36 protein-coding genes, 1 pseudogene and 1 riboswitch (1 of these 38 running past the window's edge) are annotated in these 57,671 nt (G+C 65.3%); of the genes and pseudogenes, 14 read left to right on the top strand and 23 right to left on the bottom strand.

What is annotated here, in order from left to right:
- Nucleotides 1–346: 346 nt before the first annotated feature.
- Nucleotides 347–631, top strand: a pseudogene (locus B0T39_RS26085) (DDE-type integrase/transposase/recombinase); the annotation flags it as partial.
- A gap of 186 nt (nt 632–817) precedes the next feature.
- On the opposite strand, the gene speA reads toward B0T39_RS26085, so the two are convergent.
- Nucleotides 818–2,698, bottom strand: a complete 1,881-nt coding sequence (speA, locus tag B0T39_RS02225; protein ID WP_081544608.1) for an arginine decarboxylase — start codon at nt 2,696–2,698, stop codon at nt 818–820.
- A 652-nt stretch (nt 2,699–3,350) separates the two neighbouring features.
- Here speA and astE point away from each other — a divergent pair.
- The gene (gene astE, locus B0T39_RS02220; protein ID WP_141111040.1) at nt 3,351–4,349 is read left to right on the top strand and encodes a succinylglutamate desuccinylase; all 999 of its coding nucleotides are present in this window, start codon (nt 3,351–3,353) and stop codon (nt 4,347–4,349) included.
- A 222-nt stretch (nt 4,350–4,571) separates the two neighbouring features.
- On the opposite strand, the gene bla is transcribed toward astE, so the two are convergent.
- Entirely contained in the window at nt 4,572–5,459 is an 888-nt protein-coding gene (bla, locus tag B0T39_RS02215; protein ID WP_081544606.1) for a class A beta-lactamase, read from the bottom strand.
- Nucleotides 5,460–5,673: 214 nt separating this feature from the next.
- Here bla and B0T39_RS02210 point away from each other — a divergent pair, with 214 nt between their 5' ends.
- A complete protein-coding gene (locus B0T39_RS02210; RefSeq protein WP_206118943.1) occupies nt 5,674–5,997 on the top strand; it encodes a DUF3761 domain-containing protein in 324 nt (107 codons plus the stop codon).
- A gap of 93 nt (nt 5,998–6,090) precedes the next feature.
- Here the strand turns inward: B0T39_RS02210 and B0T39_RS02205 are convergent, their stop codons facing one another.
- The 11 genes from B0T39_RS02205 to B0T39_RS02155 all read right to left on the bottom strand — a co-directional run bounded on the left by B0T39_RS02205 (nt 6,091) and on the right by B0T39_RS02155 (nt 30,272).
- Nucleotides 6,091–7,071 carry a sodium:calcium antiporter gene (locus tag B0T39_RS02205; RefSeq protein WP_081544604.1) on the bottom strand — a complete coding sequence of 327 codons (981 nt, stop codon included), beginning with the start codon at nt 7,069–7,071 and terminating at the stop codon, nt 6,091–6,093.
- A 56-nt stretch (nt 7,072–7,127) separates the two neighbouring features.
- Nucleotides 7,128–7,272: riboswitch (yybP-ykoY riboswitch) on the bottom strand.
- A gap of 110 nt (nt 7,273–7,382) precedes the next feature.
- Nucleotides 7,383–9,548, bottom strand: coding sequence for a penicillin acylase family protein (locus B0T39_RS02200; protein WP_176219462.1), 2,166 nt, complete (start codon nt 9,546–9,548; stop codon nt 7,383–7,385).
- Nucleotides 9,549–9,813: 265 nt separating this feature from the next.
- The gene (locus B0T39_RS02195) at nt 9,814–10,923 is read right to left on the bottom strand and encodes an ABC transporter permease (protein WP_081544602.1); all 1,110 of its coding nucleotides are present in this window, start codon (nt 10,921–10,923) and stop codon (nt 9,814–9,816) included.
- The gene (locus B0T39_RS02190; protein ID WP_081544601.1) at nt 10,916–11,863 is read right to left on the bottom strand and encodes an ABC transporter ATP-binding protein; all 948 of its coding nucleotides are present in this window, start codon (nt 11,861–11,863) and stop codon (nt 10,916–10,918) included. The genes B0T39_RS02195 and B0T39_RS02190 overlap by 8 nt, the downstream gene beginning before the upstream one ends.
- A 94-nt stretch (nt 11,864–11,957) precedes the next feature.
- The gene (locus B0T39_RS02185) at nt 11,958–12,737 is read right to left on the bottom strand and encodes an amidohydrolase (RefSeq protein WP_081544600.1); all 780 of its coding nucleotides are present in this window, start codon (nt 12,735–12,737) and stop codon (nt 11,958–11,960) included.
- Nucleotides 12,719–13,591 carry a hypothetical protein gene (locus B0T39_RS02180; protein ID WP_081544599.1) on the bottom strand — a complete coding sequence of 291 codons (873 nt, stop codon included), beginning with the start codon at nt 13,589–13,591 and terminating at the stop codon, nt 12,719–12,721. Before B0T39_RS02180 ends, B0T39_RS02185 begins: the two co-directional genes overlap by 19 nt.
- A 1-nt stretch (nt 13,592) precedes the next feature.
- Nucleotides 13,593–14,849 (bottom strand): thioester reductase domain-containing protein, encoded by a 1,257-nt coding sequence (locus B0T39_RS02175; protein ID WP_081544598.1) that lies wholly within the window; start codon nt 14,847–14,849, stop codon nt 13,593–13,595.
- 156 nt (nt 14,850–15,005) lie between these two features.
- Entirely contained in the window at nt 15,006–15,770 is a 765-nt protein-coding gene (locus B0T39_RS02170; protein WP_081544597.1) for an SDR family NAD(P)-dependent oxidoreductase, read from the bottom strand.
- Entirely contained in the window at nt 15,767–18,859 is a 3,093-nt protein-coding gene (locus B0T39_RS02165) for a PfaD family polyunsaturated fatty acid/polyketide biosynthesis protein (protein ID WP_081544596.1), read from the bottom strand. The genes B0T39_RS02170 and B0T39_RS02165 overlap by 4 nt, the downstream gene beginning before the upstream one ends.
- Nucleotides 18,860–23,203 carry a hotdog fold thioesterase gene (locus tag B0T39_RS02160; protein ID WP_081544595.1) on the bottom strand — a complete coding sequence of 1,448 codons (4,344 nt, stop codon included), beginning with the start codon at nt 23,201–23,203 and terminating at the stop codon, nt 18,860–18,862. It lies immediately after the preceding gene.
- A gap of 241 nt (nt 23,204–23,444) precedes the next feature.
- The gene (locus B0T39_RS02155) at nt 23,445–30,272 is read right to left on the bottom strand and encodes a type I polyketide synthase (protein WP_217806184.1); all 6,828 of its coding nucleotides are present in this window, start codon (nt 30,270–30,272) and stop codon (nt 23,445–23,447) included.
- A 752-nt stretch (nt 30,273–31,024) separates the two neighbouring features.
- Here B0T39_RS02155 and B0T39_RS02150 point away from each other — a divergent pair.
- The 4 genes from B0T39_RS02150 to B0T39_RS02135 are packed head-to-tail and all read left to right on the top strand — an operon-like array spanning nt 31,025 to nt 35,196.
- Entirely contained in the window at nt 31,025–32,152 is a 1,128-nt protein-coding gene (locus B0T39_RS02150) for an ABC transporter permease (protein ID WP_081544593.1), read from the top strand.
- A 10-nt stretch (nt 32,153–32,162) separates the two neighbouring features.
- The gene (locus B0T39_RS02145; RefSeq protein ID WP_081544592.1) at nt 32,163–32,882 is read left to right on the top strand and encodes an ABC transporter ATP-binding protein; all 720 of its coding nucleotides are present in this window, start codon (nt 32,163–32,165) and stop codon (nt 32,880–32,882) included.
- Nucleotides 32,879–33,799, top strand: a complete 921-nt coding sequence (locus tag B0T39_RS02140; protein ID WP_081544591.1) for an HlyD family secretion protein — start codon at nt 32,879–32,881, stop codon at nt 33,797–33,799. Before B0T39_RS02145 ends, B0T39_RS02140 begins: the two co-directional genes overlap by 4 nt.
- Nucleotides 33,796–35,196: an efflux transporter outer membrane subunit gene (locus B0T39_RS02135; protein WP_176219461.1), complete on the top strand. Its 1,401-nt coding sequence runs from the start codon at nt 33,796–33,798 to the stop codon at nt 35,194–35,196. Before B0T39_RS02140 ends, B0T39_RS02135 begins: the two co-directional genes overlap by 4 nt.
- 25 nt (nt 35,197–35,221) lie before the next feature.
- On the opposite strand, the gene B0T39_RS26365 is transcribed toward B0T39_RS02135, so the two are convergent.
- From B0T39_RS26365 to B0T39_RS02095, 8 genes are all read right to left on the bottom strand, one after another.
- Nucleotides 35,222–36,607 carry an ATP-binding protein gene (locus B0T39_RS26365; protein WP_081544589.1) on the bottom strand — a complete coding sequence of 462 codons (1,386 nt, stop codon included), beginning with the start codon at nt 36,605–36,607 and terminating at the stop codon, nt 35,222–35,224.
- A complete protein-coding gene (locus tag B0T39_RS02125; RefSeq protein ID WP_019103219.1) occupies nt 36,604–37,254 on the bottom strand; it encodes a response regulator in 651 nt (216 codons plus the stop codon). The genes B0T39_RS26365 and B0T39_RS02125 overlap by 4 nt, the downstream gene beginning before the upstream one ends.
- A 72-nt stretch (nt 37,255–37,326) precedes the next feature.
- Entirely contained in the window at nt 37,327–37,755 is a 429-nt protein-coding gene (locus B0T39_RS02120) for a MarR family transcriptional regulator (RefSeq protein WP_081544637.1), read from the bottom strand.
- A gap of 19 nt (nt 37,756–37,774) precedes the next feature.
- On the bottom strand, nt 37,775–38,194 hold the full coding sequence (locus tag B0T39_RS02115; RefSeq protein WP_052052093.1) for a DUF488 domain-containing protein: 420 nt from the start codon (nt 38,192–38,194) through the stop codon (nt 37,775–37,777).
- 278 nt (nt 38,195–38,472) lie between these two features.
- A complete protein-coding gene (gene yiaY, locus B0T39_RS02110) occupies nt 38,473–39,603 on the bottom strand; it encodes an L-threonine dehydrogenase (RefSeq protein ID WP_081544588.1) in 1,131 nt (376 codons plus the stop codon).
- Nucleotides 39,604–39,702: 99 nt separating this feature from the next.
- Nucleotides 39,703–40,404, bottom strand: a complete 702-nt coding sequence (locus B0T39_RS02105) for a MarC family protein (RefSeq protein ID WP_019103223.1) — start codon at nt 40,402–40,404, stop codon at nt 39,703–39,705.
- Nucleotides 40,405–40,662: 258 nt separating this feature from the next.
- Complete coding sequence (locus tag B0T39_RS02100) at nt 40,663–42,189, bottom strand: amino acid permease (RefSeq protein WP_081544587.1); 1,527 nt, start codon at nt 42,187–42,189, stop codon at nt 40,663–40,665.
- Nucleotides 42,190–42,756: 567 nt separating this feature from the next.
- Complete coding sequence (locus B0T39_RS02095; protein WP_081544586.1) at nt 42,757–42,999, bottom strand: hypothetical protein; 243 nt, start codon at nt 42,997–42,999, stop codon at nt 42,757–42,759.
- Here B0T39_RS02095 and B0T39_RS02090 point away from each other — a divergent pair.
- The 7 genes from B0T39_RS02090 to B0T39_RS02060 all read left to right on the top strand — a co-directional run bounded on the left by B0T39_RS02090 (nt 42,989) and on the right by B0T39_RS02060 (nt 56,018).
- On the top strand, nt 42,989–43,969 hold the full coding sequence (locus B0T39_RS02090) for an isocyanide synthase family protein (RefSeq protein ID WP_081544585.1): 981 nt from the start codon (nt 42,989–42,991) through the stop codon (nt 43,967–43,969). The genes B0T39_RS02095 and B0T39_RS02090 overlap by 11 nt on opposite strands.
- Nucleotides 43,970–44,004: 35 nt before the next feature.
- Nucleotides 44,005–45,741: an isocyanide synthase family protein gene (locus B0T39_RS02085; RefSeq protein ID WP_081544584.1), complete on the top strand. Its 1,737-nt coding sequence runs from the start codon at nt 44,005–44,007 to the stop codon at nt 45,739–45,741.
- Between the two features lie 66 nt (nt 45,742–45,807).
- Nucleotides 45,808–47,061 (top strand): glycosyltransferase, encoded by a 1,254-nt coding sequence (locus tag B0T39_RS02080; RefSeq protein WP_081544583.1) that lies wholly within the window; start codon nt 45,808–45,810, stop codon nt 47,059–47,061.
- A 115-nt stretch (nt 47,062–47,176) separates the two neighbouring features.
- On the top strand, nt 47,177–48,430 hold the full coding sequence (locus tag B0T39_RS02075) for an MdtA/MuxA family multidrug efflux RND transporter periplasmic adaptor subunit (protein ID WP_254894469.1): 1,254 nt from the start codon (nt 47,177–47,179) through the stop codon (nt 48,428–48,430).
- A 15-nt stretch (nt 48,431–48,445) separates the two neighbouring features.
- Nucleotides 48,446–51,547 (top strand): MdtB/MuxB family multidrug efflux RND transporter permease subunit, encoded by a 3,102-nt coding sequence (locus tag B0T39_RS02070; RefSeq protein ID WP_081544581.1) that lies wholly within the window; start codon nt 48,446–48,448, stop codon nt 51,545–51,547.
- Nucleotides 51,544–54,642 (top strand): multidrug efflux RND transporter permease subunit, encoded by a 3,099-nt coding sequence (locus B0T39_RS02065; protein WP_081544580.1) that lies wholly within the window; start codon nt 51,544–51,546, stop codon nt 54,640–54,642. Before B0T39_RS02070 ends, B0T39_RS02065 begins: the two co-directional genes overlap by 4 nt.
- 5 nt (nt 54,643–54,647) lie before the next feature.
- Nucleotides 54,648–56,018 (top strand): efflux transporter outer membrane subunit, encoded by a 1,371-nt coding sequence (locus B0T39_RS02060; protein WP_254894468.1) that lies wholly within the window; start codon nt 54,648–54,650, stop codon nt 56,016–56,018.
- A 151-nt stretch (nt 56,019–56,169) separates the two neighbouring features.
- Here B0T39_RS02060 and B0T39_RS02055 read toward each other — a convergent pair whose 3' ends face one another.
- Together B0T39_RS02055 and B0T39_RS02050 are read right to left on the bottom strand one after the other, a co-directional pair.
- Nucleotides 56,170–56,430, bottom strand: a complete 261-nt coding sequence (locus tag B0T39_RS02055; RefSeq protein ID WP_081544578.1) for a hypothetical protein — start codon at nt 56,428–56,430, stop codon at nt 56,170–56,172.
- Nucleotides 56,431–56,961: 531 nt separating this feature from the next.
- Nucleotides 56,962–57,671, bottom strand: partial view of a hypothetical protein gene (locus B0T39_RS02050; protein WP_081544577.1) — the 3' portion only. Its footprint extends 295 nt past the window's final position; only the last 710 of its 1,005 coding nucleotides appear in the window; its start codon lies off the right edge, out of view; its stop codon occupies nt 56,962–56,964.

Below are 57,671 nucleotides of genomic sequence, written 5' to 3'. Positions count from 1 at the left end.
GGCAATGAACGGCTTCCTCCACCGGATAACCGGCGTCGCCCTCCCCGCACGCCGCCCCCTGCTCTCTCGCCTCAAACCTTAAAACCCGCGAACAAAGCCTGTTGGAACAGGGTGCACATGCCCACATCTAGTGGAGATAAAACGGAAAATTGTCAGTCAGGAATTCCGGAAGTGATTACAGCCGCCTCCTCCGCCAAGGCGGGCGACCCGGCAGGATGATGTTGAACGCTCAACGACATCCTGCTTGTTCTCACCACAGGCGTGCCTTGGGAACGCCTACAGCAGGAATTCGGTTTTGGTAGTGGGATGAGCAACTGGAGACGCAGGATGCGCCGATAAAGCCCGGGTGCCTGACATCACATACCCCCGAACGCATGAGGGCTGGCTAGGCCTGGCCCTGGTGCTGGACTGGCTCAAGCGGCAGACCATAGGCTGATCGATGCCATCACGCATCGATGGAGAGTTGGTGCTGAATGCCTTGTTGATGGCGGTATGGCCACGCCAGTCAAAACAGAAGGCGCTGGTGCATTCCGACCAGGAGAGTCGGTTCAGTGGTGATGACTGGCAGGACTTCCTGAAAGCGCACCATTTGGCGCCTGGCATGAGCCAGCGCGGGAACTGCCGCGACAATTAGGCGTATTAAGTCCCCAGGCCCAGCACTTGTCGCGTCAGCCCAAATTGAAATGCCCCGACCGAAGCCGAGGCATAACTATTACCAAATCATGAAGTCTTAAAGGCGCGTGCTCATGCCAAACTGTATAAGCTTTTACTCCATATAGCCTGCGCCCGGCTGTTTTGTTTCAGCTTGAGAGCCGAATCAGACCGACAAATAAGACGACTGCTTCAAACCGCGGCAGAACTCCGCGAAGAACAGGCTGCGCTCTTCGCTGCTGAGGTCCGCCGCGCGCGATTTGGCTTCGTAGCGGTTGAGGATGTCTTCCGGCGACAGGTGCACATAACGCAGCATGTCTTCGATGGTGTCATGCTCCTCCACGCCGGAGAACTCCAGCTCGCCGCCGTTGCGCACATAGACGTTGACCGAGTCGGTGTCGCCGAACAGATTGTGCATATCGCCCAGGATTTCCTGGTAAGCGCCCACCAGGAACACGGCGATCAAATACTCGTCGCCCTGCTTCACCTCATGCACGGACAAGCTGGATTCAATGCTTTGCTGGTCCACGTACTGCTTGAGCTTGCCGTCGGAATCGCAGGTCAGGTCCTGCAGCACCGCGCGGCGGGTGGGCTGCTCGTTCAGACGGTGCAGCGGGGTGATCGGCAGAATCTGATCGATGGCCCAGGTGTCCGGCAGGCTCTGAAACACCGAGAAGTTGCAGAAGTACTTGTCGGCCAGGCGGTCGGTCAGCTCGTCGTACACCTGACGCTGCGAACGCTGGCTGGCTTGCAGCTGGCGGTGCAGACGGCGGCACAAGGCGGCGTGCACGTCTTCGGCCAGCGCTTTTTCCTTCAGCGACAGTCGGCCGGAGGCGTACAGATCGGTCACTTCCGACGCATAGTGGCTGGCGCGGTAGTAGATTTCAGTGACCAGGTCGTCGTCGTTGAGCTGAACCAGTTCAAACAGCTTGCGCACCGGCTGCGACAAGGCGGCCAGGTCGTCCACTTGCGGCACTTCGTCCGGCAGGCGCTCGACGTCGGTTACGTTCATGATCAGCACCGCGTGGTGGGCGGTCATCGCGCGGCCGGATTCGGACAGGATGCGCGGATGCGGAATGCCGTTCTCGCCGCAGAACTCGGACAACATGGACACGATCACGTGCGCGTACTCGTCCATGTCGTAGTTGATCGAGCTGTCGTTGCGGGAATGGGTGCCGTCGTAGTCCACGCCCAGGCCGCCGCCCACGTCCACGTGGTCGATGGGCAGGCCCAGCGCGCGCAGTTCCGCGAAGTAACGGATGGCCTCGCCAAAGCCACTGCGGTAATCGCCGATGTGGGCGATCTGCGACCCCATGTGGAAGTGCATCAGGCGTACGCAATCGGCCAGGCCGGCGGCGGTCAGCTTGTCTGTGGCGGAAATCAGCTGGCCGGCGGACAGGCCGAACTTGCCCTTCTCGCCGCCGGTGTCCGCCCATTTGCTGGAAGCCAGCGAGGACAGGCGCACGCGCATGCCGATATTGGGACGAATGCCCAGCTTGCGGGATTCATCGATCACCAGTTCGACTTCCGACTCTTTCTCGATGACGATGAACACCTGGTGGCCCAGACGCTCGCCCATCAGAGCCAGGCGGATGTAGTCGCGGTCTTTGTAGCCGTTGCAGACGATGGTGCAGCCTTGCGGCGCCAGCGCCAGCACCGCCATCAGTTCCGGCTTGGAGCCGGCTTCCAGGCCGATGGACACGTCCGGCGTGGCGATGATGCTTTTCACCACCGCTTCTTGCTGGTTGACCTTGATCGGATAGATGGCGGTATAACGGTTGCCGTAGCCTTGTTCGGCTATGGCCTTGTCGAAGGCCGCGCACAAACGGGTGACGCGGTCTTGCAGAATATCGGGAAACCGCACCAAGAGCGGCAGGTCCAGGCCTTTGCCGGACAGCTCGCCCACCAGGCGATGCAGGTCGATTTCCTTGTTTTGGCGCACATTCGGACGCACAACGATATTGCCGTTGGCGCCCATGTCGAAGTACCCCGCTCCCCAATGCCGGATGCCATACAACGCCCGGCTATCAGCCACAGACCAAGCCATGAGTTTTCCCCTCAAGAACTGATGGAAAGCCCTGAACCCCGAACAATGGGCGAACAGGGATTTCCAAAGGACGCGCCCAGGCCGCCGCCGAAAAAGCGATGAGCCAGCCGCAGGAGCATCCTTATGATGGATAACCCCGCTCCTTAGTGCGCGGCTTTCGGGCTGAACAGCTTTTATGTGGGCCTGGGATGTCGGAGCGAAACAATTGAATTGTAGGTTTGCAAAGCTGCAAACGAGCGCGGATTGTAACAACATCACGCGGCTTGACAAGTAAAAAAATGTATAAAAATCCGCATGTCCAATTTAATCGACAAGCGCGCGCCGGGCGGCCCGGCAAGCCTTGCCGGGCAAGGCTTGAGCAAAAACAGCCCCCTATATTTTTCTCATGCCGGCAAGCGGCCGTTTCTCCGGGCGAAGGCCTTGTTGTTCAGACAATGGGCTTGTCCAAAATATTCAACAACAGCGTGTTCCGCCCCCCTGCTCCGCCCCCTAAAAAAACCACAGCGCGATCTGGCGCGCCAAGCCGCGCCAGACAAGGCTTTTAGCCCAAATACGGCATGTTTTTTCAAATCTGCGCCACACGCCGCCACCAGCCGCGCCGGCTCTGGTTACAATGCCCCGGTCATCACTAGCCGCAAGCACGAGCCAGCCCATGCGCGAGCATCACCACGATTTTCTGTCCTGGACCATGAACCCCGCCTCCCCGGCCTCCGCCGAATGGCAGCTCCACTCCGGCGTGCGGGCGCGCTGGCTGGACTACGGCGTCGTCGAGCTGGAACCCCTCGCCGCCGCCGACGATTCCCTGCTGCTGTCCAGCGGCGTGCACGGCAACGAAACCGCGCCTATCGAGGTGCTCAACGCCATTCTGGCCGACATCGCCGGCGGCAAGCTGGCGCTGCGCTGCCGGCTGCTGGTGATCTTCGGCAATCTGGACGCGATGCGGCTGGGCAAGCGTTATCTGGATTACGACATGAACCGGCTGTTCAACGGTGCTCACGCGCGCCAGCCGGACGCGCGCGAAGCCGAGCGCGCGGCGCGGCTGGAGCAGGCGGCGGCGGACTTCTTCGCCTCCGCCCGCGGCCGCCGCTGGCATTACGATCTGCACACCGCCATCCGCGGCTCAGTGTTTGAGAAGTTCGCCATCTATCCGTATATCCACGAGCGCCCGCACAGCCGCGAGCAACTGGCCTGGTTGAAAAGCTGTCAGGTGGAAACCGTGCTGCTGCACAGCCAGCCGGCCAATACCTTCAGTTACTTCACCAGCCGCCACTGCCAGGCGGACGCCTTCACGCTGGAGCTGGGCAAGGCGCGGCCGTTTGGCCAGAACGACCTGTCCCGCTTCGCCGGCATAGACCAGGCGCTGCGCCGGCTGCTGTCCGAGCCGGAACAAGAACTGCCCGGCTACCGCGACGGCGACCTGCCGCTGTTCCAGGCCAAGTACGACATCGTCAAACACAGCGAGGCTTTCCGCCTGCACCTGGCCGACGATGTGGAGAACTTCACCGCGCTGCCAGATGGTTTCCTGATCGCCGAGGACGGCGAGCACCGCTACGTGGCCGTCGGCGGCGAGGAGCGCATTCTGTTTCCCAATCCCACGGTCAAGCCCGGCCTGCGCGCCGGCATCGTGGTGGAGCCGGCGCGCTTGCCTTAGAACCTGTTTACGATCTGCTGCGCGTCGCGAGACGTGGCGCGGTGAGTACCCCTTCGAAATGCTCATGTACCACGCGTACATTCCGCTTTCTCAGCCGTTTTCGCCTTGTCTCGCCTTAACTCGCGAGATCGTAAACAGGCTCTTAGATCCGTGCGCAAAAACGCCGCAACCCAGGTTGCGGCGTTTTTCATTACTGCAGGATTGCCCGCCCCGCGCGGCGTTTCACGCGAACTCGGCGGCCACTACCCTCGCCACCGCGGCGATCACCGCGTTGCGCTCGTCCATCATCGCCGGCGAACCCCAGTAATACACAGACAAGATCAACGGCGACTTGCCCGGCCGCCAGGCCACGGCCACATCGTTGGCGGCGCCGTGGCCGCCGCTGCCGGTCTTGTCCCCCACCCGCCACTCCGCCGGCAAGCCGGCCCGGATACGCAGGTTGCCGGTGGTGTTGCCCAGCAGCCAGTCGTTCAACAGCCCGCGCTGCCGCTCCGGCAATGATGGAGAAAACAGCAAGGCATGTAGATTGGCCGTCATCGCCGCCGGCGTGGTGCTGTCGCGCGGATCGTCCGGCTCGGCGCGGTTCAGCTCCGGCTCGATGCGGTCCAGACGACTCAAGCCGTCGCCCAGCGAACGGGCGAAGCGGGTCACCTCTTGCGGCCCGCCCAACTGCTCCAGCAGCAAATTAGCTGCGGTGTTGTCGCTGAAGCGCATCGCCGCGTCGCACAGGTCTTTTACCGACATGCCCTGCTCCACATACTGTTCGGCGATAGGCGAATAGTCGATCAACTGCTCGCGCCGGTAGCTGACATGACGATACAACAAGTCCGGCTGAGCCGCGCTGCGTTGCAATATGGCGCCCGCCAGCAGCAGCGCGAAGGTGCTGCACATCGGAAAACGCTCATCGGCGCGGTAGGCCAGGGTCCGCCCGCTGTCCACTTCTTGCGCGAACACGCCGATGCGGCCGCCGGCATTGCGTTCCAGCTCCGCCAGCTGCCGCGCCGTCGGCGCTTCGCCCGGCGCCCGCAACGACGGACGCGCACAACCCAAAATCAAAGGCGAGGCGGCCAAAGCCGCCAGCAAGGCGCGCCGCTGCGCGAAATAATCCATAGTTCCATCCCCAGATCGGTATGACGACGCGGCTTATGACACAGCCGGCCATCGCGGTTTAGTTCCCCCGATGCGCATTGCCGCTACCGGCGACAATGACAATGAACTAAAATGCGGTGCATATTCTTTTTGGCTTGAATTCATTGAATCTACGCGTCAAAGCATCATAGACAGATTCAAGCATCTTTAATGACACATTAAACAAGCTAATGACATGAAAAATCCAGCTCAGTTCCGTATGCCTGTCTGGCGACGTCTCGCCGGCCTTCTGGGCCTCAGCCTGGCCCTGCTTGCCGCGCCGGTTCAGGCCAAAGCCCCTCACCCCCATCGCCATGCCAGCGCGCCGGCTCAGGAGCAGTTGCTGGAACACGGCAGCTACACCAACTCCGACGGGGTAGAGGTGCACAGCCCGGCCCATACCCGTTCCGGCAAAGCGCCGGCCGGCGCCAGCGCGCGTTGCCGCGACGGCAGCTACAGTTTCAGTCAGCACCGGCGCGGCACGTGCTCGCATCATGGCGGCGTGGCGGCCTGGCTCTGAGAACCCGTTCATAGTCTGCTGCGCTTCAGCGATACGGCGTTGAAACCAAGCTCAAAATGCTCATGTACCATTTGCATTGAACGGGCTCTCGCCTCACACCAGACAGCCGGCAAACACCAGATACACCGCGCCCGCGCCCAGCAGCCAGCGGCCGTCCACGCTGCCCCGGCGGAACAGCAGCCACAGCCCGGCGATCGCCGCCATTGTGGCCAGACCGGACCACAGCAAGACGCTATCGAACATCCACGGGGTGAAGAACAGGCCGAAAGCGCTGGGAATCGTCGCCTGAATCATCATCGCGCCGGAGATATTAGCCAAAGCCAGACGCTCCTTGCCCTGGCGCAGCCAGATCAGCGCGTTCATGATTTCCGGCAATTCCGTGGCCACCGGGCTCAGCAGCAAGGCCACCAAATGCGGCGCCACGCCCCAATGACCGGCCAGCGCTTCCAGCTGCGCGACAAAGCCGTGCGCCGCCACCGCGATCACCGTCAAGGCCAACAAGGCCTGCGTCGCCGCCCAGCCCAAGCCGCCTCCGGCGCGCAGCTTCAAGGCGTCCAACTCCTCCTCTTCCGGCGCGGTCTCCGCGCTGCGGATCTCGCGCCAGACATAGGCGGCGTAAGCGGCAAGGAACAGCACGCCCAGCCAGGGCTTGATGGCGAAGGCCACCAGGCCCAACGCTACCTTCAAGGCGAAGACGAACAGGAAGGCCATCTGGTCGCCGGCCAGCCGGCGGTGATCGACGCGCAGCAGATAATCGGCGCGCCCCAACCGGCTGCGGTTGCGCCACAGGGCGAAACCCACCACCGCGTAAGCCAGCGTGGCCAGCACCAGCGGCCCGCCCAAGGCGGCTCCGACGCCGATGTCCTTATGTTGCGGCGTGTCGCCGAAGGCCATGGCGGTCAAAGTCACCGCGCTCTCCGGCAAGGCGGTGCCGAAAGCGGCGAGCACGGTGCCTACGGCGCTGGCGCCCAGGTTCAGATGGCGTCCGCACCATTCAATGGCGTTGACGAAGTATTGACAGGATAGATAGATCAGGACGGCGAGGCCGAGCAGAAACGACAGGGTCAACAGCATGGATGGTCTTGGGCCGGGCAAGCGAATGGACAATGGCGCAACGACGCGGCTTGCCCGGCGGCAAACGCATCGTGGCCAAAGGTCTCGCTTGGCGGCGCCGGCAATGCCGGCCGCTGACCGCGCCATGAGGAAAGCTCCTCAAGTTTGTTGACGCGGCCTCTTCGGCGGGGCCGAAGATGGCTACTCCCCAATGACAACGGCGCCATTGTGCCAGCCCGGGCTCAATGGCGCAAACCTAGGCGTCCGTCATGCGACGCCCACAGCGGATGAAGCCGAAGGGCCGCGACGTCGCCGCCGCGGCCGCCTCGGCGCTAGCGGCGGAACCACTCGCGCTTGGACAGCGCCGCCTCCACCTGCTCGCGATTGAGCAAGGCGTCGCGCATGGCGTTCCGCGCCGCCAACGGCAACTGGTCGCCGTAGTAAGGCGATTGCGGCTGGCTGCTGTTGCCGTAGGTGTTGATCACCTTGGCGCGCAGCGGCCGGCCAAACTCCACCAGCGCGGTGAAGGTGTCGCCGAAGATGGCGCGCTGGCGGCCATCGCTGTCGCCGATATAGCTGAAGGTGCGGAAGGCGCCCAGGCCCTCGGCGCCGCCGCTGGCCGGCTGGTCCAGCCGCGCCGCGCCGCCGGCGGGGCCGCGCCGCAGCCGGTAGACCTCGCCAAAGGCGATGTCCAGCGGCACGCCGGCCTGTTGCAGCCCCTGGGTGGCCGCGCCCAGCTTGCTCAGCGCGAAACCGGCGTCGCGCAGGCCGGCCGGCGTGCTGTAGGGCTGCGCCGGGTCCGCTTCCTGCCGGTAACGCAAGGCGTCTTCGCCGCCGGAGGCCGCCACCCAGGCGGCGAACAGCACCGCGCCCTTGCTGGCGGCGTCGCTGCGCCGGTCCCATTGGGCCAGCACCTGCGCCGCGGCGATCAGGCCGGCGTCGTCGGAGGCGCGCGCATAGCCGATCAAATCGTCCAGCACCCGGTCCGCCAGCAGCAGCCGGGTGTCGTGCTTGGCGCTCAGCAGCGTGTCCAAGCTGAAGGCCGGCGTCTGCTCGATCAGCTCGATGCCGCGCTGTTCGCGCAGCAAGGGCGAGATCTGCGGCGACAGATAAGCGGCGTAGGCGGCCGGGTCCAGCGCCGGTTTGCTCATATACCAGGGCGCGCTGTTGGAGTTCTGCACCCAGCCGCTGGCCGGATTCGTCGCCTGCGGCAATTCGTCCAGGCGCAGCGCCTGGCGCCAGATCAGATCGCTGCGGCTGCCGTCCACCGGCTGCGCCCAGTAGGCGGCGTCGCCGCCGGCTCGGCGCGGGGTCAGGCCGCCGAAAGCCGCCCAGATATTGCGCTGGGCATCGGCGTAGATGATGTTGTGGTAAGGGTTGCGCAGCCGCGCCACGACGCTGCGGAAGGCCTTGAAGTCGGGCGCTTGCGCCATGTCCCACCATTGCTCCAGCACGCCGGGGGTCTGCAGCTGGTCGACGCCGACAATGCGCAGCGCGTAGCTCTGGCCGTCCTTGTCGAACACTGGGCCCTGCTCGGCGCGGCGCAGCGTCAGCTGCTCGGCTTGCAGGCTGCCGTCCGGCTGACGGATATACAGGGTTTCGCGCTTGGTTTCGAAGTCGCGCGCCACGCCGTCCAGCAGGTATTGCCGGCCGCTGAGTTTGAGTTGGTACAGGTCGCAGCCGTCCTGGGTGTTGACGGTGTGCACCCAACCCAGCCGCTGATTGAAGCCGATGCGCATCACCGGCAGGCCCACCAGAGTGGCGCCGTAGATATCGTATTCCGGGCTCTTGAATTGGGCTTCGAACCAGGTATGGCTGCCGCCCCACAGCAAATGCGGGTTGGCCAGCAGCATGGCGTTGCCGGAACGGCTCTTGGCCGGACCCAGCGCCCAGCCGTTGGAGCCGCCGATCAGATTGATGGGGGTGGCCACCGCGTCCGGGTAAATCAGCGAGCAATTGGCCGCGCCGGTGGCGGTGGCGCCGCTCAGATAGCTGAAGAAGATGCGCAGGGTGTGGGCCAGCACGTCCTCGCTGCGCACCGGCAACACCGCGCGCGCCGCCGGGCTCAGGCCGCCGCTGGCCGCGGCCTGGTCGTTGACGCCGGCGACGAAGGCGTCCAGGTAGGCGCGCATGCGCGGGCTTTGCTGTTGCAGCCATTGTTTGGAGCGCTCCGGGAAACCCATGGCGCGCACCAGGCGATCCACTTCCGCCATATTGCTGGGAAAGGGCTCGCCGGCTTCGAACACCGCGCCGTAGTACTCGGCGCCGCGGCCGCGGCCCTGGGCGTACAGCCGCAGCAGCAGTTCCGGATGCGCCTGCATCTGGGCGCGGCCGAAGGCGTAGGCCAGGCTGTCGGCGCGCGCGGCGTAGATGTGCGGCACGCCGCTGCGGTCCCACAGCACCTGGCTGCCGCGCGGCTTGCCGTCGTCGTCCAGCTCGCAGGCCGTCAGCAAGGACAGCATGGCGATGCCCAATAGGGCGAGGATCAAGCGTTTCACTACCTTTCCTCCTTTCGCGCCACTCACCCGGCCGTTGTTTCGCATGGTTCCTCTGGTCAACCGGCGGGTGAGCGGCTTGATAATGCATCACAAGCCGGCGTGCTTAACGCCCGCGCCCAACCTGATGTTGAATCCGCTACGCGGATTGATGATTTGCATTGCCGGGGCTGCCCGGCTGGCAGGCTTGAAGGGACTAGGGGCACATCGGAAACGCGGTTCTCTGCGCACCAATTTGGCTAAGCTCCAACGTCAGTTCCCTGCTCCCCTAATACCAGCGGAACACCCGCGCGCCGCTGACAAAGCCGGCAATGCCGATCAGCGTGAGCAGCACCGCCGAACGCGCGATCTCCAGCACTCCGGCGCCCTCGACGAAGATCATGCGCATGCCGTCGGCCAGTATCGTCAGCGGCAGCACCTCGATCACCGACACCATCCAGTCCGGGAAGTGCTTATAGCTGAAGAAAATGCCGGAAAAGATCACCAGGAACAGGATGGTCATCTCCAGCAGGCCGTTGGCTGTCTGCGCCTTGGTGGCGCGCGAGGCGGCCAGGATGGCGATGCCGGCGAAGCAGACGTTGCCGGCCAGCAGCAGCACGATGAAGGGCAGCGCCCCGCCCTGGGCGTGCACGTCGAAATAACTGCTGGCGAACAGATACAGCACCAGGGTTTCCAGCAGGCTGAACACCAGGCAGGCCAGCACATGGGCCAACAGGAAATCGGTCTTGCGCATCGGGGTGATGCGCATCTGCCGGGTGACGCGGGTGGCGCGTTTTTCGATCAGCGACCAGCCGACGGCGATCAGGCAGGTTTCCATCACCGCCATCGCCACCAGGCCGGGCACCAGGAAGTCGATGTAGCGCAGGCCGGGGCTGTCCAGCACCGACATATTCTTGTCCACCGCCTGGCTCAGCGCGTCCGGGTCGTCGCCAAGGAAGAAGTAGGTCAGCAGCGCCTCGTTGTTCTGCGGGTCCAGATAGTAGATGCGCTTGCCGCTGTCGGCGCTGGGCTCCATGAACACCTGCACGTCGCCGCGCTTGAGGCCGCGCAATACCGATTCGCGGTCCGGGTAGTACTGGAAGCGGTATTTCATGCGGATCAGGTGGCCGCGCTTGATCTCGTCGGCGTTGATGACGCTGGATAGAGGTTGGTTGCGGGCCTCCACCTTGCTGATCCAGGCGCGCACCGCGACCTGTTCCTGCACATTGGCCGGCAGCACCACGCCTATGGTGCGCTCCTTGATTTCGCCGCCGGAGAAGGACACGCCCAGCAGCCACACCAGCAGCAGCGGGAAGCCGAAGGACCAGAACAGGATTTGCGGTTCGCGCAGGTATTGGCGGAATTGAGTGACGATCAGATTGAGCAAGGCGTTATTCATGGAAACCTCGGCCGGCCAGTGACAGGAATAAATCGTCCAGCGTTTTTTTGCGCACGATGATTTCGTCGATGTCGATTTGTTGTTCGCGGATGAACTCGGACAGACGGAACAGGAAGGCGGAGCCGTTGCGCACCAGCAGCCTCGCCTTGGCGGACGCCTGGTCGTAGCTGTAGCTGATGATGTTGTCCTTGTGCTTGGGTTCGGCGCCGCCCACGCCGCTCTTCACCCGGTATTCCACCACTTCGCCCGGCTCGTGCGCCGCCAGCAGTTCGTCCAGCGTGCCCTGGGTCAGGATGCGGCCCTGATGCATGATGCAGATGCGGTCGCATAGGTATTCGGCTTCTTCCATGTAGTGAGTGGTCAGCAACATGGTGGAGCCCAGCTCCTTGTTGAGCTTGCGCAGGATGTCCCAGGTGCCGCGCCGCACTTGCGGGTCCAGGCCAGTCGTGGGTTCGTCCAGAATCAGGATTTCCGGCTGGTTGAGAATGGAGATGGCTAGGGCCAGCCGCTGGCGCTGGCCGCCGGACAGCCCTTCCACCATCACCTTGCGCTTGGGGATCAGCTCCACCAGTTCCAACACCTCGTCGGCGCGGCTGCGTGGCCGGCCGTAGAAGCTGGCGAACAGGTTGACGGTTTCATCCACCCGCAGCTTGTTGATGAACAGCGATTCCTGCAGCACCCCGGCCAGCCGGTGGCGCAGATAGCTTTCGTCCTGCTGCCAGCTGCGGCCCAGGATGCGGATGGAGCCGGCCTCCGGCTGTTTCAGTCCCTCCAGCATTTCCACCAGCGTGGTCTTGCCGGCGCCGTTGGGCCCCAGCAGGGCGACGAATTCGCCGCGATAGATGTCCAGCGACACGTCGTTGACCGCGGTGTAGTCGTTGAAGCGCTTGGTCACCGATTGGAATTCGATGACTTTTTCTCTTGTTGTGGCTTGGTGCATTTCACTTTCCGTAGGAGCCGAAGGAGAACCGAAGCAGCGGAAAACCCCGCGCAGCCGCAGGGCTTATCCGCCTCTTTTCATTGCCGCCATGCGGTCAAACGAGTTGATAACGGTCCGCATCCTTCAGGAAAGGGAACTGGGCGCGTACATCGTCCAGCTGCGCGCGCGACAGCCTGGCCTGATGCACGCTTTCCAGCTGGCGGCCGTGGTACAGGGTGTCGCCCAGCGGATCGATCAGCATGGAGTCGCCGCTGTAGCGGATGTCGTTGCCGTCCATACCCACGCGATTGACGCCGATGACGAAGGCCTGGTTTTCTATCGCCCGCGCCGGCAGCAGCGTCTGCCAGTGCTTGGCGCGGCGTTCCGGCCAGCTGGCAATGTAGAGCGCCAGGTCGTACTGGCTGTTGTTGTTGCGCGACCAGACCGGGAAGCGCAGGTCGTAGCAGACGAAGGCGGCCACCGACCAGCCGTCCACCTTGACGATCAGCGGCGCGGCGCCGGCGGTGTAGTGCTCGTGCTCGCCGGCGAAGCTGAACAAATGCTTCTTGTCGTAGCTGAACAGGCTGCCGTCTGCCTTGGCCCACAGCAGGCGGTTGTAGTAGCGGCCCTGCTCTTCTATCGCCACGCTGCCCACCAGGTCGGCGCGCTTGGCGCGCGCGGTGTCGCGCAGCCATTGCACCGCCTTGCCGTCCATGGTTTCGGCGATCTTCTCCGGCCGCATGCTGAAGCCGGTGGTGAACATTTCCGGCAGTACGATCAACCGGCTGTCGTTCACCGCGCTCAGGTGGCGCTCCATCCGCTGCAGGTTCTGGTCCACCGATTCCCAGGCGATGTCGCTTTGCACCAGGGTGACGGCTAAGTCTTGATTTGGCATGGTTTGCTTTCCCAATGGGTCAATATCACTTCGTTGTGGTCGCCGCGTTCGCGGCTGCTCTGGCGCACCAGCACTTCGCCGCCGTCGTCGGACAGATACCAGCCGGTGCCGCTGATCTTGCGCCGCTTGGATTGATAGGCCACCACCCTCGTCCGCCGCGGCTGCCCCAGCAGGTCCAGGGTTTCGTCCGGCAGCCGCTGGTAGCGGACTTCGTCGATGTCGAAGTGCTCCAGATCCAGCACCCGCAAGGTGGCCTCGGCCTGGCCGCCGACGAGAAAGCGCTCGGCGGCGTCTTCGCTGCTGGCGTCGAAATCGCCCTGCTTGAAGCGGCGCACTTCCAGCTGGCCGTCGTGCAGACGCAGGGTCAGCACGCCCTGACGCAGCCGGCCCTTGATCACGGTCTTGTCGCCGTCCTCGTCGGAGACGCCGGCGTAGCGGCACAGGCCGTCCGCGCCGAAGTCCATGCTCTCGTCCGATTGCAGCGTGTAGTCGAACCACAGGCCGCTGCAGCGCAGGTCCATGCGGTTGCTGACCTGCAGCACCGGCAGGTCGTCCAGCCAGCCGCGGCGGCGCTCGGTGCGCAAGCGGCCTATCGGCTCGCCGTTGCTTAGCACCTGGTAGTCCAGCAGCAGTTCCGCGACAGGCGGGGACCTCGAAAAACCTGCTGCGCGGTCCGATAGCTGCGTTGCTCCGTTGGCGTGCGAGGCGACAGCCTCGTTCAGCCACAGGCTCCCTCGCTGTACTCCTTGTACTATCTCGGTCGCTGCGCGCGGTGCGTCTTGCTCTCGAACCGCTCGCGACGGTTTTTCGAGCTCCCCCGGCGCTTCAATCAGCGCTTCCTCGTCGGCCAGCATCTCAGCGCACCGCCGCCGCGTCGCTCAGGTCGGCGTCGTACAAGCTCTCCATATAGCCGCCGGCCATGCTGGTGTGACGCTTGATTTCCGCCAGCGGGGTCTGCGCCGACGGGGCGTTGAGGAAGCCCACCTTGCAGGCGTAGTCCAGATAACGGCCGAACAAGGCCTGGTCCGAGTCCGGGCAGCGGATGTCGGTGTTGGCCAGCAGCTCCTGAATCTCGCTGGTGTCGTACTTGGCGTGCTCCTTGCAATCGCTGCCGTCGTAGAAGATGGCCATCAGATCGGTGAAGGTGGAGCGGTAGCCGGTGCCGCCGCGGTGCATGCGGCCTTCCTGCAGCGCTTCGAAGTAGTCCTTGGACGATACGTCGCGCAGGGTGTAGCCGTAGCCGCGCAGGCGGGCGACGATGCCGTCGTAGTTGATCGGACGCGGATTGGTCAGGTTGTAGGTGCGGCGATTGCTGGATTGCAGATTCATCGCCGCGAACAAGGTGGCCTGGGCCACGTAGTCCACCGGCGAGATGTCGAAGGCTTCGTCCGAGGCGAAGGTGAGCCCGGTTTCCACCAGCGATTTGAGCATTTCGTAGTAAATGCCCTTGACCTTGGTCTGCTTCAGCGGGTAGCAGCCGGTCCGGCTGTCGCCCCAGATATTGCCGGGGCGCACGATGACCCAGTCCAGGCCCCGCTCGCCGGCCTCGTGCACCATGCGCTCGGCGGTGAACTTGGAGCGCTCGTAGTCCATGTTGACGAAGCCCTGGCCCACGTCCAGATCGGTTTCGCGCAACACGAAGTCCGGTTGGTACAGCTTGTCGCCCACCATGCTGAAGCTGGAGGTGAACACCAGCGGGGCTTTGCCGGCCAGGCACAGCTCGATCAGGTTGGCGGTGCCGCCCACGTTGACCGGGGCGATCTTGTTGTAGGAGGCCACCAGGCTGACGTTGGCGGCGCAATGCAGCACCAGGTCCGCCAGGTGGGCCAGGTCGCGGTAGGCGCTGGCGTCCAGGCCCAGCATGGGCTGGCTGATGTCGCCCAGCACCGGGATGATGCGCCAGGCTTCGGTGGACAGCTTGCGGCCTTCGTCGTAGCAATACAGCACGTCTTCGATGCGGGCGCGCGCGGCGTCCTTGTTCTCGGCCCGCACCACGCAATAGACGTTGGCGTCGGTGGTGGCCAGTATTTCCTGCAGCAAACGGCCGCCCAGCACGCCGGTGGGGCCGGTCAGCACGATGTTCTTGACGCTGGTCTTGGCTCGGTAATCCATGACTTCACCTCTGAATTTGGTTTGGTTCCAGTCGGGGGCCGGCGCGGCCGGCCCCCTGTCACGCTATGCAGCAGAACCTGATCCAAGTCTCGCGCGCTAGAGCGAAACCGGTTTCAACGCCGTATCGCTGAAGCGCAGCAGGCCTTGGACAGATTCTTACAAGGTGCCTACCCTCATGCCTCCATCCAGCGGAATAACGGTGGCGTTCAGATAGTTGGTCTTGCAGGTGGCCAGGAAAGTGACCACTTCGGCGATGTCCTCCGGCAAGCCCCAGCGTCCCACCGGCACGATGGATTTGACGATGGCCTCGTCGGACTGTTCCACCATCTGACGGTCGACGAACTGGTTGAGCATCTTGGTCTTGCAGATGCCCGGCGCGATCGCGGTGACGCAGATGTTCAGCGGCCCCAGCTCCCGCGCCCAGGACTCCGACGCCTTGATCAGGCCGGCCTTGGACGCCGCGTACGCCGACCCGCCGGCCGCGCCCCAGATGCCGGCCACCGAGGCGATGTTGATGATGCGGCCGTATTTCAGCCGCGCCATGTGGCGGGAAAACACCGCGGTGGCGTTGAAGGCGCCGTTGAGGTTGACGTCGAACACCCGTCGCGCCAGCTCGCCGCTCTTCTCCGCCGTGCAGTAGCCGCGGCCGATGACGCCGGCGTTGTTGACCAGCACCGTGATGTTGGCCCCCATGCGTTCGACGATGGCGGCGCTGGCCGCGTCCACGCTGGCGGAATCCGTCACGTCCATGACGAAGCCGCGCAGGCTGTCCGGGCAGTCCAGCTCCCGGCCCAGCTGCTCCAGCGCGGCCGCGTCCACGTCCGTGGCGGCCACCGCGTAGCCCACTTCCAGCAGCGACTTGACGATGGCGCTGCCGAAGCCGCCGGCCGCGCCGGTGACGACGGCGACTTGCCGGGTCACGCCACCTCTCCTTCCTTGAAGGCGATGTCGATCACTTTGCGGGCGTTGGCCATGGCGTCGAAGATGCGTTCTTCGAAGAAGCGCACGTCGTCCTGATTCATCAGCAGGTTGGAGTAGATCCGCGACAGCGGCGAGAACTGGATGCCGTAGCGCTTGGAGATTTCGCGGATGATGATGTCGCAGAACTTGACCTTGTCGCTGTAGCCCTCGGAGCGGTCCACCATGGTGTCCTGCGAGTGGTAAACCAGCGCGGTGGGCATGCCTTGCACCACCAGCGGCAGATCGTTGGCGTGGGCGGCCTTGATGAAGGTGTCGGAGATCTGCTCGGTGAAGCGGCCCATGCGCTCGTAGCAGCCCGGATCTTGTTCGATCAGCTCGAAAGTGCTCTTGATCGCGGCCAGGCCCAACGGGTAGCCGTTGAAGGTGCCGGCGTGGATCACTTTGCCGCGGGTGTAGAGGTCCATGATGTCGCGACGGCCGGCGATGGCGGAGATCGGCATCGAGCCGCCGCCCAGCGCCTTGCCGAAGGTGGACAGGTGCGGGGTGACGCCGAGGATGCCTTGGGCGCCGGACAGGCCCAGACGCACGCCGGTGATGATCTCGTCGAAGATCAGCACGATGTTGTACTTCTCGCAGATTTCCTTGGCGCGCTCCAGATAGCCTTCGCGCGGGAAGATGCCGCCGCCGTTGACGCAGATCGGCTCCATCAGCACCGCGGCGATTTCATTGTGGTAACGCTCGATGGTGGCTTCCAGCACCTGGATGTCGTTCCACGGCAGCATGAAGGATTGATCCTCCAGCGCGCCGTCGGCGCGGCCCAGGGTGTCCAGCAGATCGCCCTTGAAGGTTTCCGGCACCGGGAAGCTCAGGTCCTGGCGCTTGCGGCCGCCCATGATGTTGTCGGCGTTGCCGTGGTAGTGGCCGTGGAAGCGGATGAAGCGCTGCTTGCCGGTGAAACCGCGCGCCAGGCGCAGCGCGTTCTGCACTGCCTCGGTGCCGCTCAGGCAGAAGCGGATCATCTCGGCGCAAGGAATGTGCTTGACCATCAGTTCGCAGACTTCGACTTCCAGGTCGCAAGTGTCCACCGAGGTCACTTTCTGCATGTAGCGGATCAGCGCTTCGTTATAAGCCTCGTTGTGGTGGCCGACGAAGAGCGCGCCGAATTTGCAGAACAGGTCCAGGTGTTCATTGCCGTCCAGGTCCCATACCCGGGAGTTGCGACCGCGATTGAACGGCACCACCAGCGGCCGCTCCGGGTCGCCGAAGTTGTAATGGGTGCCGCCCGGCAGCAGCTCCCAGCATTGCTTGTAAAAATCCTTGGACTTGATCAGCGACAGCTTGGTATTGCCTTCCATATTCCTGCTCTCCTCTTGCTTGCCCTGTGATGCTACGGTTGGTGCTACGGTTGATGACGGGATGTCATTCAATTCGGGTTCGGGTCCGATGTCGTCTTCGTCCAGCGCCGTCATGCGGGCGCTGAGCGGGCGGTAACGCTCCAGCCGCTGCGGCGTCAGGGCGCCCAGCTGGCGCAAGGCCGCCACGCGGCTCAGGTAGGCGGCGCCGGCCATCAGTTCCACCGCGATGTCGGCCACCTTGCGCTTGGCCACCGGCGCCAGCTCGCTGCCTTGCAGCCACTCGTTGGCCGCGCCCATCGCCGCGCCGCACCAGATCTGGTAATCGACCGCGCGCTCTGCCACGCCGGAGATCGCCCAGCGCGAGGACTGGCCCAGATACCACTGGAACAGCAGCGCCATCTTTTTCTTGGGGTTGGCGTTGGCGGCGTCTATCAGCGCCTGGTTGCCGCGGCCGGCGAAGAAGGCCTCGGTGTCGGCCCATACCTGGGCCAGCGGCTGGCGGAACACTTGTTGTTCCAAGCTGGCCACTTCGGTGGCCGGGATGTGCTCCAGGCCGGGGTACTGCTTGTACAGGCCGTGCAGCTTCTGCGCGCGCACCGCGTACATGCTGCCGCCCTTGAGCACCTGCACCTTGGCGCCCAGTTCGAACATATCGGCGGACGGCGCCATCGCCATGTCCGCGATCTTGGCCTTGCCCAGCAATTGCTTGACCGGGTCCGAGGTGCCGGCTTCGACGCAGGCCTGGTTGATGGAGCCGGTGACCACGTAGGCCGCGCCCAGCGAGAACGCCGCCAGCGTGGCGTGCGGGCTGCCGATGCCGCCGGCGGCGCCGACGCGCACCGTGAACGGATAGCCCTGGCTGGCGGCGATGTCGTCGCGCAGTTCCGCGATGGAGCGGAAAACGCAGCTGAGCAGGCCGTTGTCGGTGTGGCCGCCGGAATCCGCTTCCACGGTGATGTCGTCGGCCATCGGCACTTTCTTGGCCAGCTCCGCCTGGCGTTCGCTGATCAGGCCTTCGGCCAGCAGCTTGCGCACGATCTTTTCCGGCGCCGGGCTGAGGAAGTGCTGGGCCACTTCGCGGCGCGACACCTTGGCGATCACGCGGTTGCGGCGGATCACCGCGCCCTTGTCGCCGGCTTCCAGGCCCTTGACCCGGTAGTAGACGATGGCGGCGGACAGATTGACGTAGGCCGAGGCCTCCACCACCTTGACGTCCTGTTCGATGAACAGCTTGACGCAGTTCATCTCCCAGTCCGGCTGGCTGGGGTTGTGCAGCAGGTTGATCGCATACGGGCCGTTGGGCAGCGCCTGCTTGATGCGGCGGATGGCGCTGCCGATGCGCTCCAGCGTCAGGCCGCCGGCGCCGAAGGCGCTGAGGATGCGGCGCGAACCCAGCGCGATCACCATGTCCTCGGAGTTGATGCCGCCGGCCATGGCGCCCGCGTAATAGGCGAAGCGCACGCCGTAGTCACGCAGGAAGGACGGATCACCGAAGTATTCCGGCAACATCGCCGGCACCATGCCCAGGCAATCCACCTGGCCGTTGCCGGCCAGGCCGCCGGCCGGTTCCAGCAGCACCGCGTCCTGCTGGCGCAGCACGTGCAGCGGCCGCGCCAGGTCCAGCAACTGGGCTTGGGCCTGTTCCGGCGTCTGCTGGAACTTGCCGGCATGGCCCTGCCATTTGTACACCGGGGCCGCAAAGCGCGGCGCCACGCAAAGCTTGTCTTGGTTCATTCATGCCTCTATCGCTGTCAGCGCCGGCGCCGAAGCGTCCGCCGCTGCCGGCGCTCGGCTGAAGCCGGCGCCTAGGTTGTCGCACATACCGATGACGTTGCCGCGGTAGATGATCTCCGCGAGGAAGACCAGCGCCATCCGCTCCAGCTGGCCGTCGGCCTGGTAGTCGCAGTGGATGGATTTGCAGGTGAGCCGGTAACGCAGGGTGTCGGCCTCGCACTTTACTTCGCCGCGGAACTTGGCGCTGTAGCTATGCGGGCTGAGCGCGTGCGGCACCATGCCCGGCAGCGAGTACAGCCCCAAGTAGCACAGGTAGAACTTGACCAGCTGCTCGCAGCCTTCCACCAGGAAGGTGCCGGGCATCACCGGGTCGTTCTTGAAGTGGGCACGGAACACCCAGTGACTGGGGTCGATGTCGCGTTCGGCCACCGCCTCGCCCAGGCCGAAGGCGCCGCTGGAGGCGGAGATGGACACCACCCGGTCCAGCATCTTGGCGGCCGGCGCGTACAAGCGCGGCGCGCGCGATGCGGCGTAGGCGGCATCGCCGAAGCAGGCGACGAAATCGCCGCGTTGCAGGGCCTCGATATGGCTGTTGTCGAAGAACGCGCGCCCGCAGCGCAGCGGCGGTTGGAACGGCTCGGCCGGCTGGCCGGCTTTCAGATAGGGCGCGGTGTTGACCCCCTTGGATTTTTCGATGTCCTTGGGCAGGAAGAAGCCGGAATTGGCCTCCAGCTTGAAGCTCAGCCTATCGCCGACGTAGCACAGATACTCGTAGGCGATCAGCACGTTCTTGCCCACCTTGAGGAAGGACTTGATGTTGACCCGTCCGCGCAGCACTTCGCCGGCCTTGGGCAAGGGACCGTAGACCGTGGTCTGGCTGTCCACCGCCCGGTAGCGCAGCTGACCCTTGAACAGCTGGTCGCAGCCGATATAGGTGAAGGCCACGATCATCGCGTGCGAGGCTTCCAGCGACACGAAGGCCGGCACCAGGCCGTCGGACACGTACCAGGCGTCGGGGTGCAGATCGTATTCCCACTCGATGAAGCACGGCTCCAGCTTGCCCGGCTGCGCCGACAGCGCGGTGATGCGCGAGGCGAACATATACGGCGGCGACGGCATGCGGGTGCGGATCGGGTAGCTGTCGGCCTCGGCGTAATCCGGGCCCAAGACCTTGGCGATGGAGCCGTCGGTCAGCTCCACCAGCTGCGCCTCGTCGAACAGCGGACGCGGGCGCGGCGGTACCGGCGCGGCGGCCTTGGGCTTGGCCGCGCGGCGCTGGCCGGCCGGCGCGCCGGCGCCCAGCAGTTGCGCGATGCGCTGGTAGAAGCGCTGTTCCGCCTGCAGATAGCTGAGCTGGGTTTGCGCTTGGCGGCTCTGTTGACGCTGCAAGGCCGGCGCCTCTCCGTCCGCCGGCGCGGCGGCCGGCTGCGGCTGCGCCGGTTCCACCGCCGGCTGCGGACGCCGCCAGGGCTTGACGTCGCCGAACAGCGCGCGGTTGGCATCGTTGACGATCATCTCGGCGATGGTGTGTTCGCGGCCGGTATGCACGGTGGCGACCAGGGCCGGGCCGCCCGTCTGCGGCGGCGTCGGCGCTCTGGCTTCCAGGCGATTGGCTTCGCCCGGCTCTTGCAGAATCATGTGGGCGTAGCCGCGGTCCAGGCCCAGGCTGTTGACCGCCGCCAGCCTCAGACCGCCGGCCGGCGCCGGCCAGGCCGCGCCGGTTTCTCCGGCGCGGAACACGGCGCGCAGCGCGGCCTCCGGATAGGCGGCCAACGCCGCCGCGCCGGGCAATTGCCGGCGATGCAGGCAGAGCGCGGCCTTGATCACGCTGACGATGCCTTGGGCCGAGGCCAGTTGGCCGTAGTTGGCGGCCACCGAGCCGGCGGCGACGCCGCTATCGCGGTAAACCCGGGACAGACCGTCGATCTCCACCTGGTTGTCGCTGGCCAGCGCGCCGCCGCTCAGTTCCAGATAGCCCACCGACGCCGGATCCGCGCCGGCCTGGCGCAAGGCCGCCGCCGCCGAGCGCGCCACCGCGTCCGCCGCCGGCTGGAACTCGGTGCTATCGCCGCAGGCGTGGCCGATGGCCAGGCCGCGCATCACCGCATAGACGCGGTCCTTGGCTTCCAAGGCCGCCTGCTCGCGCTTGAGCACCACCACACCGCCGCCTTCGCCCACCGGCGCGTCGACATGGCCGGCGCCGCGGCGCGGCGCCCACAACACGTTTTCCAGGCCGCCGGCGAAGCTGCCGCCGGCGACGATCACCGCGTCCACCAATTGCTCGGACAACATGAATTGCGCCAGTTCTATCGCCTTGAAGGCGGCGTTTTCATGCGCGCACAGCGAGAAGGCCGGGCCGTCCAGCTTCAGATGGGCGGCGATGCGGCTGGCCACCACATTGCCGATGCCGCCGGTAATGCCTTCTGGATACGGTTCCGGGAACAGGCTGTCCTTGACAATGGTTTCCAGCGCCGCGGTCTGCGCCTCGCTCAGCGAGATGCCGCTGTGCGCCAGGCTGTCGCGCACCTGCCAGGCCATCTCGTTGCGCGCCTGGTAGCGCGAGCAGCTGTAGTCCACGTCGCCGGCGACGATGACGGCGATATTGCGCTTGTGGCCGTCCAGCTGATAGCCGGCGTCGTAGAAGGCGCGCTCGGCGATGGGCATCAGGAACAAATGCGACAGCAGATGGCTGCCCACCACCTTGGGCGGCAGCTTGAAGCGCTTGCAGTCGAAGTCGAACTGCTCGATATAAGCACCGGCCGGGGCCTGGCGGTAGCCGCGCGCCCCCAGCACGTCGGCGCGCCGCTCCAGGCCCAGCCAGCGGGTGCGCGGCAGCGGGCGGAAGTGGCTGCGGCCCTCGGCCACCGTCCGCAGCAAGGCGTCCGGGGTTTCAGTGTCCGCCAGCGCCACGCCCACGCCGACGATGGCCAGGCTTTGCTGTTCGGCCGGCAGTTGCGGCCAGGCGGTCACCGGTGCGTCGGCGCGGTGTTCGCGCAGCACCATGTGGCCGTTGACGCCGCCGAAGCCGAAGGCGTTGATGCCGGCGCGCTTGGCCTGGCCACGCTGCGGCCACGGCGTGGTGTCGCGCACCACGTGGCGGATGTCCAACTGGCCGCCCGGGGTGCTGACCATGTCTTCCACGTTCAGCGTCGGCGGAATCACGCCGCTGCGCATGGCCAGCAGCACCTTGAGAATGCTGGCCATGCCGGAGGCGGTCAGCATGTGGCCGATATTGCCCTTGTTGGCGCCGATCAGCGGCCGCTGCGCCTGGTCGGCAAAGAAGGTCTCCACCGAGCCCAGCTCCACCTGGTCGCCCACCGGGGTGCCGGTGGCGTGGCATTCCAGATAATCGATGTTCTTGTCCACGCCGTCGTAAGCGCGTTTCAGCGACAGCAACTGGCCGTTGAGGTCGGGCACCAGAATGTGCTTGGCGCCGCCGTCGTTGGACAGGCCGATGGATTCGATCACGCCGTAGATGCGGTCCTTGTCGCGCACCGCGTCGGCGTAACGCTTGAGCGCGATCACGCTGGCGCCCTCGCCCGCCTTCAGGCCCTGGGAGTTGCGGTCGAACGGCACCGATTGGCCGTCCGCCGGGAAAGCCTGCAGCACGTTGAAGCCATGATCGATGTAGATGTGGTCGGCGTGGCAGACCGCGCCGGCCAACATCAGGTCGGCCTTGCCGCTTTGCAGGTAGTAGCTGGCCACGCGGATGGCGTACAGCGCGGAGGCGCAAGCCGCGTCCAGCGCGAAGCTGGGGCCGGCCAGGCCCAGCGCCTGGGCCGCCAGCGTGGCGTTGTGGCTGCCGGTCATCAGATTGAGATCGGACAAGCCTTCCGCCTGCCAGGGCTGGCGGAAATGGAAATCGTCGCGTTGCAGCAGTTCCTGGACGTAGGGCTCCAGGATGCCTTGATAGAAGCCGTTGAGCAGTTTCTTGCCGGCGTGCGTGGGCATGCCGATATTGCCAATGATCAAGCCGCAGCGCTCCAGCGCTTCGGCGCTGTGGCCCACACCCTGACCGGAGCCCTGGCCGGCGTCGATCAGCGCCTGTTCCGCCGCGTACAGCGTCCATTGGAACAAGGGATCCAGCGCCTCCAGCTGCGCGGCCGGCAGCCTGTAGCGGCCGGTGTCCAGCTTGAAGCCGCGCACATGGCCGTTCTTGTTGTAAGCGATCTTGTCCGCGGTGCCCGGCACCGGATGGCGATACAGCGCCGGGTCCACGCCCAGCTCTTCCCGGCTCAATTCCGAGGTGCAATCCCGCCGCTCCAGCAGGTTGCGCCAGTACTGTTCTGGCGTTTCGGCGCCTGGAAACAGGCAGCCTAATCCGATAATGGCGATTTCTTCCATAATGCTTCCGTGCCTAAAGTAGAGCCAACATTCCCAAACCTTGGGCGCAACCGTCCCCCTCCGCCGCCGGCCGCTGTTAAAGCGGCGGGCGGCGGCGCGGGATCTGGATTGAACCGGCGCGGGCCGATTTCGAGCGCGGCGGCGGCTAGGCGAATCTCCCGCTGCCGCGACTCGACTGTATGGCCGGCGCGCGTCGCCGCGCTCCGGACCGGCCGCGCCCTCGGGCGCGGCCTTGCTCGCGTCACACCGCCACGCTGGCCTCCGGGTCGCACATCAACTGCCGCAGCTTCTTCGACACGGTGAACTGCAAGCCGGAAAGCTTGCTGTACACCTTGCCGTCGGCGCCGTGGACGGTGACGTCGGCCAGCAGAGTGGTCGCGGTTTGCGCCGTGACCGCCATGCTCAGATAGAAGGCCTGGTCGAAAGCCAGCGGCGCGTACTGCCGCCACTCGGCGATCTGCAGCGGCAGCCCGGCCTTGTCCGACTGCGACATCAGCCAGACCAGCGGCGTTTGCAACGCCACGTCCGCCAGGTAGGGGTTGAAGGAATTCACCGGGAACTGCCCCTGTCCGGCCGCGGCGGCCAGCCGACCGCCCGCTTGCAGGCCCTGGCCGTCGAGACGGAACAAGGTCTGCACGCCGCGGAAGGCCGGGCCGTGGAAAAGCCAGGCGCCGTCGCGCATGTCGCCGTACAGCGGCGGATGCTCCAGCGGCGCGCCGGTCGGTGCCTTCGGCCCGTCCGCCGGCTGCTCCGCCGCCAGCCGGGTCATGGTCACCCGTGCCTGGTAGCGGTTCAGCGCGGCGCCGTCCGCCTGGTTGAAGATGCTCACTTCCAGCGTGTGGCGGTCGCCGTTGCCGCCGGCTTCGGCCACCGGCCGCAATTCGGCGATGAAGCGCCGCTGCTCGCCGGCGTCGAACACCACGCCCTTGAGCACGCGGAAGTCCGTCAGCGTCTCCAGCCGGTAGCCCGGCAGCAGGTCTTCGCACAGCTGCACCATCCAGCCGGCCGCGGCGGTGGCCGGCAGCACCTGCTGCCCGCCCACCACGTGATCGGCCAGGAAGCCGTTGACGGCCGGGTCCAGCTCGCGCTCCACCCGGGTCAGCGCCGGCAGGGTCTTCTGCTTGCGCCCCACCTTGTAGCTGCCGCCGCCCACGATCACCTGCGGCACCAGGCCGGCGGCGAACTCGTCGACGAAGAACTGCGCGCCGACGGAGGTGGGGATGATGGCCAGGCCGCGGTCGGCGTAGGCCTTCTTCAGCACATCGTTGACCATGCCGCTGTCCCACGGACCCCAGTTGATGCTGCGCACCTGCTGTTTCGGGTACAGGGTCTGGTACAGGTAGGCGAACTTGTTCAGCGCGTCGTTGGCCATCGCGTAATCGGTCTGGCCGGCGTTGCCGAAGAAGCCCGACACCGAGGAGAACAGCACCAGGTGGCGCAAGCCGTCCGGCTTGACCACCGCCAGCAGGTTCTCCAGCCCTTTCACCTTGGTGTGGAACACCGAACGAAAATCCGCCGGAGTCTTTTTCTCGATACGCTTGTCCGCCAGGTTGCCGGCGCCGTGGATGATGCCGCGGATGGGGCCCAGCTGCCGCTGCGCCTCCGCCGCCGCCCGCGCCACATCCTTGGCGTCGCCGATGTCGCAAGCCAGATAGATGGCCTGGCCGCCGGCCTGCTCGATGGCGGCGATGGTGGCGCGCACCTCGGCCAGCTGCAGCACGTCCTTGAGCAAGGCGTCCACCTTGACCGGCGTCACCGTCTCGCCCTGCTGCTGCAGGTGGCGGATGGCGCGCGCCTTGAGCTCGGCCACTTCGCCCCCACCCTCAGCCCACTCCGGCAGCGGCGCGTCGATGCGGGTGCGGCCCAGCAACGCGAAGCGGGCCGGATAACGCTTGGCCAGCGCGATCACGCACTCGGCGGTGATGCCGCGCGCGCCGCCGGTGACCAGAAACACGGTCTTGGCGTCGATATTGGCCACGACCTGATGATCGGTCGGCGCCGCCTCGAAGCCCAGCGTCATCCGCTCGCCCTTGACGCCGCGGCCCACTTCGGCCACGTCGGACTGCACGTCGCGCAACTCTTCCAGCAACATCGCGGCGATAGCGCTCTTGCCGCATTTGGGATCGAAGTCCACCGTGCGGCAGAACACGTCTTCCCACTCGATGTTCAAGGCCTTGCTCAGGCCGCTGACCCCGGCCGCGGCCACCGGGAAGGCGGCGCGCCGGGCGGTGCCCAGCTCGCCGTCCAGCTGGCTGGCCACGAAGAAGCACGCGCGTCCCGGCCCGGGCTGCGCCAGCGCCGGCTGCAGCAGCTTGGCCAGCAGGAACAGCGCTTGCGCGGTGTCGTACTCGGCCGCGGCGAAAGCGTTGGCCAGCGATTTGACGTTGCCGGCCGGCGCCTGCAGATGGATGAAGCCACCCACCTGTCCTTCGGCCACCGCGATCCGCGACAGCACGTCCTCCAACGCCAGCTCGTCGGCGCGTTCCAGCACGTAGTCGTTCACGTGCTTGATCGCCTTGCGCTGGCCCTTGGCCTGCTGCCACTTGAACACCAGCCGCGCCACCTGTTGGCCGTGGGCCAGCAGCTGTTTGGCCACTTCTTCGCTTAAACCCTTGCCGTCGTCTGTCAGCAGCCAGAGCCGGCCGGCGGCCAGCTCCAGCAGGTCCGGCTTGGGCAAAGCCTGTTTCCGCGTCTGAAAACGATGGATGGACGCAGTTACCGTATGGGCATCACTTACAGGGGATTGCTGAGCGAGGGCAGATGCCGTCTCCCGGGGCTCAGCTAGGGATTTTTTTGCTGCGGAGTCCTCCACAGCAACGTCGGCCACCAGTTTCTTGGTGGACGACACCACGCCCAGCTGACGCAAGGGCTTGGCCTCCGCCGCCGGGGTTTCGTGCAAGGCGGGCTCGCTGGAGACCGGGGCCGGGGCCTCCACCGGCGCCGGAGCAGCTTCCGCGGCCGGCGCGGCGGCGCCGCCCTGCTTCAGCTCGGTCAGCAGTTCGGAGATGGTTTGCTTGAAGAAGCCGCCCATCTTGCGGATGTTGCTGAAGGCGTCGATGTCGAAGGTTTCCATGTCCTTCTGTTTTTCCATGTCCTGGAAGTGCGGCACTTCGGCGGACAGCTGATCGAACATGGCGCCGAAGATTTCCAGGCGCTTAATCGAATCGATGCCCAGGTCGGCTTCTAGATCCATGTCTTCATTGATCATGTCGGCCGGGTAGCCGGTACGGTCGCTGACGATGGCGATCAGTTGCTTGATCAGGTCGGCCTCGGTCAAGGCTTCGAAGCGCTGGATCAGGACCTGGTCCTCTGCGCTGATCGCGGCGGCGGCGGGCGCGGCGGCTACAGGAGCGGGCGCGGCGACAGGGGCCGGCGCGGCGGCCGGAGCGACGGCTTGCGGGATGTCCTGCAGCTTCGGCTTGGGCGCCTGAACCTCGGTCGCCGCGGCAACCGGCGCGGCGGGGGCAACAGCCGGCTGAACAAGGGGCGCGGCCGCCGGCAATTCCACTGCGGCGCGCGGCGTCGGCAAGCTCACTTCCAGCGGCGCGCGCTGTTGCAGGCGAGCCGTCACCTGGCCGCCGCGAGCGGCGACGTCGGCGCCCAGCAAGGCTTGCTGGTTGTCGAAATAATGTTCGTGGTTGACGTGGTAGAGCTCCTGGTTCTTGTCCAGCAGCTGCAGGCTCTGGCCCAGGCTGGCCACCACTTCCGTCAGCTGCTGGCTGCCCTGGAATTTCTCCAGCAAGGTGTATTGCTTGTTCATCAGCGAATCCAGCAGCTGAATGTAGTCCTTCTGATTCAGCTGGAACTGCTGATGCACCTGGCTGAGCATGTTCTGCGCCTGGATCTGCGCGTCCAATACGCTCAATACTTCGTTGTCCGAGCTACTGCGTTGCATGATTCCCTCTCCGCTTATGACATGGATGGGCTCCAGCCACATCATGTCGTCCCTGTTGTCGACCAAAGTTTCCACCACTACCGGGGACCTCGAAAAACCTGCTGCGCGGTCCGATAGCTGCGTTGCTCCGTGCTCGCTCCCTCGCTGTACTCCTTGTACTATCTCGGTCGCTGCGCGCGGTGCGTCTTGCTCTCGAACCGCTCGCGACGGTTTTTCGAGCCCCCCTACCGTACTATCCCGCTCCGTCTCCGTCTCCGGCGCCCGCGGTGGCGAGCTGGCGGCAAGCCGCTCGTCGATGAAGGCGTCGATGACCCGCGTATCCTTGCGCATGGCGTGCGCGCGGCGCTGCTTGGCTTTCTCCGAGTAGAAGAAACCGCCGCTCATCGTGTAAGTCAGCGACTTTTTCTTCGGCGCCGCGACCAAGGGCAAGGCCGCCTGCGGATCGGTGGAGCTCAGCTCCACGCCCTCCACCGCCAGCCGCGCCAGCGCGCGCTTGAATTGCAGGGCTTCCTCGCCGTTGGCGCTGGGGTTCAGCGACACCACCGCGTGCGGCTTGTCCTTGAGGATGTCCGCCACCAGCTTGCCCAGAATGCCCTTGGGGCCGATCTCGACAAACAAGTAGCCGCCCTGCTGATGAATGCGTTCTATGGTTTGCTGGAAGCGCACCGGGCTGACCAGTTGGCCGATCAAGGACTGCTTGATCTTGGCCGGGTCGTCGGCGTGACGTTCGCCGCTGGCGGTGGAGTACACCGCGGCCTGCGGCGCCTGGAACGGAATGCCGGCCAGGCTGGCCTCGAACGGCGCGCATGCGTGGCGGACGAAGTCGGTGTGGAAGGCCGCGGACACCGCCAGCACTTGGCTGCGCACCTTGCGCTCGTTCAGAAACTCATGGGCCTGGCGGATGATGTCGCCGGCGCCGCCGAACACCAGTTGCTGCTGCGAGTTGTAATTGGCCACCACCAGCTCCGGGAAGCGCTCCAGCACCGCGCTGGCCTCGCTCTCCGGCAGCGAAGCCGCCAGCATCGCGCCCGGCTCGCCGCCCGGCACCGGTCTGGCCACCGCCGCGCCACGCGCCAGCGACGTCCGGTAGAAGTCCTCGTCGCTCAAGACGCCGGCGGCCCACAAGGCGGTCACTTCGCCGTAGCTGTGGCCGGCCAGGAAGTCCGCCCGCAAGCCCAGGCCACGCAAGAGCTTGTAGTAGCCGGCGCTAATCGCGCCTATCGCCGGCTGCGCGGTGCGGGTCTGGGTCAGCTCCGCCATCTGGCGGTCCGCCGTTTCCGCGTCGAAGGCCGGCGGCGGAAAGATGGACGCGGACGGCAACGGCAGCCCGTCGGCGTGCGCCGCGGCGTCCAGGCCTTCCAGGGTTTCGCGCATCGTCGGGTAATCGTTGGCGATGTCGCGGCCCATGTTCACGTACTGCGCGCCCTGGCCGGGGAACAAGGCCACCACGCGGCCGGCCAACGGGGCCGCCTCGCGCTTGTAATAAATGCCCAGCGGATGCTCCCAGTCCTGATCCGGACGCGCCCGCAGCAGCTTGATCGCCTCGTCCAGCAGGCCGGCCGCCTGTTCGGCCGAGCTAGCGACAAAGGCCAAGCGCGCGGAATCGGCCGGCGCGCGCGCCGCCGCGCCTTGATGCAGACGGAACTGGTAGCCGGCGTCTGCGGCGCGGAAGGACTCCAGCTTGTGCTCGGCCACCGCCAGCAACTGTTCCGGGCCGTCCGCGTGCAACAGCACCACTTCCGGGCGCAGATTCAGGCGGAAATCTCCCTGCGGCCGCGCCTGGTGCTCCTCCATGATGGCGTGGTAATTGGTGCCGCCGAAGCCGTAGGCGCTCAGGGCCGCGCGGCGCGGCGCGCCGTCCACCGGACTCAACCACGGCCGGCTGTCGATGTTGACGTAGAAGGGGCTGGCGCTGTCCGCCAGTTCGCGGCTGGGTTGGTTGACGTTGATGGTGGGCGGCAGCACCTTGTGGTACAGACTGAGCGCCGCCTTCATCATCGCCGCCGCGCCGGCGGCGCAACGCGTGTGGCCGATCTGCGATTTGACGCTGCCGATGGCCACCGAGCCGGGCTGGGCGCCGCCGGCTTCGAACACCGCGCGCAGGCTCTTGATCTCGGTCTCGTCGCCGGACTGGGTGCCGGTGCCGTGCGCCTCCACCAGCTGGATCTCGGCCGGAGAAATGCCGGCGCGCGCGTAAGCGCGTTGCATCGCCTTGACCTGGCCTTCGTGACGCGGCGCGAAAATGCTCTTGGCGCGGCCATCGCTGGAGGCCTGCAAGGATTTGATCACCGCGTAGACGCGGTCGCCGTCGCGCTCGGCGTCTTCCAGGCGCTTGAGCACCAGGAAACCGACGCCGTCGCCCAGCATCATGCCGTCGGAGGATTCGTCGAAGGGGCGCGACAGGTTGCTCTTGGACAGGGCCGGAGTCTTGCTGAAGCACAGGAAGGAGAAGATGGAGTTTTCCAGATTAACGCCGCCGGTCAACACCACGTCGCAGCTGCCGTCCACCAGTTCGCCCACCGCCGCCTTGATCGCGGCCAAGCTGCTGGCGCAGGCGGCGTCCACCATATAAGAGGTGCCGCCCAGGTCGAAATAGCTGGCGATGCGGCCGCAGGCGACATTGCCGAGGAAGCCGGGGAAGCTGTCCTCGTTCCATTCCAGATAAAGGTGATTAACGCGATCAATGACCTCGTCGGCCACCGCGCCAGGCAAGCCGGCGTGGTTCAGCACCTTGCGCAGATACGGCTCCTGCTGACGGAAAGCCAGCGAGAACGAGGTGTTGCCGTTGCCGGCGCCGCCCAGGATCACCCCCACGCGGTCTTTGTCCACCGGCAGCGCGTCCTCGCCCACCAGTCTGGCGTCCAGCATCGCCTGCTTGGCCACGTGCAGCGCGAAGATCTGCGCGGTGCTGATGGACTCCAGCATCAGCGGCGGCAATTTGAATTCCACCGGATCGAAATCGATGGCCGGCACGAAGCCGGCGCGGTGGCCGTAAGTCTTGTCCGCGGCGCTCGGGTCCGCACTGTAATAGTCTTCCTTGCGCCAGTATTCATCGCCGTTCTTCTGGTCGATGTCGGTCAGGGAATCCTTCTTGTCGACGATATTGGTCCAGAAATCGTATAAGGTGGCCGCATCGGGAAAGTGGCTGGCCATGCCCACAATCGCGATATCCAACGTCCCCGGTCCAATCCTGCTCGATAAGGTCTTGCTCATTGCTCCTCCCGCGGTGAACCTGCTGTTTCGCATCATTCGCTTGCCGCCGCGCACCAACCGGGAATCGCAATCGCCGGCCGCACGGCCAGGGTCGACTGCCTTTCTTTAAATCCGGTCCCGCACGCAAAGCCTGGATCGAATTCGCGTCCGACCAACCGTCGCACGCGCCTGCTGCCCATTACTCAAACCACATTAAAAACCGCGATCAAAACTTGACGAAATCTTTACAACTCAAACTGTCAAATCCGGTTTTGGAAAATTATGACGTTGAAATCTTAGCGTTTCCTTAGGGCTTTCTTGCAGTTGACTGATTTACCTCCACAGATCTGGAGAAAAAATAGACAGAACACAATAAGCAATTGATTTTAATCATGTATCTTTATTGATACACCAATGCCGAAGTCATTATTTTCTAGCAAATCCATTACTGAAAAATATAATTCCCGGTCATAAAAAGGAAAACTGAAGGGAGTCTGAGCAAGCAATAAGAACAGGACCTTATAGGTCAGACATTTAAATTCAACGTCCGAACCAATACCAGTGGTATTAATCGGCCGGAATCCTATTCGCGGCCCTTCTCTTATTTACCGTTGGCAACGCTCAGAAAACCCTAAGCAGGAGCGGGCATACTGCCTCCATTTCATCCCGGAGACAGTCATGCCCCAGCCTACTCATCCGCCCAGCCTGCCCGGCTCCAGCCTGGAGACCTGACCATGGTCTCCCTCGCTCGCGCCTCGCTGATTTACGAGTGGCGCCGCTTTTTGCCGGCGGTGCTGGCGGTGGCGTTCGCCGGCCTGCTGGTCCAGGTGCAACTCAGCCTGCTCTTGGGCATGTTCAGCTCGGTAGGCGTTTACATAGACCGCTCTAGCGCCGACCTCTGGGTGGGCTACCCGGCCACCCAAAGCGTGGACCTGGCTCGGCCCATTCCCGGCAAAACCGAGAACAACCTGTGGGCGCACCCGGAAGTCACCGCGGTGGAGCGCTTTACCTGGACCATGGCGGACTGGCAGCGTCCCGGCGGCGGCAAACTCAGCGCGGTGTTGATCGGCATTGATCCGCGGCCGCAGGCAATGACTTTCGCCACCTTGCTGACTCCAGCCTTGCGCCAGGAGCTGACGGTGCCCAGCACCGTGCTGGTGGATGAAAGCGATCTGGAAAAACTGGGCGTCAAGATAGGCGACTACGCCGAGCTCAGCGGCAAGCGGGTGCGCATCGGCGGCACCGTCAACGGCATGCGCGCGATGGGTGGGGCCAACATCCTGACCTCGCTGAACACCGCCCGCCGCATCGACCCCAATCTGCGCAACGACGCTACCGACTACTTCCTGGCGCGGCTGCGCGACCCCAACCGCGCCGAGCTGGTGCGCGACCAACTGCAGCCTGCGGGCACCTTCAAGCCGTTCCAGGTTTGGACCGCGGAGGAGTTCTCCGCTCAGTCGCAAACCTACTGGCTGTTCGAATCCGGCGCCGGCTCCGGCTTCCTGTTTTCCTCCGCGCTGGGCCTGCTGGTCGGCATCGTCATCACCAGCCAAACGCTGATGGCCGCCATCGTCGCCGCGCTGCGCGAATACGCCACTTTGCGAGCCTTGGGCGTGTCCTCCTCCTCCTTGCGCGCCGTGATCCTGGAGCAATCGTTCTGGGTCGGCCTGGCCGGCCTGGTGATCACCGCCGTGGTCGGCGCGCTGCTGGTGGCCGCCGCCCGTCACGCCCACATCGCGCTGGAGGTGCCGCTGTGGGGCTGCATGGCCACCGGCACCCTGGTGCTAAGCATCGCCCTGCTGTCCGGCCTGTCCGCGCTGCGCGCGCTGAATCAGGCCGAACCCTCCACCCTATTGCGATAAGGAGACTCTCATGTCCGCCTCTCCCGCCATCGTCGGCGAAAACCTGAACCGCTCGTTCAGCAACGGCAAGACCGAGCAAACCGTGCTCACCAATATCTCGCTGTCCATCCTGCCCGGCGAACTGACCCTGATCATCGGCCCGTCCGGCTCCGGAAAAAGCACCTTGCTGTCCGTGCTCTCCGGCCTGCTGCCGCCCAGCTCCGGCCGCGTCACCGCGCTGGGGCTGGAGCTGACCCGGCGGTCCATCGAAGAATTGAGCCGCTTCCGCCTGGAGCATTGCGGCTTCGTGTTCCAGGGCTTCAACCTGTTCGCCTCGCTGACCGCGCTGGAAAACGTGCTGCTGCCGCTGAACTACGGCCCCAAGATAGCCAAGGCCGAAGCCGAAAAACGCGCGCAGGAAGTCTTGGATCTGGTGGGCCTGGGTCCGCGCGCCAAGCTGCGGCCGATGGAACTGTCCGGCGGCGAAAAACAACGGGTCGCCATCGCCCGCGCGCTGGTCAAGCGGCCCAAGCTGATGTTCGCCGACGAACCCACCAGCGCGCTGGACAGCCATAACGGCCAAGTGGTGATCGACCTCTTGCACCAGATCGCTCAGGAACAAGGCACCACGGTGCTGGGCGTGTCCCACGACAACCGCCTGATCAAGCACGCCGACCGCGTCATCACCCTGGAAGACGGCCAGGTGGTCAAGGATCTACGCGTCCATAACACGCCGATGGAGGTAGCATGAGCAGCCCTATTCCCAAGACCCCGCTGCGCCTGGGCCCGCTGCTGGCTTTGAGCCTGCTGCTGGCCGGCTGCTCCGAACCGCCGCCTCCCGCGCCGGTCCAGCAATCCCCTTGGGCCGCCATCGCCAAGGGCCGCGTCAGCATAGAAGGCGGAGTGATCAATATCGCCGCGCCGCGCGCCGGCATCATTCGCGAGGTGTCGGTGGAAGAAGGCGCCGAGGTCAAACCCGGCGCGGTGCTGGCCCGCATCGACGACCGCGAGGCCAATCTGGCGATGAAGGTGCGCGAGCAGGAGCGCGACGAGGCGCGGCAGGCGCTGACCCTGCTGCAGGTCAAGCACGCCATCGCCCAGCGCGAGCTGCAACGGGTGTCCGCGCTAAACGGCGACGAGGTGGTGTCCAAGCAGGAAAAAGACAACGCCCGCGATCAGGTCAAGCTCAGCGCCTCCGAGCTGGCCCGTCAGCAAGCGGCGGTGGCCACCGCCGACGCGCAAGTAGCCGCCAGCAAACTGGAAGTGGACCAACACGTGGTGCGCGCGCCGCTGGCCGGCCGCATCATCCGCCGCCAGGCCCGACCCGGCGACGGCACCTCCACGCTGAACGTGACGCCGCTGTTCATGTTCGCCCCCAACGGGCCCCGCATCGTTCGCGCCGACCTGGAAGAACGCTATGTGGGCTTGGTGACGGCGGGACAGGCGGCCGAGGTGACGCTGGAAGCGGACGAAACCAAGGTCTACAAGGCCAAGGTGCTGCGGCTGGGCCAGGTGTTCGGCAACCGTCCGGACAACGACGACCCCAATGAGAAACAAGATGTGCGGGTGATCGAATGCGTACTGGCGCTGGTGGACGCGCCGGAAATCCGCATCGGCCAGCGGGTGCTGGTGCGCATCTCCCGACAAGACAAGGCGGGCAAACCATGATGCGGCCCATCGCTCTGCTGCTGCTCCTGGCGCTTGGTGGCTGCGCCGGGCTGGAACCTTCGCGCCCCGCGCCGGCGCTGCCGGAGCGCTACGGCCAGGCCCTGCCCGGCCAGGCGCCGGACGCCCAAGCCTGGGACGGTTTCGGCGACCCCGGGCTCAGCCGGTGGATCGCGACGGTGCGCGAGGGCAACATCGACCTCGCCGCCAGCCTGGCGCGGCTGGACGCCGCGCGCGCCGAACTGGGCGTGCTCAACGCAGACCGCTACCCCAAGCTGGACTTCGAACAATCGGTGGAGCGGCGCAAGCTGTCCAAGTTCGATTTGGGCGAAATCGGCGAAGACACCGCCAACCCCAGCACCCGCTACAGCACGCGGTTGGCGCTGGGCTATGAGGTGGACTTGCGCGGCCGGGTCAGCGCCGCGACGCGCGCCGGCCGCGCCGATCTCAAGGCCAGCGGCGGCGACCTAGACGCGCTGGGCCTGAGCCTGGCGCGGCAGACCGCGGAACTGTGGCTGACTCGAGCGGAGCTGGCCGCCGACATCGAACTGCTCCGGGAAACCGCGCGGCTGCGCCAGCGCCTGCTGGCCGGGGTCGCCGCCAAACGCCGCGTCGGCCTGGCCAGCGGCCGGCAGTTGCTGGAGCCGGACAGCGAGGCCAGCGAAGCCGCCCGCTTGCTTGCCCAGCAAGGCGACGCGCTGAAGCGGGTGGAGCGCAGCCTGTGCCAGCTGGCCGCCAAAATGCCCAACGCCTGCGGCTTGCCGCCGGCGCGGCCGCTGCGCGAACTCAGGCTGCCGGAAGCGGGCGGCGAGGTGCCGGCCCGGCTGCTGCAACGCAGGCCGGACCTCAGCGCGGCCCAGGCCCGCTACGACGCCGCGCGCGCGCGCATCGACGAGGCGGAAGCCGCCCGCTGGCCGTCGCTGACCCTGAACGGCGGCCTGGGCATCAGCGCCGGCAGCTGGTCCGCATTGCGCGGCAGCAAGGTGCTGAACTGGTCGCTGTTGCCGCAGCTGGACATTCCGCTGTTCGACGCCGGCAAGCGCAAGGCCGAAGCCCAACGCGCGCGCTTTGCCGCCGCAGAACAATACGCGGCCTGGCGCGGCGCGGTCACCCGCGCGGTGTACGAGGTGGAAGACGCCGCAGCAGCAGCCCGCTTCGCCGGCACGGATCAGGAAGCCAAGCAGCGCCAATACGCGGACGCCAGCCGCCGCTTGCGCGCCGAGCGCGACGCTCGCGGCGTGGGCCTGAGCGACGGCCAGGCGGAATGGCGCGCGCAGCTGGCCCAGCTTCAGGCGGAACAGGGCGTGCAAGGCGCGCGCCGCCAGCAACTGCTGGCGGCGGCCAATCTGATCGCCGCGCTGGGCGGCGGCTGGGAGGGCGCGGACAAAACCGCGCCCTGAGAAGCGATGCGGGAGCGCGGCGGCCTCAAGCCTGCCGCGCGTCGCAGCGCGGCAGGCGGATTTCCACCCCCAGGCCGTTGCCGTGCAGGCCATCGGTCAACAGCAGGCTGCCGCCGTGCAACTCCACCACCCGCTTGACGATGGCCAGCCCCAGGCCGCTGCCGGTGACGGTGTTGTCGGGCAGGCGCACGAAACGCTTCAGCACCTGATCCCGCCACTGCGGCTCGATGCCCGGCCCGTCGTCCAGCACCGCCAGCCGCAGATTGGAAAACCCCTCGCTGACTTCCACATTGATGCAAGCGCCGTCCGGGCAGTAACGGATGGCGTTGTCCAGCAGATTGTCCAATAGGCTATCCATCGCGCTGGCGTCGCCGCAGCAGGCCGCCGTCTGCGCGCCGTCGTAAGCCAGGGTGATGTTGCGCTCCATCGCGCGCGGCACATGCCGCGCCAAGGCCGCGCGCGCCAAGGCCGCCAAGTCGAAGGACACCGGCAGCACCCGCGCCGACTCCGCGTCCAGCCGCGACAGCGTCAGCAGCTTGCCCACCAGTTCGCCGCTGCGGCCTATGCTGGCGTCCAGCAAGGCCGCCAGCGCCGCCCTCTCCCGCTCGGACTCCGCCCGCGCCAGCAAATGCACTTGCGCGCCAATCGCCGCCAGCGGCGTGCGCAGTTCGTGCGCGGCGTCGGCGAAGAAACGCTGCTCTCCCTCGCGGAAAGTCGCCAGCCGCGACAACAGCTCGTTGACGGAATTGAACACCGGCCGCAGCTCCTGATATTCGGGATCGGCGCAAGCCAGCGGCGCCGTTGATTGCACATCGCGCGAAGTAATGGTGGTGGCCAGCGTCGCCAAGGGCTGCAAGGCGCGGCCATAGCCGACGCGCAGCATCAGCATGATGATGGGCACCGCGGCGATCAGCGGCAGCAAGAAGAAAATCAGGATTTCGGCCTGCACCCGCTGCACAAAGCTGCGCGCGACGGCCAACTGCACCCGCACCTCGTCGCCGCTCGCCGTCAGCATGCGCCAACGGCCCTGGTTGGCCGGCGCGCCGCCGCTGGGCGGCTGCTCCAGCTCCGGCCAGGCCTTGGACACCGCCAGCAGGCGCTGCCGCTTGTCGACGATGCGATAGGCCAACTCGTCCTTGACCGGCGGCCTTTCGCTATAGCCGTGGCCAAACTGGCCGATTAGTTGATCGACGACGCGAGCGCGCTCGCTCTCCTTGATGTCGGCGCTGTAGACGGTGGCCAGCGTGCGCGCCAGCCCGCGCAGATCCCCGTCCAGATAACCGGAGCCCACCCGGGTCACTTCCCAGTAAAACCAGGCGAACAGGACCAGCCATACAGCCAGTATGGTGCTCAGGCTGGTCCATAACAGCCGCCGGTAAAGCGAACGCCGCGCCAGCGAGGGAATGATCATGCCGGCTTGGGCAACAGATAGCCGACGCCGCGTATGGTGCGGATCCAATCCGAACCCAGCTTGCGCCGCAAATTGTGGACATGCACCTCCAGCGCGTTGTCGGACTCGCAGCACAAATGCTCCACCAGGTGCTCGCGGCTGACCACCTTGCCGGCCTTGCGCACCAGTTCGAACATCAGCGCGAATTCCGAGGGCGACAAGGCCACCGCCGCGCCGTTCATCGACAGCTCGCGGGTATCGGCGTTGATGCACAAATCGCCGATCTGCCAATTGGCCGACACGAAGCCGCTGCTGCGCCGGGTCACCGCCTGCAGCCGGGCCAACAGTTCCGGAATGGCGAAAGGCTTGACCAGGTAGTCGTCGGCGCCGTTGTGCAAGCCGGTCAGCCGGCTCTCCAGCGCGTCGCGCGCGGTCAGGATGATCACCGGCAGCGTCGAGCCGTTGCCTCGCAATTCCTGCAGCAAGTGCAGACCCTCGCCGTCCGGAAGCCCCAGATCCAGCAGCAGCGCGTCTTGCGGCTCATCGGCCAGAAAGGTGCGCGCTTCTTTCAGCCGCCGCACCCAGACGGTGCGAAAACCGGCCTGGCGCAAGGCCTGCCCCAGCGCCTCGCCCAATGCCAGGTCGTCCTCCACCAACAATATGTTCACGGGATGTCTCCGCAGGCCAAAGCAATGTCAAAATCATGCCAGAGCGCCATGGCAAAAGCTACCGCGCCGACGTCAATCCTGAGCTTGCAGCAGATGGTCCAAGGACAGCACGTCGCCCAGCCGCCGCAGGGCCTGCAACTCCTCGCGATGCTCTCGCGCCAGGCGTTCCGCCAGCGCCTCTCCCTTGGGCATCAGCCGCACTTCCACGCAGCGGCGGTCGTCCCGCCCCGGGCTGCGCGCCACCAGTTGCTGCTGCTCGCAACGACTGATCAAGCCCACCACGCTGTGGTGGTGCGACTGCAGCCGCTCGGCCAGCTCGGCCACCGTCGCCCAGTCCCGGCCTGGAAAGCCCTTGATCTGCAACAACAGCAGGTATTGCAGCATGGTGATGCCGTGGCGCTGGGCCGCCTCTTCGCTAAAACGCTGGAAACGGCGCAAGCGGTAGCGGAAGTCCGCCAGCCGTTCGAAATCCTGCTTGGAAAAACTCGGGGGGTCGGACACGCGGGTCACCTCGTTCGGCTCAGCCGTCCAGCAAAGCGCGGTAGCACACCGGCGAAGCCAGCTCCCCCGCCTCGATGCGTTCTATCTCGTCCAGCTTGTCGCCCAGGAACTGCGCCAAGGCCTGCGCCGGCTGCCTCTCGCCGCCGCCGGCGTGCAGCAGCACCAGGCCGCCGCCGCGGCTGGCCTTCCACAGCGGCCACCAGCGCTGCGGATTCGCCGCCAAATCGGCCCAATACACTTCACAGAAAGTGGGCCAATGGCGTTCGTCCTGACGCAGCCAGTTAAGCAGGCCGGGCGCCGGCGCCACGCTTTTCAGCCAGTGGGCGGCATCCAGCGCCTGCCGCGGCAGGCCCTTTGGCCAGGTTTCCTCAATCAGAAAAGCGTTCTCAAGGCCCTGCCGGTATTCGCTCACCGGCAACAGGCGGATTTTTGCGTCCATTGCGTCACTCCTTGTTTCATCTGGCGGCGGAGGCGGTGCGGCGTCGTCAGAAATATCGTATTACGATATTTAATAGTCAAAAAAAGGCGGCTGGGCCGCCATTAGAAGCTGTTCTAAAGTCTTGCGAGCTAGAGCGAGACAAGGCGAAAACGAGCTAAAAAGCGGAATGTACACACGGTACATAAGCATTTCGAAGCTTTTTTCAACGCCGTATCGCCGAAGCGCAGCGGACTTTGAACAGGTTCTTAGGCCGCGGTGTTTGCACCGCGGCCGTGCTATTACAGCGCGGCTTTGAAGATCGCGCAGATTTCATCGTGGCTCGCCTGGATCGGATTGGTCAGGCCGCACGCATCCTTCAAGGCGTTGGCGGCCAGCTCCGGAATATCCTCTTCCTTGACCCCCAACTGCGTCAATCCTGCCGGAATGCCTACGTCGGCCGCCAATTGGCGTATGGCGGCGATCGCCGCTTCCGCGTTGGCGGCCACGCCCAGCGCCGCGCCGACGTCGGCCAGACGCTGGCCGGCCGCCTTGGCGTTGAAGACCTGCACATGCGGCAGCAGCACCGCGTTGCACACGCCGTGCGGCAGATCGTAGAAGCCGCCCAACTGGTGCGCCATCGCGTGCACATAGCCCAGCGACGCGTTGTTGAAGGCCATGCCGGCCAGGAACTGCGCGTAAGCCATTTGCTCGCGCGCTTCCATGTCCAGACCGTTGCGCACCGCGCGGCGCAGATGGCCGGCGATCAGCGTCACCGCCTTCAAGGCGCAAGCGTCCGTGATGGGCGTGGCGATGGTGGAAACGTAAGCCTCCACCGCGTGGGTCAGCGCGTCCATGCCGGTGGCCGCGGTCAGCGACGCCGGCATGCCGGCCATGGTTTCCGGATCGTTGACCGACAACACCGGCGTGGTGTGCTTGTCCACGATGGCCATTTTGATATGACGGGACTCGTCGGTGATGATGCAGAAGCGGGTCATTTCAGAGGCGGTGCCGGCCGTGGTGTTGATCGCCACCAGCGGCAACTGCGGCTTGGCGGACTTGTCCACACCCTCGTAATCCTGGATCTTGCCGCCGTTGGCTGCTACCAGGGCGATGCCCTTGGCGCAGTCGTGCGGGGAGCCGCCGCCCAGCGACACCACGGCGTCGCAGTCGTGCTCACGCAGCAGCGCGAGGCCGGCGCCCACGTTGGCGGTGGTGGGATTGGGGTGCACGCCGTCAAACAGCACGGTGGCGATGCCGACGCCGCCCAGCAATTCCGTGACGCGGCCGGCCAGGCCGGTTTTCACCAAGCCGGTATCCGTCACCATCAATACTTTGCGGTAGCCGTAACCGCGCATCGTTTCAACGGCTTGTTGCAAACAGCCCGCGCCCATCAGGTTGACGCAGGGAATGAAGAAAGCGCTGGTCGCCATGGCAAACTCCTGTTCTTAAGACATTTGTCATAAGCGCAGTATGCTTATTTTGGCCGATGCGGCATTTGCCTCACATCAAAAGATGTCCAATCATCCCGCTCACTTGTGCGGCAACACATCCTGCACCAACAGGGCGACCAGGGCGCCGAAGCCGTCCCACATGATCTGCACACCCAGGCACAGCAGGATGAAAGCGGACAGGCGCAGGAACACCACCGAGCCGGTCTGGCCCAGATAACGCAACAATTTATCGGCGTGGCGGTAGCACAGATAGACCAGCACGCTGCACACCAGCACCGCGCAGCCGCCGGCCAGCGGCGAGATCGCGTATTTGACGATGCCCTTGCCGGTATCGGTCAGCGAAGCGCCCATGGTGATGGCCACCGAGATGGAGCCCGGCCCCACCGTCAGCGGAAAGGTCAGCGGATAGAAGGCGCGTTGCTTCAGCGCATCGTGGTTTTCCGCCTGTATGGGCTGATCAGTGGAAGTGGGATTGCTCTCCGGCGGCGCGTCGTTGAGCATGCGCCAGGCGGCGAAAGTAATCAGCAGGCCGCCGGACAACTGCACCACCGGCAAGGACACGCCGAAGAAAGACAGCACATAGCCGCCGGTGAACATGCTGCCCAACAGCAGCAAGGCGCAATACATGGCGATGCGGCGCGCCAGGTAACGGCGCTGCTGCGGCGTATTGCGCGCCGTCATCGAGATGAAGATGGGCACCAGCCCCGGAGGATTCATGATGGGCAGCAAGGCCGCCATCACAAACAGAAACTTTGTTATGAATATTGTCAGCAACTGCATGGTGGAATGACTCCGAAACCATCAAATTCAGATCAGGAACGGCCGCCGGCGCGGCGCCAGCCGCCATATTACACAATTCATCAATATTGCAACGGGCTCTCGTTCGGACTCCGGCGGCCCTCCGCGGTTCCGGCGTGTCGAGCGCGCGCCCCGCGTCGGCGCGGAATCCATAGCAATCAGTCTCTTACGCAAAACAGCCCGGCAATGCCGGGCTGTTTTGCTAGCTGCCGCCCTAAGGCTGGCAGAATTCACAGCGGATCAGCGCGTGGCGGCGGCCAGCTTGCCGTCCTCATTCTCTTGGCGCAAGGCGCGGGCCTTGACCAACGCCTCGCTGAAATCAATCTCTTCCAACGCCACCATTCGGGTTTTGTGCTTGAACTTGTAGCCCAACCACAGCACCAGGAACAGCGGGATGCCTAGGTAAGTGGCAATCACCGCGCTCCAGTCGATATGCCCGCCGATGAAGGCCTCGTAGTTCTGGCCCAGCATGATCAGCAAGCACAGCGCGAAGGCGAACAGCGGCCCCAGCGGGAACCACTTGGCCTGGTAAGGCAGGTCAGCCAGATCGTGGCCCTGCTTCACATAGCCGCGGCGGAAGCGGTAGTGGCTGATGGCCACGCCCAACCAGGCGATGAAGCCGGTCATGCCAGAGGAGTTCAGCAGCCACAGATAGACCGCGTTGGTTTCAAACAGCGAGGTCAGGAAGCACAGCGCGGCGATCACGCTGGTGGCGTACAGCGCGTTGCGCGGCACGCCGTTGGCGGACAGCTCGGCAAAGCGCTTGGGCGCCATCTTGTTGCGCGCCATGGTGTACAGCATGCGGGTGGACGCGTACATGCCGGAGTTGCCGGCGGACAGGATGGCGGACAGGATTACCGCGTTCATCAGGCTGGCGGCCATGGCGAAGCCGGCGCGGTTGAACACCAGGGTGAACGGGCTGGCGCCCACGTCCTTCATATCGTTCTTCAGCAGCAGCGGATCGTTGTACGGCAGGATCAGGCCGATGATCAGGATGGACAGCATGTAGAACATCAAGATGCGCCAGAAGATCTGCCGCACCGCGCGCGGGATGGTCTTGCCCGGATTGGCGGACTCCCCGGCAGCGACGCCGATCAACTCCGTGCCCTGGAAGGAAAAGCCCACGATCATGGCCACGCCCACGAAAGCGGCCATGCCGCCCACAAACGGCCCCTGCCCCTGCTGCATCACCGATAAACCCGGCGCGATGCGCTGCGGGTTGGGGTCGGTCATGATGCCGAAGATCATCAAAAAGCCGATGACGATGAAGGCGATGATGGTGGCCACCTTGAGCATCGAACACCAGAACTCGGCCTCGCCGAAGCCCTTCACCGAGAAATAGTTGAGCACGAAGATGATCAACAGGAAGCCGGCGCTCCAGACAATGCCGGGCACCGCCGGATACCAGTAATGCATGATGATGGCGGCCGCGGCCAGCTCCACCGCCACGGTGATGGCCCAGTTGTACCAGTAGTTCCACCCTTGGGCGAAGCCGAAGGCCGGATCGACGAAGCGCGAACCGTATACCTGGAAAGAGCCGGATTCCGGCATGAAGGCGGCCATTTCGCCCAGACTGGTCATCAGGAAGTAAACCATCAGGCCGATCAGGGCGTAGGCGATCAAGGCCCCGCCGGCGCCGGCCGACGCCACGGTGGCGCCGGAGGCCAGGAACAGGCCGGTGCCAATGGAGCCGCCGATGGCGATCATCGACAGGTGGCGCGCCTGCAAGGTGCGCCTAAGCTCTTGGCTCTCTTGTTTTTTTTCCATCTCTTTGTCTCAAGTGCGCCTGCTCGGCGACATTGCTTTCGGCTCGCTGCGGCCAGCCGGCGGCCTGCTGTCGCTACGACAGGCAGTCGTAATCGAAACGCAAAAGAATGACAGCAACCACGACTGTTGACTAGTCAAACATGGCTTTGAAGCTTAAAAAACGAAAATGTCATGTTCGCAAAGGAATATCGCACCCGGTTGGACTGCGACCAAGCGCCTGCGACGCGGTCCCGCAAGCGCCTCGCGACGGATCTGTCGCATGAATCATACAGTTTTCACCCGTCCCGCCCGCTCCAGCACCCGGTTTGAAACGCGGCGCGACCGAGTCGCCGCACCGTGGTTGCATGGGAAAACTCACAGTCGACCACCGTCTTGCTCTGTTTACAAACAAAAATGAATCTCATTTGCAAAAATGACAAATAAGACCCTGTCATACAAAGATAAATTTAAATTTAATCCAAATTAAAACAAATAAGACATCACAAACCGTCACAATCTTATTTACAATTTTCACACCTCAGTACTGAATAAAAAATCACTCCAATCGAATAAAAAACTACTCGCCTCTTATTCGTTCAATCCCTTCGCCATATCAATATAACGATTGCTCATAACTCTATAGCGGCTAATTTGTTCGCCCGCTCCCGACATCTGCCATAAAATGGCCGCGCTCACTAAAGCAAATCGTGTTCTTTCCATTATTTTGGTCACCATATAACGATAAGCAAAACGCTCGCGCATGAACGCGGGCAAATCGCAATTCCATCGCTTTTGATTCCACAACCAATTGAGATAAACCATGAACGCCATTGTCGACCCTGTTTTTCACCCTTCCGGAGTTTCCGCCGCGGATCTCTCCCGGCAAATACTGGAGCGGGTTTTCAAACTGCGCCGCATCCACCCGGAGGACCTGGCCGCCACGGAAGATCTGGACGCGGAAATGGCTCCGCACCTTCCCAAGATTCAAGCCGCCGTTGCCCGCCGCCAGCCGCTGCAAATGATTCTGCCGGCCTTCCCCGGCAAATCGCCCAATCGTAATAAAACCCTGGGCGCGATGCCCGATTTGGCCGAGCGTCACGCAATGGATAATCTGCACCAACTCTGCAGGGACATTCAGAGCATCTACCCGCCGGGCGCTCAAGTCGCCATTTGCTCTGACGGATATTGCTTTTCCGACGTGGTGTATATCCCGGACGCGGAAGTCGCCGCCTATATGGACGACTTGATTCGCTATACGCGGCAACGCCATGGCGACAGCTTTCGCTTTTACGACTTGAAAGATCACTTCAGCTATATCGGCGACCTGGATTCGCAGCGCGAAGAATTGCTGATTCTTTACAGCGACTCCATCGAACAGATCAAACGCCAATGCCAGGACGAACCGGCGATGCGCGCGATGTACCAGGGCATTACCCGCTTCCTGTTCGAGGACGCGCAAGGCATGGAGCGCTTCGCCGGCCACAGCAAGACCAGCTTGCAGAAAATGGCGCGCGCCAACGCCTACCGGGTGATTCAGCGCAGCAACGCCTGGAGCCGGCTGCTGGAACGCGCGTTTCCGGACAGCCTGCGCCTGTCCATCCATCCGCAATTTCGCGTGTCGGCCAAGATCGGCGTGCGACTGGTGGACAGCGTCGACGCCTGGCTGACGCCCTGGCACGCGGCCGCGATCAAGCACGAGCACGGCGTGATGTTGAAAAAGCGCAGCGACATCGACGAAAACCAGTCCGCCTTGGTCTTTGTCGACGGCCGGCCCAGCCACTTCATCGCCACCGCCGCCTGAAACCCCGTCTTTCATTGTCCATTTCGAGTATCGCCATGCAAAACGAACCCCTTGTCGCTTCCATCGTCTCCATTTTGCTCGACGCCTTCCAAGGCGAAGCCGACCACCCGCAGCGCGAATCTTACCGTCAGGCGCTGAGCGCTCAAGTGGAGCGCTTCGTGCGCCGGCAACAGCCGCTGCAACTGCTGCTGCCGGGCTTTCCGCTGAAATCGCCCAACACCCGCGACAAAACCGCGTCCGACCGCCCCGACTACGCCGAATACGCGGCGCTGGAACGGCTGGATCGCCTCTGCCGCGCCGTCGGCCGCGTCTACCCGGCCGGTTGCGCGCTGGAACTGTTCAGCGACGGCCTGAGCTTCCACGATCTGCTGGACATCCCGCGCGACACGGCCAACGACTACCACCGCCGGCTGCGCGCGCTCTACGCCAGCCCGGTGCTGCGCTGGCATGACTACGCCAGCGTCCAGCCCGGTTTCGACCGCCAGCGCGACCGCGCCGAAAGCGTGCTGCGCCGCTACCTGCCCGCCGCGGCCGCGGACTTCGCCCAGCCTCTGCCGGAAAACCAGGCCGGTCGCCTGCCGCAATGGCTGGGCCTGCTGCGCGAAGACAATGCGGCGCGCGGCATCGCCGAGGCCGAAGACTGGCCGCAGCGCGCGCTGCGCCTGGCTTGGCGCGGCATCGCGCTGGACGCGATGCTGGCCGAACGCTTCCCGGAAGCCATCCGGCTGACCATCCACCAATCCGGCGCGCCCGGCGGCAAATTTCCCATCCGCCTGTCGCCGGCCCAGGCCGAGGCGGCCTTGCCCTGGCACCGCGTCTACCTGCTGAACCTGGCCGGCCGCGGCGAGCTGGTCTCCAAGCGCCAAGCGCTGGACGCGCGCCGCGCCAAGGCGGTGAGCTTCGACGGCCAGCCCTGGCTCTATCTGGAACAAGCCGACGCTGAATGGGAGGGTTGCGAACTATCGGTCATGCTGGCCGGCCGCTTCGGCCTGCTGATCGAAAACCGCCGCCCCGGCGCCAACTGCCTGTCGCTGCCGCGCCCGGCCTTGACCCGCCTGGCTCAGCTGTTCGGCTTCGTCGCGCTGCGCGGCTTCGCCGTAGAGGACGAGGACAATCTGATCGACTTCAGCGCCCAGTTCGGCACGCCCTATATCTGGCAGTTCGGCGCGGTGCACAAGGTGAAGCCGGAGGAAGACGCCGACGGCTTCGTTCACTCCTTCGAGGAACTGCCGCTGCACTGGGACTTGAGCATGCTGCCGGCCGACAATGAGTTCGTGCGCAAGAACCCGCGCTTCAGCGCCAGCCTGTTCGCGATGTATTGCAAGACAGCGCCGCAACACGGCGAAGGCCAAACCACGCTGGTGGACGCGCGCAACATCCTGCGCCAAGTGCCGACGGCCACGCTGTCCGAATGGGAGCGGCTGGAAATCCGCTACCACACCAAGTTCACCTATTTCGGCGGCGACGCCCGCGTCTACCCGCTGGTGGAAGCCCACCCGGACACCGGCGAATCCGTGCTGCGTTTCCAGGAAAACAGCAACTCCGAACTGCAGAAGTTCTTCGTCGACGTGGAAGAGCGCGCCGACGACTACCCCAACCTGGTGCAGGAACTACTGGAACGGGCCTATGCGCCGGAAAACCTGATCGAGCACGACTGGCACGACGGCGACCTGGCGCTGATAGACAACTACAACAGCCTGCACGGCCGCCGCGCGATGACCCGCGCCTCGCGCGGACGCGAGCTGTGGCGCGTTCAGGTCCACAAAGGCTAAGGCCCGCCCCGCGCCGTCCGGCCCCGCCGGACGGCCTTGCTTCCCTCCCATCCCCTAAGAGCCGCCATGAACCCACGCAAGCAGAAAATCCTCTTCGTCGGCGAGGCCGTCACCCTGGCCCATGTCGCCCGCCCCTATACGCTGGCCGCCGCGCTGCCCGCCTCGGACTACGACATCCATCTGGCCGCCGCGCCGCGCTTCGACTATCTCTACCAACGCGAGGACATCCATTACCATCCGCTGCTCACCAAGAGCTGCGAAGACTTTCTTCACGCCGTGGACAACGGCAAGGCCCTGTACCGCCGCGAGGAAATCATCGCCTACGCCGAGGAAGAATTGCGCCTGATAGAACGCCTGGACCCGGACATCATCGTCGGCGACTTCCGCCACTCGCTGGGCATCAGCGCCGCGCTCTCCGGCAAACCGCTGATCAACCTGATCAACGCTTACTGGAGCCCCCACCGCCGGCCCGAGCCGCTGCCGGTGCCGGAGCTGACCAAGATCAATCTGCACCGCCTGCCCGTGATGACGCCGCTGATGCGCTGGATCACCCCGCTGGCCACCCGCCTGCTGGCGCGCTCGCTCAACCGCGCCCGCGCCCATTACGGCCTGGCCCCGTTCGCCAATTGCTTCGAAGCCTGGAGCCACGGCGATCAAGTGCTCTACTACGATTCACCGGAGCTGGTGCCGCTGGGCCCGTTGCCCACTCACCACCACTACCTGGGCCCGGTCACCTGGTCGCCGGGCGGCCCGCTGCCGGACTGGTGGCCGCAACTGCAAGACCGCCCCACCGTCTACCTGTCGCTGGGTTCCTCCGGCAATCTGGCCCTGCTGCCCACCCTGATAGATCAACTGCTGGGCGAAGGGCTGCAAGTCATCGCCAGCACCGGCCGCCGCCAGCGGCTGCCGCAGCGTTCCGGCCTGTTCAGCGCCGACTTCCTGCCCGGCGAGGCCGCCGCCGCCCGCGCGGACCTGGTGATTTGCAACGGCGGCAGCCCCACCAGCTACCAGGCGCTGCAACAAGGCCGCCCGGTGATCGGCATCCCGTCCAATATGGACCAGCTGCTGGCGATGCGGCATATCGAAGCCTACGGCGCCGGCGTCACGCTGCGCCGCCACCACATCGAAACCGGCCGGCTGCCGCCTCTGTTGCGGCGCATGCTGTCCAAACCCTCCTATCGCCAGCGAGCGCAGCAACTGGCCTGGCATTTCGCCGCCACCCGGCCGCACCATACATTTCGTCAGGTCTTGCAACAATTCGACATACAATCGCCGGCGCAAGCAAAGCCCGGTTCAAACAAGGAGCGCATAATGCCGTAAGCATCGACCCTCGGCCTACTGCGGCGCCCCTCACCGCCCACCCATGCCGGCGGTCGCCTTTGAACGATCCGGAGCGGCCCTCGCCGCTCCAAGGCCGCACTCCTGGAGCCCCGCCGTGACCCAATCCGCCCCGCCTCGCCGCCCGTTTTACCGTTCCCCGCTGTGCTGGGGCCTTGTCGTCGCTCTCGCGCTGGGCGGCGGCTGGTGGTGGCGGCAACACGCGGCCGCGGACGCCGCGGGCCAACGCCGCGCCGCGCCGCCGGCGGCCGTGGGCGTGACCGCCGCGCAACGGCAGAACGTCCCCTTGCAGATCAGCGCGCTGGGCACCGTCAACTCCACTTACACCGTCACCGTACGCAGCCGCGTGGACGGCCAACTGGACAAACTGCATTTCGAAGAAGGCCAGCCGGTCAAACAAGGCCAGTTGCTGGCGGAATTGGACCCGCGGCCGTTCCAGGCCGCGTTGGCCCAAACCGAAGGCCAGTTGCTGCGCGACCAGGCGCTGCTGCAAAACGCCCAGTTGGATCTGAACCGCTACCGCCAACTACTGGAACAGAACTCCATCGCCAAACAGCAGGTGGACACCCAGCAAGCGCTGGTGCGCCAGTACCAGGGCACGGTCAAGCTGGACCAGGGCGCGGTGGACAACGCCCGGCTGCAGCTCAGCTACAGCCGCGTCACCGCGCCGGTGTCCGGCCGCGCCGGCCTGCGCCAGGTGGACCCGGGCAACATCGTCCACGCCAGCGACGCCAACGGCCTGGTGGTCATCACCCAGACTCAGCCCATCAACGTGCTGTTCTCGGTACCGGAAGTCAGCCTGGGGCCGGTATTGCGGGCCAGCCGCGCCAAGCCCGGCCTCGCGGTGGAAGCCTGGGACCGCGATAACCGCAACAAGCTGGCCGACGGCAAATTGCTGGCCATAGACAACCAGCTCAACACCAGCACCGGCACCGTCAACCTCAAGGCCCGCTTCGCCAACGCCGACGAGGCTCTGTTCCCCAATCAATTCGTCAATGTGCGCCTGAGCCTGGGCGAACAGGAAAACGCCGTCACCGTGCCGGCCGGCGCGGTGCAGCTGGGCAAGGCGGGCAGCTATGTCTATACCGTCAACGCGGACAGCAGCGTCAGCCTGAGCCAGGTGAGCGCCGGCGCGCGCGTCGGCGACATCGTCGTCATCGAGCAAGGCCTGAAGCCCGGCCAGCGCGTGGTGGTGGACGGCCTCGACAAACTGCGCGACGGCGCCAAGGTCACCGTGGTGGACCGCGCCGCGCAAAACCGCCAGGCCGCCCAGGCCGCGGGCAAAAACGGGCGCCACAAACGCGACGGCAGCGGCCCGGCCGGCAAACGCCGCGCCTCGGCGGCGCAGTAAGCGCGGAGAGACGGCATGAATCCCTCGCGCCTGTTCATTTTGCGGCCGGTGGCCACCACCTTGCTGATGGTGGCCATCCTGCTCACCGGCTTAGCCGCCTGGCGCATGCTGGCGGTGTCCGCCCTGCCGGAGGTGGACTACCCCACCATCCAGGTGGTCACCCAATACCCGGGCGCCAGCCCGGAAGTGATCACCTCCTCCATCACCGCGCCGCTGGAACGCCAGTTCGGCCAGATGCCCGGCCTGTCGCAGATGTCGTCCACCAGCTCCGGCGGCGCCTCGGTGATCACCCTGCAATTCAGCCTGGAATTGAGCCTGGACGTGGCCGAGCAGGAAGTGCAGGCGGCGATCAACGCCGCCGGCAACCTATTGCCGTCCGACCTGCCCAACCCGCCGGTGTACAGCAAGGTCAATCCGGCCGACACCCCCATCATGACCATCGCCGTCACCTCGCCCACGCTGCAGCTGACCAAGCTGGAGGATCTGGTGGACACCCGGCTGGCGCAGAAGCTGTCGCAAGTGCCCGGCGTGGGCCTGGTCAGCATCAGCGGCGGCCAGCGCCCGGCGGTGCGCATCCAGACCAACCCGCGCCAGCTGGCCTCGCTGGGCCTGACGCTGGAAGACGTGCGCACGGCCATCGCCAGCGCCAACGTCAACCAGGCCAAGGGCAGCTTCGACGGCCCGCACCAAGCCTCCACCATAGACGGCAACGACCAGCTCAAATCCGCAGACGAATACCGCGGCGTCGTCATCGCCTACCGCAACGGTGCGCCTATCCGCCTGTCCGACGTGGCCCAAGTGGTGGATTCAGCGGAAAACACCCGCTTGGCCGCCTGGGCCGGCGCCACCCCCGCCATCATTCTCAATGTGCAGCGCCAGCCCGGCGCCAACGTGATCCAGGTGGCGGATCGCATCAAAAACCTGCTGCCGCAGCTAAGCGACGCCCTGCCCGGCGCGGTGGACGTCAAGGTGCTGAGCGACCGCACCGTGACCATACGCGCCTCGGTGGCGGACGTGGAATTCGAACTGATGCTGGCCATCGCCCTGGTGGTGATGGTCATCTTCCTGTTTCTGCGCAATGTGCCGGCCACCCTCATCCCCGCGGTGGCGGTGCCGCTGTCCCTGGTGGGCACCTTCGGCGTGATGTACCTGGCCGGCTTCTCCATCAACAACCTCACCTTGATGGCGCTGACCATCGCCACCGGCTTCGTCGTGGACGACGCCATCGTGATGATAGAAAACATCGCGCGTTACATCGAAGACGGCGAAACGCCGATGGCCGCGGCGCTCAAGGGCTCCAAGCAGATAGGCTTCACCATCATCTCGCTGACCATCTCGCTGATCGCCGTGCTGATTCCGCTCTTGTTCATGGGCGACGTGGTGGGTCGGCTGTTCCGCGAATTCGCTGTCACCCTGGCGGTGTCCATCCTGATCTCGGCGTTCATATCGCTGACGCTGACGCCGATGATGTGCGCGCGCCTGCTCAAACACGTGCCGGAAGACAAGCAAGGCCGCTTCTACCACGCCAGCGGCCGCTTCTTCGACCGGGTGATCGCCCGCTACGGCCGCATGCTCAGCTGGGTGCTGGAGCGGCAGACGCTAACCCTGCTGGTGGCGTTGGCCACCGTGGCGCTGACCGCCGCGCTCTATCTGGCCATGCCCAAAGGCTTCTTTCCGCTGCAAGACACCGGCGCCATCCAGGGCGTCAGCGAAGCCTCGCAGTCCATCTCCTTCAGCGCCATGGCGCGCAAGCAGGAAGCGCTGGCGCAGCAGCTGCTCAAAGACCCGGCGGTGGACAGCCTGTCCTCCTTCATCGGCGTGGACGGCAACAACGCCGCGCTCAACAACGGCCGGCTGCTGATCAACCTCAAACCCAAGGAACAGCGCGACGACATCCGCACCGTGCTGACCCGGCTGCAAAGCCAGGCCAACGCGCTGCCGGGCATGGCGCTCTATCTGCAACCGGTGCAGGACCTGACCATAGATTCCCGCGTCAGCCGCACCCAGTACCAGTTCACCCTGCAAGCCACCAGCGCCGAGGATTTGTCCGCCTGGACGCCCAAACTGGTGGAGAAGCTGCGCCGGCTGCCGCAGCTGGCCGACGTAGCCGGCGATTTGCAGGACCAAGGCCTGCAAGCCTACGTCAACATCAACCGCGACGCCGCCGCGCGCCTGGGCGTCAGCACCGCCGCCATCGACAACGCGCTCTACGACGCCTTCGGCCAACGGCTGATCTCCACCATCTTCACCCAGACCAACCAATACCGCGTGGTGCTGGAAGTGGACCCTCAGCACCAGCAAGACCCGCTGTCGCTGAAAAGCCTGTACGTGCCCACCGCCAACGGCGGCCCGGTGCCGCTGGACGCGGTGGCCAGCATAGAGGAGCGCCCCACCGCGCTCGCCATCAACCACCTGGGGCAATTCCCCACCGCCACCGTGTCCTTCAACCTGGCCCCCGGGGCCTCGCTGGGCGCGGCGGTGGACGCCATCCGCCAGGCCGAGACCGAGCTGGGCCTGCCGGCCAGCATAGACACCAAGTTCCAGGGCGCGGCGCTAGCCTTCCAGGCCTCGCTATCCAACACCCTGTGGCTGATCTTGGCCGCCATCGTCACCATGTACATCGTGCTGGGCGTGCTGTACGAAAGCTATATTCATCCCATCACGATTCTCTCCACCCTGCCCTCGGCCGGCATCGGCGCGCTGCTGGCCCTGCTCTTGTCCGGCAATGATCTATCGGTCATCGCCATCATCGGCATCATTCTGTTGATCGGCATCGTCAAGAAAAACGCCATCATGATGATAGATTTCGCGCTGGAGGCCGAGCGCGAACGCGGCATGAGCCCGCGCGACGCCATCTACCAGGCCTGCCTGCTGCGCTTCCGACCCATCCTGATGACCACGCTGGCCGCGCTGCTGGGTGCGCTGCCGCTGATGCTGGGCGGCGGCATGGGTTCCGAGCTGCGCCAGCCGCTGGGCGTGGCCATGGTGGGCGGCCTGCTGCTCAGCCAGGTGCTGACCCTGTTCACCACTCCGGTGATCTACCTGGCCTTTGACCGGTTGGCGCGCCGCCTCCGCCGCAAGGCCAAGCCGGCACTGAGCGCCGAGGGCGAGGCATGATCCCCTCTGCCCCCTTCATCCGCCGCCCAGTGGCCACCACCTTGCTGACCCTGGCCATCCTGCTGGCCGGCTTGCTGGCCTTCAAGCTGCTGCCGGTGTCGCCGCTGCCGCAAGTGGATTTCCCCACCATCTCCGTCAGCGCGCGCCTGCCCGGCGCCAGCCCGGAGACCATGGCCGCCACCGTGGCCACCCCGCTGGAACGGGCGCTGGGCCGCATTGCCGGCGTCACGGAAATGACCTCGTCCAGCTCCCTGGGCTCCACCCGCGTCACCTTGCAGTTTGAGCTGGACCGCGACATCGACGGCGCCGCGCGCGACGTGCAGGCCGCCATCAACGCCGCGCGCTCCCTGCTGCCCACCGGCATGCCGTCCAACCCCACCTACCGCAAGGTCAACCCCGCCGACGCGCCCATCATGATCATCGCGCTGACCTCGGACAGCCTGAGCCGCGGCCAGATGTACGACGCCGCCGACACCATACTCGGCCAGAAGTTGGCCCAGGTGGACGGCATAGGCGATGTCAACGTGGGCGGCGGCGCGCAGCCGGCGGTGCGGGTGGAGCTGAACCCACGCCAGCTCAACCACTACGGCATCGGCATGGAAACCGTGCGCGGCGCCATCGCCGGCACCAACGCCAACCGGCCCAAAGGCTTTCTGGAAAACGACGAACGACACTGGCAGGTGCAGGCCAACGACCAAGCCACCAAAGCCAGCGACTACCTGCCGCTGATCGTCAGCTACAAAGACGGCGCCGCGGTGCGCATCGCCGACGTGGCCGAGGTCAAGGACTCCGTGGTGGACCTGCGCAACGCAGGCCTCCTGGGCCGGCAGCCGGCGGTGATGCTGATGCTGTTCCGCCAACCCGGCGCCAACATCATCGAAACCATAGACCGGGTCAAAGCGCTGCTGCCGCAGCTGCAAGCCTCCATCCCCGCCGCCATCAACATGCAAGTGGTGATGGACCGCAGCCCCACCATCCGCGCCTCACTGCAGGAAGTGGAGCGTTCGCTGCTGATCTCGGTGGCCCTAGTGATCCTGGTGGTCTTCCTATTCCTGCGCAACGGCCGCGCCACCGCCATTCCCGCCATCACCGTGCCGGTATCGCTGGTGGGCGCCTTCGCCGTGATGTACCTGGCCGGCTTCTCTCTCAACAACCTCAGCCTGATGGCGCTGACCATCGCCACCGGCTTCGTCGTCGACGACACCATCGTGGTGCTGGAAAACATCGCCCGCCACATCGAAGACGGCATGAAACCGATGCAGGCCGCCTTGCGCGGCGCGCGCGAAGTCGGCTTCACCGTGCTGTCCATGAGCGTCTCGCTGATCGCCGTCTTCCTCCCCATCCTGCTGATGGGCGGCGTCATCGGCCGGCTGTTCCGCGAATTCGCCGTCACCCTGTCCGTGGCCATCCTGGTGTCCCTGCTGGTTTCGCTGACCACCACGCCCATGCTCTGCGCGCGCTGGCTCAAACCACGCGAAGAACGGCCTCCCGGCCGGCTGTTTCAATGGAGCGAACGCGTCTTCGACGCCATGCTGGACGGCTATCGCCGCAGCCTGGACTGGGCCTTGCGCCACGGCCCGCTGATGATGCTGATCCTGGCCGCCACCATAGGCCTCAACGTCTACCTCTACCTGGCCGTGCCCAAGGGCTTCTTCCCGCAGCAGGACACCGGCCGGCTCAACGGCATGATACGCGCGGACCAGAACATCTCCTTCCAGGCCATGCAGCAAAAGCTGCAGCGCTTCATCACCGTGGTGGGCCAAGACCCGGCGGTGGACGCCGTGCTGGGCTTCACCGGCGGCGGCCAGCGCAACAGCGCCAATATGTTCGTCAGCCTCAAGCCGCTGAGCCAACGCAAGGAAAGCTCGGACCAAGTCATCGCCCGGCTGCGCAAAACCTTGGCGCGCGAACCCGGCGCCCAGCTCTTCCTGCAGGCGGTGCAGGACATCCGCATCGGCGGCCGCGCCAGCAACGCCCAGTACCAATACACCCTGCAAGGCGACGATCTGACCCAACTGCGCGAATGGACGCCCAAAGTCCAGCAAGCGCTGATGAAGCTGCCCATGTTGGCCGACGTCAACACCGATCAGGAAGTCAAAGGCCTGCAAACCACACTGGTCTTCGACCGCGACGCCATGGCGCGGCTGGGCCTGACCCAAGCCCAGGTGGATTCCGCGCTCAACGACGCCTTCGGCCAGCGCCAGGTATCCACCATCTACAACGCGCTCAACCAATACCGCGTGGTGATGGAAGTGGCTCCGCAATACTGGCAAGGGCCGGACGGGCTGGACAGCATCTTCCTGCAAACGCCGGGAGGCCAGCCCACCCCGCTGTCCGCCGTCGCCCGCTGGGCGCCCGGCAACACCGCGCTGTCGGTCAACCACCAAAGCCAGTTTGCCGCCGCCACCGTCTCCTTCAACCTGCCGCCGGGCGCCGCGCTGTCCGACGCCACCGACGCCATCAACCAGGCGCTGGCCGGCGTCGGCCTGCCCAGCAGCATCCACGGCAGCTTCCAGGGCAGCGCCAAAACCTTCCAGGCCTCGCTGGACAGCCAGCCGCTGCTGATCCTGGCCGCGCTGATCGCCGTCTACATCGTGCTGGGCATGCTGTACGAAAGCGTGGTGCACCCGGTCACCATTCTCTCCACCCTGCCCTCGGCCGGCGTCGGCGCCCTGCTGGCCATCATCGCCACCGGCGGCGAATTCAACGTCATCGCGCTGATAGGCGTGCTGCTCCTGATCGGCATCGTCAAAAAGAACGCCATCATGATGATAGACTTCGCGCTCAGCGCCGAACGCGAACAAGGACAAACGCCGGAACAGGCGATACGCCAGGCCTGCCTGCTGCGCTTCCGCCCCATCATGATGACCACGCTGGCCGCGCTGTTCGGCGCGCTGCCGCTGGCCCTGGGCCGCGGCGACGGCGCCGAGCTGCGCACCCCGCTGGGCATCTCCATCGTGGGCGGCCTGCTGCTCAGCCAGCTGCTGACCCTGTACACCACCCCCGTCGTTTACCTGTATCTGGACCGCTTCCGGCTGTGGTGCCGCCGCTGGCGGCCCGCGCGCGCCGCGCTAAACCGCGGAGCCGAGGAATGAAACCCATGAAAACACTAAGCCTTGCGCTGGCCTGCGCGCTGCTGTTGGCCGGCTGCGCGCTGGGCCCGGACTACGCCAAGCCCAAGCTGGACCTGCCGGCCGCCTATAAGGAAGACGGCCGCTGGAAAAGCGCCCAGCCTCAGGATGCCCTGCCTCGCGGCGACTGGTGGCATATCTATCAAGACCCGCGGCTGGACCAGTTGATGGACACCCTGAACCGGCAAAGCCCCGGCATCGCCCAGGCCGAAGCGCAATACCGCCAAGTCCAGGCCTTGCTGAAACAGGCCGAAGCCGGGCTGTTTCCCAGCCTGGGCCTCAACGCCGGCCAAAGCCGAGGCGTCAGTTCCCCCGGCCAGGCCACGTCCACCAGCTACAACCTGAGCGCCAACGCCAGCTGGGAGCTGGACCTGTGGGGCGGCCTGCGCCGCTCCGTGGAAGCCGGCTCCGCCAAAGCCCAAGCCAGCGCCGCGCAACTGGCGGCGATACGCCTCAGCGCCCAAGCGCAACTGGCCACCGCCTATCTGCAAATCAGCGTGGCCGACCTGCAACTGCGGCAACTGCAAGCCAATGAACAAGCGCTGGCGGAAACGCTGAAGCTGACCCGCAATCAATACCAGGCCGGCATTGTTTCCGACGCCAACGTGGCCCAGGCCGAAAGCCAATGGCAAAGCGCCCAGGCGCAGCGGGTGGACAAACAGCTGACCCGCGCCCAGCTGGAACACGCCATCGCCGCCGCGCTGGGGCAGACGCCGGCCAGCTTCAGCCTGCCGGCGGCCAGCGCCGAACCGCGCTTGCCCAGCATCCCCGCCGGTCTGCCATCGCAACTGCTGGAACGCCGCCCGGACATCGCCGCCGCGGAACGCGCGGTGGCGCAGGCCAACGCCGAAATCGGCGTGGCCCAGGCCGCCTTCTTCCCCACCCTCACCCTATCCGCCAGCGGCGGCTACCGCGGCGCCAGCTTCGCAGACTGGGTCAGCCTGCCCAACCGCGTCTGGTCGCTGGGCCCGGCGCTGGCGCTCAGCCTGTTCGACGCCGGCCTGCGCAGCGCCCATAAAGAACAAGCCATCGCCGCCTACGACGCCAGCGTCGCCGGCTACCGCCTGACCGTGCTGTCCGCCTTCCAGAGCGTGGAAGACAATCTGGCCGCGCAACGACTGCTGGGCGAGGAAGCCGCCTCGCAACAGGCTGCGCTGGACGCCGCCCGGCGCGCGGAAACCATCGCGCTGAACCAGTACCGCGCCGGCACCGTCAGCTATCTCAATGTCTTAAGCGCGCAAAGCGGCCGCATCAGCGCGGAAACCACGCTGTGGAACGTGAAGAACCGGCAATACGCCGGCAGCGTGGCGCTGATCGCCGCGCTGGGCGGCGGCTGGTAGGAGCCGACGCCGGCCCCATAGCGAGCGGCGGCGCCTAGGGCGGGAGACGCCGTGGGCGATACCCGCCAGCGGTTTCCGGGCTTCGCCTGCCCCGGCGGCGCCCCGTTTCACCCTGGCCGCGAGATTGCAAGAACCGCGGAGCGCACCCCTCTCACCCCTCATCGCTCAAAGCCGTGGCCGCCTCCTCGCGAACATTGTCCAGCATGCCGTGGTAGTCCTCCATCGCCCAACGCACCAAGCGGCACAAGCCGGCAATGGGCTCGCCGTCCTCAGAGCCCAAGCTCACGCACAAGCGCTCCGCCGCCTCCACGGCGGGGATCACCAAGTCCAAAGCCTCCAACCCCAGCTGGCTGGCGTCCAGCACGCGGCCCAGCAACTGCCGACGCTCCTCTACCTCGCATAGGGCGTTCATAGCCGCGCCTCCTGTAGCCAGGACAGCGGATCAAGGGAAATCGAGGGGGAAAAGAGAAAAAGGAAGAATCGCATCGCGGCCTCCAAGTCGTTTCCTGAGAGAAGGCCCGCTCGTGCAGCAGGTTTGAGCAGGCACGTGACAAGGGTAGAAGACCGGTTCACTCGATAAAAGACCGGTAGCCCGAAGGCTCCCTGCCACGGCCCGCCCAGGATGGGCATGCATGGCATGCAGACGTGGAAGTGCCAAAGCGGACACCTCCTGTCTGCGATCAAGTGACTCTGGGCTTCTACTCCCGGCGCGGCGTGATTTGGCGCAGCGCGAGCCACAGGGTACTGAGCCGGGCAAGCAGCGTCAAGGCGCCGGCGTCGCGGGCGGAGAGAAAGCCAAACGGCGTGCTTCCCATGCGGGAGCACACCGTTTCCACAGCCATCCATCAGGCGGATGGGCCATGGCTAACAAAACTCAGTTTACGGCTGAGGCAAGGCGCGCCGACGCAGACTACGCAGTAGCAACGCAGCGCCAGGGGTTTTGTTAGCCGTTCTTATTGAACCATCCCGCCATCTGCAGCTTTTTGACGTTGACATTGCGCGCTGGGCTGTCCTTGCCCAGCACCTGATCAAACTCGCGCATCGCCGCCAGATAATCGCTCTTCAACGGTTCCGGCACAAAGCGATAGCCACCCTTGACGTAGTCATGCACGATCTCGCTCATCACGCTGCGGCATACCGCGCCGCGTTCGTCCGTCTTGAACATCAGGCCAAAATCCACCGGCACCACCTTGCCGCCCTCGGTTTTGACGAAATTGGCCGAAGACGGGTCCCCCATCATGAAGCCCAGGCGGAACAACTCGCCCACCGCGCCCTTCACCTCCTCCGTGGTGGGCGTCGAGCCGGCGATAAAGGGCATCGCCAGCGTATCGCCCTGCATCCGCGCCTCCGGCAAGGCCCGCTGGCTGGCCTTGAGATGGCTGTTGCACATCGCCAGCTCATGAGCGACGGCGTTCTTGTCCATCGCCTTGAAGGATTTGACCACCCTATCGCCGGCCTGCTGCACTCGGCCGCGAGAGCCGGCGGCGCTGAAACCCTTGCCGGCGCCATCGGCCTCGGCGCGCGGCGCGGACGGCGGCGCAGCGGCCAATCTGGCCGGCGCGGCCTGAACCGGCCGTTTCTCCGCCACCGGAGCGGCCTCGTCGACAAAACGCAAACGACGGGTGCGGCTAGCGGCAGCCGGCTCATCCGCCT

Origin of the sequence: Chromobacterium haemolyticum, from assembly GCF_002081825.1 — a bacterium.
GTDB lineage: Bacteria > Pseudomonadota > Gammaproteobacteria > Burkholderiales > Chromobacteriaceae > Chromobacterium > Chromobacterium fluminis.
The sequence above is the reverse complement of the archived record's forward strand: the minus strand, read 5'-3'. Positions and strand labels throughout refer to the sequence as shown.

Excerpts from the sequence above, each read along its gene's own strand:
- B0T39_RS02085 (WP_081544584.1), top strand. The coding sequence starts at position 44,005 with ATGCAAAACGAACCCCTTGTCGCTTCCATCGTCTCCATTTTGCTCGAC.
- B0T39_RS02205 (WP_081544604.1), bottom strand. The coding sequence starts at position 7,071 with ATGCTGTTGACCCTGTCGTTTCTGCTCGGCCTCGCCGTCCTGATCTAT.
- B0T39_RS02065 (WP_081544580.1), top strand. The coding sequence starts at position 51,544 with ATGATCCCCTCTGCCCCCTTCATCCGCCGCCCAGTGGCCACCACCTTG.
- B0T39_RS02160 (WP_081544595.1), bottom strand. The coding sequence starts at position 23,203 with ATGGAAGAAATCGCCATTATCGGATTAGGCTGCCTGTTTCCAGGCGCC.
- B0T39_RS02055 (WP_081544578.1), bottom strand. The coding sequence starts at position 56,430 with ATGAACGCCCTATGCGAGGTAGAGGAGCGTCGGCAGTTGCTGGGCCGC.
- B0T39_RS02180 (WP_081544599.1), bottom strand. The coding sequence starts at position 13,591 with ATGCTGGCCGACGAGGAAGCGCTGATTGAAGCGCCGGGGGAGCTCGAA.
- B0T39_RS02115 (WP_052052093.1), bottom strand. The coding sequence starts at position 38,194 with ATGGACGCAAAAATCCGCCTGTTGCCGGTGAGCGAATACCGGCAGGGC.
- B0T39_RS02195 (WP_081544602.1), bottom strand. The coding sequence starts at position 10,923 with ATGAATAACGCCTTGCTCAATCTGATCGTCACTCAATTCCGCCAATAC.
- B0T39_RS02140 (WP_081544591.1), top strand. The coding sequence starts at position 32,879 with ATGAGCAGCCCTATTCCCAAGACCCCGCTGCGCCTGGGCCCGCTGCTG.
- bla (WP_081544606.1), bottom strand. The coding sequence starts at position 5,459 with ATGGATTATTTCGCGCAGCGGCGCGCCTTGCTGGCGGCTTTGGCCGCC.
- B0T39_RS02080 (WP_081544583.1), top strand. The coding sequence starts at position 45,808 with ATGAACCCACGCAAGCAGAAAATCCTCTTCGTCGGCGAGGCCGTCACC.
- yiaY (WP_081544588.1), bottom strand. The coding sequence starts at position 39,603 with ATGGCGACCAGCGCTTTCTTCATTCCCTGCGTCAACCTGATGGGCGCG.
- B0T39_RS26365 (WP_081544589.1), bottom strand. The coding sequence starts at position 36,607 with ATGATCATTCCCTCGCTGGCGCGGCGTTCGCTTTACCGGCGGCTGTTA.
- B0T39_RS02175 (WP_081544598.1), bottom strand. The coding sequence starts at position 14,849 with ATGGATTACCGAGCCAAGACCAGCGTCAAGAACATCGTGCTGACCGGC.
- B0T39_RS02190 (WP_081544601.1), bottom strand. The coding sequence starts at position 11,863 with ATGCACCAAGCCACAACAAGAGAAAAAGTCATCGAATTCCAATCGGTG.
- astE (WP_141111040.1), top strand. The coding sequence starts at position 3,351 with ATGCGCGAGCATCACCACGATTTTCTGTCCTGGACCATGAACCCCGCC.
- B0T39_RS02100 (WP_081544587.1), bottom strand. The coding sequence starts at position 42,189 with ATGGAAAAAAAACAAGAGAGCCAAGAGCTTAGGCGCACCTTGCAGGCG.
- B0T39_RS02135 (WP_176219461.1), top strand. The coding sequence starts at position 33,796 with ATGATGCGGCCCATCGCTCTGCTGCTGCTCCTGGCGCTTGGTGGCTGC.
- B0T39_RS02060 (WP_254894468.1), top strand. The coding sequence starts at position 54,648 with ATGAAAACACTAAGCCTTGCGCTGGCCTGCGCGCTGCTGTTGGCCGGC.
- B0T39_RS02105 (WP_019103223.1), bottom strand. The coding sequence starts at position 40,404 with ATGCAGTTGCTGACAATATTCATAACAAAGTTTCTGTTTGTGATGGCG.
- B0T39_RS02095 (WP_081544586.1), bottom strand. The coding sequence starts at position 42,999 with ATGGCGTTCATGGTTTATCTCAATTGGTTGTGGAATCAAAAGCGATGG.
- B0T39_RS02165 (WP_081544596.1), bottom strand. The coding sequence starts at position 18,859 with ATGAACCAAGACAAGCTTTGCGTGGCGCCGCGCTTTGCGGCCCCGGTG.
- B0T39_RS02210 (WP_206118943.1), top strand. The coding sequence starts at position 5,674 with ATGAAAAATCCAGCTCAGTTCCGTATGCCTGTCTGGCGACGTCTCGCC.
- B0T39_RS02070 (WP_081544581.1), top strand. The coding sequence starts at position 48,446 with ATGAATCCCTCGCGCCTGTTCATTTTGCGGCCGGTGGCCACCACCTTG.
- B0T39_RS02150 (WP_081544593.1), top strand. The coding sequence starts at position 31,025 with ATGGTCTCCCTCGCTCGCGCCTCGCTGATTTACGAGTGGCGCCGCTTT.
- B0T39_RS02090 (WP_081544585.1), top strand. The coding sequence starts at position 42,989 with ATGAACGCCATTGTCGACCCTGTTTTTCACCCTTCCGGAGTTTCCGCC.
- speA (WP_081544608.1), bottom strand. The coding sequence starts at position 2,698 with ATGGCTTGGTCTGTGGCTGATAGCCGGGCGTTGTATGGCATCCGGCAT.
- B0T39_RS02185 (WP_081544600.1), bottom strand. The coding sequence starts at position 12,737 with ATGCCAAATCAAGACTTAGCCGTCACCCTGGTGCAAAGCGACATCGCC.
- B0T39_RS02145 (WP_081544592.1), top strand. The coding sequence starts at position 32,163 with ATGTCCGCCTCTCCCGCCATCGTCGGCGAAAACCTGAACCGCTCGTTC.